General features: G+C 73.0%; 47 protein-coding genes and 1 pseudogene (1 of these 48 running past the window's edge). 26 read left to right on the forward strand and 22 right to left on the reverse strand.

Translation table 11 applies throughout. The features are described 5' to 3' along the window. The 5 genes and pseudogenes from KDL01_RS04480 to KDL01_RS04500 form a co-directional block, all read right to left on the reverse strand. A pseudogene (locus KDL01_RS04480) lies at positions 1–1,055 on the reverse strand (ABC transporter ATP-binding protein); the annotation flags it as partial. Then, entirely contained in the window at positions 1,055–3,097 is a 2,043-nt protein-coding gene (locus KDL01_RS04485) for an ABC transporter ATP-binding protein (protein ID WP_212527029.1), read from the reverse strand. The pseudogene KDL01_RS04480 and the gene KDL01_RS04485, both read right to left, overlap by 1 nt. A 14-nt stretch (positions 3,098–3,111) precedes the next feature. Continuing rightward, positions 3,112–4,017, reverse strand: a complete 906-nt coding sequence (locus KDL01_RS04490; RefSeq protein WP_212527030.1) for a hypothetical protein — start codon at positions 4,015–4,017, stop codon at positions 3,112–3,114. A 63-nt stretch (positions 4,018–4,080) separates the two neighbouring features. Next, complete coding sequence (locus tag KDL01_RS04495; RefSeq protein WP_212527031.1) at positions 4,081–5,286, reverse strand: glycosyltransferase; 1,206 nt, start codon at positions 5,284–5,286, stop codon at positions 4,081–4,083. A 2-nt stretch (positions 5,287–5,288) separates the two neighbouring features. Next, positions 5,289–6,200: a glycosyltransferase gene (locus KDL01_RS04500; RefSeq protein ID WP_212527032.1), complete on the reverse strand. Its 912-nt coding sequence runs from the start codon at positions 6,198–6,200 to the stop codon at positions 5,289–5,291. A 266-nt stretch (positions 6,201–6,466) separates the two neighbouring features. Here KDL01_RS04500 and KDL01_RS04505 point away from each other — a divergent pair, with 266 nt between their 5' ends. Then, positions 6,467–7,873 carry an IS701 family transposase gene (locus KDL01_RS04505; protein ID WP_212527033.1) on the forward strand — a complete coding sequence of 469 codons (1,407 nt, stop codon included), beginning with the start codon at positions 6,467–6,469 and terminating at the stop codon, positions 7,871–7,873. 137 nt (positions 7,874–8,010) lie between these two features. Here the strand turns inward: KDL01_RS04505 and KDL01_RS04510 are convergent, their stop codons facing one another. Next, positions 8,011–9,000 (reverse strand): NADPH:quinone reductase, encoded by a 990-nt coding sequence (locus KDL01_RS04510; protein WP_212527034.1) that lies wholly within the window; start codon positions 8,998–9,000, stop codon positions 8,011–8,013. Between the two features lie 61 nt (positions 9,001–9,061). Beyond that, positions 9,062–9,754, reverse strand: a complete 693-nt coding sequence (locus KDL01_RS04515) for a response regulator transcription factor (RefSeq protein ID WP_212527035.1) — start codon at positions 9,752–9,754, stop codon at positions 9,062–9,064. Between the two features lie 227 nt (positions 9,755–9,981). On the opposite strand from KDL01_RS04515, the gene KDL01_RS04520 reads away from it, so the two are divergent. Genes KDL01_RS04520 through KDL01_RS04535 form a run of 4 tightly spaced genes read left to right on the forward strand, consistent with a single transcriptional unit; the run spans position 9,982 to position 15,549 of the window. After that, positions 9,982–10,554: an SRPBCC family protein gene (locus KDL01_RS04520; RefSeq protein WP_212527036.1), complete on the forward strand. Its 573-nt coding sequence runs from the start codon at positions 9,982–9,984 to the stop codon at positions 10,552–10,554. Further along, positions 10,551–12,125, forward strand: a complete 1,575-nt coding sequence (locus KDL01_RS04525) for a class I adenylate-forming enzyme family protein (RefSeq protein WP_212527037.1) — start codon at positions 10,551–10,553, stop codon at positions 12,123–12,125. Before KDL01_RS04520 ends, KDL01_RS04525 begins: the two co-directional genes overlap by 4 nt. Further along, on the forward strand, positions 12,122–14,104 hold the full coding sequence (locus tag KDL01_RS04530) for an FAD/NAD(P)-binding protein (protein WP_212527038.1): 1,983 nt from the start codon (positions 12,122–12,124) through the stop codon (positions 14,102–14,104). Before KDL01_RS04525 ends, KDL01_RS04530 begins: the two co-directional genes overlap by 4 nt. Continuing rightward, positions 14,101–15,549 carry a nitrosuccinate lyase gene (locus KDL01_RS04535; protein ID WP_212527039.1) on the forward strand — a complete coding sequence of 483 codons (1,449 nt, stop codon included), beginning with the start codon at positions 14,101–14,103 and terminating at the stop codon, positions 15,547–15,549. The genes KDL01_RS04530 and KDL01_RS04535 overlap by 4 nt, the downstream gene beginning before the upstream one ends. Before the next feature lie 24 nt (positions 15,550–15,573). On the opposite strand, the gene KDL01_RS04540 is transcribed toward KDL01_RS04535, so the two are convergent. From KDL01_RS04540 to KDL01_RS04550, 3 genes are all read right to left on the reverse strand, one after another. Then, a complete protein-coding gene (locus KDL01_RS04540) occupies positions 15,574–16,260 on the reverse strand; it encodes a response regulator (RefSeq protein ID WP_212527040.1) in 687 nt (228 codons plus the stop codon). Further along, a complete protein-coding gene (locus KDL01_RS43040; protein WP_212527041.1) occupies positions 16,250–17,353 on the reverse strand; it encodes a sensor histidine kinase in 1,104 nt (367 codons plus the stop codon). Before KDL01_RS43040 ends, KDL01_RS04540 begins: the two co-directional genes overlap by 11 nt. A 197-nt stretch (positions 17,354–17,550) precedes the next feature. Then, on the reverse strand, positions 17,551–18,432 hold the full coding sequence (locus KDL01_RS04550) for a UbiA family prenyltransferase (protein ID WP_212527042.1): 882 nt from the start codon (positions 18,430–18,432) through the stop codon (positions 17,551–17,553). Positions 18,433–18,736: 304 nt separating this feature from the next. Here KDL01_RS04550 and KDL01_RS04555 point away from each other — a divergent pair, with 304 nt between their 5' ends. Beyond that, positions 18,737–20,566 carry a 2-isopropylmalate synthase gene (locus KDL01_RS04555; protein ID WP_212527043.1) on the forward strand — a complete coding sequence of 610 codons (1,830 nt, stop codon included), beginning with the start codon at positions 18,737–18,739 and terminating at the stop codon, positions 20,564–20,566. Beyond that, positions 20,550–23,378, forward strand: a complete 2,829-nt coding sequence (locus KDL01_RS04560) for a helix-turn-helix transcriptional regulator (RefSeq protein ID WP_212527044.1) — start codon at positions 20,550–20,552, stop codon at positions 23,376–23,378. The genes KDL01_RS04555 and KDL01_RS04560 overlap by 17 nt, the downstream gene beginning before the upstream one ends. A 129-nt stretch (positions 23,379–23,507) precedes the next feature. Here KDL01_RS04560 and KDL01_RS04565 read toward each other — a convergent pair whose 3' ends face one another. Further along, positions 23,508–24,371 carry a 3-hydroxyacyl-CoA dehydrogenase family protein gene (locus tag KDL01_RS04565; protein WP_212527045.1) on the reverse strand — a complete coding sequence of 288 codons (864 nt, stop codon included), beginning with the start codon at positions 24,369–24,371 and terminating at the stop codon, positions 23,508–23,510. Between the two features lie 219 nt (positions 24,372–24,590). On the opposite strand from KDL01_RS04565, the gene KDL01_RS04570 reads away from it, so the two are divergent. From KDL01_RS04570 to KDL01_RS04580, 3 genes are all read left to right on the forward strand, one after another. Beyond that, positions 24,591–25,052, forward strand: coding sequence for an SRPBCC family protein (locus KDL01_RS04570; RefSeq protein ID WP_212527046.1), 462 nt, complete (start codon positions 24,591–24,593; stop codon positions 25,050–25,052). Between the two features lie 78 nt (positions 25,053–25,130). Beyond that, the gene (locus KDL01_RS04575) at positions 25,131–25,682 is read left to right on the forward strand and encodes a hypothetical protein (RefSeq protein WP_212527047.1); all 552 of its coding nucleotides are present in this window, start codon (positions 25,131–25,133) and stop codon (positions 25,680–25,682) included. A gap of 78 nt (positions 25,683–25,760) precedes the next feature. After that, the gene (locus KDL01_RS04580; RefSeq protein ID WP_212527048.1) at positions 25,761–26,618 is read left to right on the forward strand and encodes an alpha/beta fold hydrolase; all 858 of its coding nucleotides are present in this window, start codon (positions 25,761–25,763) and stop codon (positions 26,616–26,618) included. Here KDL01_RS04580 and KDL01_RS04585 read toward each other — a convergent pair. The 4 genes from KDL01_RS04585 to KDL01_RS04600 all read right to left on the reverse strand — a co-directional run bounded on the left by KDL01_RS04585 (position 26,587) and on the right by KDL01_RS04600 (position 34,422). Continuing rightward, positions 26,587–27,660, reverse strand: a complete 1,074-nt coding sequence (locus tag KDL01_RS04585) for a WD40 repeat domain-containing protein (protein ID WP_212527049.1) — start codon at positions 27,658–27,660, stop codon at positions 26,587–26,589. The two genes, KDL01_RS04580 and KDL01_RS04585, sit on opposite strands and share 32 nt — an antisense overlap. A gap of 20 nt (positions 27,661–27,680) precedes the next feature. After that, on the reverse strand, positions 27,681–32,915 hold the full coding sequence (locus tag KDL01_RS04590; protein WP_212527050.1) for a WXG100-like domain-containing protein: 5,235 nt from the start codon (positions 32,913–32,915) through the stop codon (positions 27,681–27,683). Further along, entirely contained in the window at positions 32,912–33,418 is a 507-nt protein-coding gene (locus KDL01_RS04595; RefSeq protein WP_212527051.1) for a WXG100 family type VII secretion target, read from the reverse strand. Before KDL01_RS04595 ends, KDL01_RS04590 begins: the two co-directional genes overlap by 4 nt. A 119-nt stretch (positions 33,419–33,537) precedes the next feature. After that, positions 33,538–34,422 (reverse strand): AraC family transcriptional regulator, encoded by an 885-nt coding sequence (locus KDL01_RS04600; protein WP_212527052.1) that lies wholly within the window; start codon positions 34,420–34,422, stop codon positions 33,538–33,540. 149 nt (positions 34,423–34,571) lie between these two features. On the opposite strand from KDL01_RS04600, the gene KDL01_RS04605 reads away from it, so the two are divergent. The 3 genes from KDL01_RS04605 (at position 34,572) to KDL01_RS44385 (ending at position 37,076) form a co-directional block, all read left to right on the forward strand. Continuing rightward, positions 34,572–35,174 (forward strand): non-oxidative hydroxyarylic acid decarboxylases subunit B, encoded by a 603-nt coding sequence (locus KDL01_RS04605; protein ID WP_212527053.1) that lies wholly within the window; start codon positions 34,572–34,574, stop codon positions 35,172–35,174. 142 nt (positions 35,175–35,316) lie between these two features. Further along, positions 35,317–36,741, forward strand: coding sequence for a non-oxidative hydroxyarylic acid decarboxylases subunit C (locus tag KDL01_RS04610; RefSeq protein WP_212527054.1), 1,425 nt, complete (start codon positions 35,317–35,319; stop codon positions 36,739–36,741). A 92-nt stretch (positions 36,742–36,833) separates the two neighbouring features. Continuing rightward, on the forward strand, positions 36,834–37,076 hold the full coding sequence (locus tag KDL01_RS44385) for a non-oxidative hydroxyarylic acid decarboxylases subunit D (protein WP_307846091.1): 243 nt from the start codon (positions 36,834–36,836) through the stop codon (positions 37,074–37,076). Between the two features lie 29 nt (positions 37,077–37,105). Here KDL01_RS44385 and KDL01_RS04620 read toward each other — a convergent pair whose 3' ends face one another. Both KDL01_RS04620 and KDL01_RS04625 read right to left on the reverse strand, forming a co-directional pair. After that, the gene (locus KDL01_RS04620; protein ID WP_212527055.1) at positions 37,106–38,044 is read right to left on the reverse strand and encodes a MerR family transcriptional regulator; all 939 of its coding nucleotides are present in this window, start codon (positions 38,042–38,044) and stop codon (positions 37,106–37,108) included. A gap of 73 nt (positions 38,045–38,117) precedes the next feature. Continuing rightward, a complete protein-coding gene (locus KDL01_RS04625; RefSeq protein WP_212527056.1) occupies positions 38,118–38,735 on the reverse strand; it encodes an acyl-CoA-like ligand-binding transcription factor in 618 nt (205 codons plus the stop codon). Positions 38,736–38,897: 162 nt separating this feature from the next. Here KDL01_RS04625 and KDL01_RS04630 point away from each other — a divergent pair, with 162 nt between their 5' ends. From KDL01_RS04630 to KDL01_RS04640, 3 genes are all read left to right on the forward strand, one after another. Further along, positions 38,898–39,836 carry a zinc-binding dehydrogenase gene (locus KDL01_RS04630; protein ID WP_212527057.1) on the forward strand — a complete coding sequence of 313 codons (939 nt, stop codon included), beginning with the start codon at positions 38,898–38,900 and terminating at the stop codon, positions 39,834–39,836. Between the two features lie 111 nt (positions 39,837–39,947). After that, positions 39,948–40,559, forward strand: coding sequence for a COG4315 family predicted lipoprotein (locus KDL01_RS04635; protein ID WP_212527058.1), 612 nt, complete (start codon positions 39,948–39,950; stop codon positions 40,557–40,559). A 98-nt stretch (positions 40,560–40,657) separates the two neighbouring features. Next, on the forward strand, positions 40,658–41,422 hold the full coding sequence (locus KDL01_RS04640) for a UbiA family prenyltransferase (protein ID WP_281415238.1): 765 nt from the start codon (positions 40,658–40,660) through the stop codon (positions 41,420–41,422). Positions 41,423–41,442: 20 nt separating this feature from the next. Here KDL01_RS04640 and KDL01_RS04645 read toward each other — a convergent pair whose 3' ends face one another. From KDL01_RS04645 to KDL01_RS04655, 3 genes are all read right to left on the reverse strand, one after another. Beyond that, positions 41,443–42,483: an NAD(P)/FAD-dependent oxidoreductase gene (locus KDL01_RS04645; RefSeq protein ID WP_212527060.1), complete on the reverse strand. Its 1,041-nt coding sequence runs from the start codon at positions 42,481–42,483 to the stop codon at positions 41,443–41,445. Then, the gene (locus tag KDL01_RS04650; RefSeq protein ID WP_212527061.1) at positions 42,480–43,067 is read right to left on the reverse strand and encodes an isoprenylcysteine carboxyl methyltransferase family protein; all 588 of its coding nucleotides are present in this window, start codon (positions 43,065–43,067) and stop codon (positions 42,480–42,482) included. The genes KDL01_RS04645 and KDL01_RS04650 overlap by 4 nt, the downstream gene beginning before the upstream one ends. Positions 43,068–43,153: 86 nt before the next feature. Next, complete coding sequence (locus tag KDL01_RS04655) at positions 43,154–44,209, reverse strand: type III polyketide synthase (RefSeq protein WP_212527062.1); 1,056 nt, start codon at positions 44,207–44,209, stop codon at positions 43,154–43,156. 440 nt (positions 44,210–44,649) lie between these two features. Here KDL01_RS04655 and KDL01_RS04660 point away from each other — a divergent pair, with 440 nt between their 5' ends. From KDL01_RS04660 to KDL01_RS04685, 6 genes are all read left to right on the forward strand, one after another. Then, positions 44,650–45,762, forward strand: a complete 1,113-nt coding sequence (locus KDL01_RS04660) for an NHL repeat-containing protein (RefSeq protein WP_212527063.1) — start codon at positions 44,650–44,652, stop codon at positions 45,760–45,762. Positions 45,763–45,873: 111 nt separating this feature from the next. Continuing rightward, positions 45,874–46,077 (forward strand): cold-shock protein, encoded by a 204-nt coding sequence (locus tag KDL01_RS04665; protein WP_212527064.1) that lies wholly within the window; start codon positions 45,874–45,876, stop codon positions 46,075–46,077. A gap of 161 nt (positions 46,078–46,238) precedes the next feature. After that, positions 46,239–46,415, forward strand: a complete 177-nt coding sequence (locus tag KDL01_RS04670) for a hypothetical protein (protein WP_212527065.1) — start codon at positions 46,239–46,241, stop codon at positions 46,413–46,415. Between the two features lie 4 nt (positions 46,416–46,419). Beyond that, positions 46,420–46,617, forward strand: coding sequence for a hypothetical protein (locus KDL01_RS04675; protein WP_212527066.1), 198 nt, complete (start codon positions 46,420–46,422; stop codon positions 46,615–46,617). 164 nt (positions 46,618–46,781) lie between these two features. Continuing rightward, positions 46,782–49,085, forward strand: a complete 2,304-nt coding sequence (locus KDL01_RS04680) for a hypothetical protein (RefSeq protein ID WP_212527067.1) — start codon at positions 46,782–46,784, stop codon at positions 49,083–49,085. A 255-nt stretch (positions 49,086–49,340) separates the two neighbouring features. Continuing rightward, on the forward strand, positions 49,341–50,879 hold the full coding sequence (locus tag KDL01_RS04685; protein ID WP_212527068.1) for a phospholipid carrier-dependent glycosyltransferase: 1,539 nt from the start codon (positions 49,341–49,343) through the stop codon (positions 50,877–50,879). Between the two features lie 52 nt (positions 50,880–50,931). Here the strand turns inward: KDL01_RS04685 and KDL01_RS04690 are convergent, their stop codons facing one another. After that, the gene (locus KDL01_RS04690) at positions 50,932–51,549 is read right to left on the reverse strand and encodes a nucleoside deaminase (RefSeq protein WP_212527069.1); all 618 of its coding nucleotides are present in this window, start codon (positions 51,547–51,549) and stop codon (positions 50,932–50,934) included. Positions 51,550–51,568: 19 nt separating this feature from the next. Then, complete coding sequence (locus KDL01_RS04695; RefSeq protein ID WP_212527070.1) at positions 51,569–52,609, reverse strand: LacI family DNA-binding transcriptional regulator; 1,041 nt, start codon at positions 52,607–52,609, stop codon at positions 51,569–51,571. A 132-nt stretch (positions 52,610–52,741) separates the two neighbouring features. Here KDL01_RS04695 and KDL01_RS04700 point away from each other — a divergent pair, with 132 nt between their 5' ends. The 4 genes from KDL01_RS04700 to KDL01_RS04715 form a co-directional block, all read left to right on the forward strand. Next, entirely contained in the window at positions 52,742–53,683 is a 942-nt protein-coding gene (locus KDL01_RS04700; protein ID WP_212527071.1) for a carbohydrate ABC transporter permease, read from the forward strand. Between the two features lies 1 nt (position 53,684). Next, complete coding sequence (locus KDL01_RS04705; RefSeq protein WP_212527072.1) at positions 53,685–54,632, forward strand: carbohydrate ABC transporter permease; 948 nt, start codon at positions 53,685–53,687, stop codon at positions 54,630–54,632. Between the two features lie 63 nt (positions 54,633–54,695). After that, positions 54,696–56,066, forward strand: a complete 1,371-nt coding sequence (locus KDL01_RS04710; RefSeq protein WP_212527073.1) for an ABC transporter substrate-binding protein — start codon at positions 54,696–54,698, stop codon at positions 56,064–56,066. Between the two features lie 110 nt (positions 56,067–56,176). Next, positions 56,177–57,671, forward strand: the 5' portion of a protein-coding gene (locus KDL01_RS04715; RefSeq protein ID WP_212527074.1) for a glycoside hydrolase family 35 protein. 317 nt of this gene lie beyond the right edge of the window; 1,495 of the gene's 1,812 nt are visible here — the first part of the coding sequence; it begins with the start codon at positions 56,177–56,179; the stop codon falls past the right edge of the window.

Raw genomic sequence — 57,671 nt, forward strand, 5'->3', positions numbered from 1 at the left:
GGGGTGGGGCGAGGCGAGGTCATCGCGGCAGACGTCGCAGGAGCCGCGGCCGCAGCGGCCTGCGGCCGGGCGGCGGCCTGTTCGATCTCGGCGACGCGGTCGCGCACCAGGTCCAGCCTGCGGTAGGTGGCCGACATCCGCTGCAGGCTCTGCAGCAGCACGCTCGCGGTGGTCACCTGCTGGTTCACCTGCGCGGCCAGTACCACCACCATCACCACGTCGCCGACGCTGCGGTGGCCCTCGGCGGCGTCGCGCACCACGAGCAGCACGGCCGCGGCGTATCCGAGGGCGAAGATGACCTGGCCGAGGATGCGCAGCGCGGTGCCGGAGAGCTGTCCGCGCCAGAGGGTGCGGGTGCCGGCGCGCCAGAGCCGGTCGTGCCGGTCCAGCAGTTCGCCGCGCAGCCGGAACACGCGCAGTTCTCCGGCCACGCGCGGGGAGGTGGAGAGGTGGAACAGGTTCAGCGCGACGCGGGTGTCTCCGGCCGAGGCCTCGCGCGCCCGGTCCATCCGCTCCTCCGCGGCGCGGCCGGTGAGCAGCGGGGGGAGTGCGGCGAGCGGGAGCAGCAGCAGCCACGGGTCGAGCCGGGCGAGCAGCACGGCCGTCATCACCATGGCCAGCAGCAGCCCGGTGCAGTTGAGCAGCGCCTCGAAGCCGGCCCGGTAGCGGCGCGACTCCTGCCGCAGCAGGGCCATGGTGTCCGCCAGGGCCGGGTCCTCCTGGTGCTCGATGCCGCGGGTGCCGTTGGAGATCATCGCCAGTTCGCGGTCGAAGTCTACCTCGGCGAGCTCGGACAGCTCGAAGTAGGCGATGTGCGCGAAGTGTCCGAAGGTGATGTTGGCCAGAGCCAGCGTGGCCAGGGCCGCGCCCGCGAGGGTCGCGGCGCCGCCCTCGCCGGCCGCGGCCGAGTTGGTCATCCAGCGCAGCACGGCCGCGAGCAGCGGTGCGGCCACCGCGGCCAGGATGACCAGCACCAGCGCCACGCAGGTACGTACCCTGTCGATCCGCCAGGCCGTGGCCAGCATCCGCCACGAGCCGCTCAGTGCGCCCTTCATCAGGCCACCTCCGTCTTCTCGGGCGCGGTGGCCCGGCCCGCGGCGTGCGCGGTGTCCGTTGACGCTGTGAAAGGGTCGGAATCCTCGTCGAGGCCGACGTCCAGATCGGCGTTCAGATCGGCGTCCACCTCGGCGTCGAGGTCGGATTCGAGCTCGCCGTCGTCCAGGTCGACCGGGTCGCCCGCGTCGCCGGAGCCGGCCATCCGGTCGGCCTGGAGGCGGAAGAGGGTGGCGTAGCGGCCGTCGAGGGCGAGCAGCGAGGCGTGGTCGCCCTGCTCGATCACCCGGCCGTGTTCGAGCACGACGATGTGGTCGGCGTGCCGCACGGTGGCGAAGCGGTGCGAGATCAGCACGGTGGTGGCGCCCTCGGCCAGGCGGGCGAACTGGTGGTAGAAGCGGGTCTCGGCCCGCACGTCCATGCTGGCGGTGGGCTCGTCCAGGACGAGTACCGAGGCGCCGTGGCGCAGCGCGAACAGGGCGCGGGCCAGGGCGAGGCGCTGCCACTGGCCGCCGGAGAGGTCCGCGCCGCCGGGCAGGTGCCGGGCCATCGGGGTCTCGAGGCCGCGCGGCAGCCGGTCCAGGGTCTCGGTCAGGCCCACCGCCTCGGCGGCGGCGCGCTGCCCGGTCCGGTCCTCGAGCTGCTCGATCGCGCCGTAGCCGATGTTGTCGGCGGCGCTGACCTCGTAGCGGGCGAAGTCCTGGAAGATCACGGCCAGCCGGGAACGCCAGTCCTGGTGCTCGTATCCGCGCACGTCGGCCCCGTCGGAGCGGATCGCGCCGCCGTCGGGGTCGTAGAGGCGGGCCAGCAGTTTGACCAGGGTGGTCTTGCCCGAGCCGTTCACGCCCACCAGCGCGGTGCACTTGCCGGCCGGGATGGTCAGGTCGAGGCCGTCGAACACCGGGCGGTCAGAGCCCGGATACGCGAAGCGCACGTTCTCGAACCGGATCGCCTCGGTCGGAGCCGGGCAGCGCTCGGCCCGCTCGGCCGCCGCGGTCGCGGTGGCGGCCCGCTGCGGCACCGCGCCGGCGGCCGCCTGGAAGCGGTGCAGCGCCTCGTACGCACGCATGCCGATGGCGATCTGCAGGTCGGCCTCGGGGTAGTACTCGGACAGCCGCAGCGCGCCCAGGGTCGCCTGCGCGGCGATGGCGAACCGGGTCAGCGCCAGGCCGTGCGCGCCGTGCCGGCCGAGCAGGACCAGGGCGAAGACGGTGGCGCACAGCCCCCACAGGGTGTATCCGATGAACGGCTTCAGCAGGATTCTGCGACGCGCGGCCCAGACCGGTCCGAGGAACTCCAGGGTGGCCTCGCGCATCTGCTCGATCAGCCAGCCGGCCAGGCCGAACACCCGGATCTCCTTGGCCGCGCCGGGTCCCGCGGCCACCGAGCGCAGGTACTCGGCCTTGCGGCGCGCGCCGTCGGACTGTACCCGGGCCTCGGCGTAGCGGTTCAGGCCGCGGGTCTGGCCGTAGCGGAAGACGAGCACGGCCGCGGCCACGCCGAGAGCGGCGAGCCAGTTGAAGACCACGCCGATCACCACGACGTAGCCGAGCAGCTGCACGGTCCGGTTGAGCAGGGCCAGCAGCCCGGCGCAGGCCTGGCCGGGGCTCTGCACCGCGAACTCGAGTTCGCTCGCGGCCGAGCGCAGGTCGGCCACCGCCTGCTCGTCTTCGAGCACGGCGACGCCGGGGCTGCCGAGGCTGGCGTCCATCAGCTCGCGGTAGATCAGCCCGTCGATCCGGCGGGCCAGCAGCTCGCCGAGCGAGGTCAGCAGCGGCAGCAGCAGCTGCTGCAGCACGAACACGCCGGCCGAGGCGATGAACGCCCGGGTCAGCGCGCTCCACGCGGCCGAGTCCGGGCCGCCGGCCACGGCCGCGGGCACCCGGCCGAGCACGACGCCGGTGCCGAGGACGAAGGCCACCGGGAGCAGGCCCTGGATGAAGTAGAGCGTGCCGAGCAGCAGCGGGAGCCCCGCTCCGGTGCGCGGCATCAGCCGCAGGATGGATCGCAGTGCGGCGAGATAGAGGCGTAGGCGCTCAGTCATGTCGGGGCCCTCCCTCAGGCCGCGGCGCGGGCGTTGCGGCGCTCGCGCAGTTCCCGATAGGACGCGCAGTCCGGCAGGGACAGCGCGCCGATCAGGTCGTTCATGGTGGCGAAGTCGAGGTACGGGAAGAGCGGAAGCAGCCGGGTGATCGGGGTGTCGTACAGCTCCGCGATCCGCATCCGGTCCGCGTCCGCGCGGCGCGGCTCGTGCACGCTGGGCCGGGGTTCGGCGGTGCGCACGCCCACGGCCTGCCGGTCGAGCACGAAGGCGGCGCCGGCCCGGTGCAGCCGGTAGCCGAGCTCGAGCCCGGCGCCCTCGGTGGTGATCAGGGTCCTGTCGGCGGCGCCGACCGCGGCGAGCAGCTCGGCCGGCGCCGAGACGTGGCCGAGGCGCAGCGCCATCCAGGGCGCGGGCGCGTCGAGCCCGTCCGCACCGCCGTCCAGGCGCGCGAACAGCCGCTCGGCCGGGTCGAGCGCGTCCGGCTCGAACTCGGCCGGGCCGCCGACGGCGGGCTCGACCTCGCGCAGGATCCGGCCGCACACGACGGCCGGACCCTCGTGCGCGGCGTGCGCGGCCAGGTGCGCGGCCACGGCGTTCTCGGCCAGGGCCACGCCGGATTCGACCAGCACGCACAGCGGCGCGCTCAGAGCGGGCAGGGCCGCGTCGAGCGCCTTGGCCACGGTCAGGTCCCCGGCGGGCAGGCAGACGAAGCGCAGGTCGATGATGCGGCGGGCGTCGGCCACGACCGCGTCGAGTTCCGGATGGAAGGCCCCGACGACGACCGTCTCGAAGGCGCCCTGCGCGGGCGGGTCCTGCCCGGCCAGCGCGCTCAGCGTGGCGCCGAGGGCCTCCCGGTGCCACGGTTCGACGACGTACACCACGACGGCGCATGCGTACGCGCCCGGTCCCTGGCTCGACATGATCACTCCTGTTCGATCGGTGGGGCAAGACGTGCGTGAGTGGCCCGAGCCGTGGGCGGCGCCTCAGCCGAGGGTCGCGAAGGCCGGGGTGAGCGGTTCGAGGGCGGGGCGCCAGCCGTCGGCCAGGGCCTCGAGCCGGTCCGCCGCGACGCCGGCGCCGTCCACCGCGGCCATCAGGCCGGCCGTGTGCCGGGCGTTGGCGTGGCAGGCTGCTGAGGCCAGCAGGTGCGCGGCGGCCTCGCGGATGCGCTCGGGCGCGGCGTCAGCGGGCACGAACCGGCCGACGCCGAGCTCCTCGGCCATCACGGCGGTGTGCGCCTGGTCGAGCGGGACCCGGCCGGAGCCGTCGGGGTCGAACGCGGTGACACACAGGAGGTTGACACCGTGGGCCAGCGCCCGCATCGCGGTGCCGTGGCCGCCGTGCGTGACCACGAGGCGGGCGCGGCGGATGAGCTCGTCGTGCGGGGCGAAGCGCACGGCCCGGGCGTTGGCCGGCACCCGCAGGGACCGCGGATCGACCATCGCGGTGGTCGCGACCACGCGCACCGGCAGGGGGGCCAGGGCGTCGAGGGTGCGCTGCAGCTTGTCCGCGTCGGCCTGGGATTCGGCGGTGCTGAAGGAGACCACGACCAGCGGGTCGGTGCCCGGGGGCTCGGCCGTGGCCGCGCCGGCCGCCTGGGCGCCGCGCGGGTCGAGTTCGAGGATCGGGCCGCCGTGGCGCACGGTCGACAGGCGGGTGCGGTCCGGTCCGTCGAGCTCGCGCAGGGTGTTGACCTGGACCAGGTCGGCCGCTCCCCACAGCTGGGCGATCGACGGCAGCGCCGGGAATCCGCTGCCCATGCGCACGCCGCTCTGGTAGCGCATGTGCTCGAGCCAGGAGCCGAAGCTGCGATGGAAGTAGCTGTGCAGCATCACCGCGCTCGGCACGCCGAGTTCGGGCGCGACGCAGTGCGCCGCGCTGAACTTCGCGTCCAGGATCACCGCGTCCGGACGGCGCGACCTGGCGAGCCCGAGCACCTCCTCGCCGACGACGGGGGAGGTCAGGAAGCCCAGCACCGCGCCGAGCGGGTGCCAGGCGTAACGTGCCTGCTCGTCCGGGACCGTGCGCAGCTCGATCCCCTCGAAGCCGGCCGCGGTGACCCGCGGCACCATCTCCTGCTGCCCGGCGAACACGACCTCGTGGCCGCGGGCGGCCAGCCGGCGGGCGATGCCCAGGCTCGGCGGGATCTGTCCCCCGCCGTCCCAGCACGCCCAGAGGAATGTGGCCATGCCTATCGCCCCTTCCACCAGGACGGAGCGGTGTCCGGGATGCCGTACCGCTCGATCACGTCGTTCGTCGTCATGGGATTGATGTAAGGGAACAGGGGCAGCAGGCGGCTGTAGGGGGTGCCGTACTTGCGCGCCATGTAGCGGTAGTTCACGGCCGCGGAGTGCCGGATGGCCTCGCTGTCCTTGCCGTGCGGCAGGTGCACCGTGCGGGCCGTGCGCTCGAGCCGGAACCGGGCGCCGTCCAGGTGCAGCCGGTAGCCCAGGTCCAGGTCCTCGGCGCCCCAGGAGCGGAAGTTCTCGTCGAACATCCCGACCCGGCGGATCTGCTCGGTGCGGGCCGAGACGTTCGCGGTCCAGAACACCAGCCAGGGCGCCGGGACCCAGTCGAACTCGTCGCCGTACTTGGAGTAGAACTCCTCGCGCATGTCGCACAGGTGCGGGATCCCGGCCATCCGCCGCGCGGTGCCGTCCGGATCCCGCGGGTCGGCCAGCCGCGCGACCTCCTCGAGGTGGACGGTGTCGTTGGCGAATCCGTAGATGTAGCCGATCACCGCCTGCGGGCGCGCCATCGCCGCGTGCGCGGTCAGGTGCGCGGCCAGCAGGCCGCTGTCGGCGAGCAGGCCGGAGTCGAGGAACACGCACAGTTCTCCGCGCGCGTTGCGCACGCCGAGGTTGCGGGCCGCGGCCGCGCGGAACCCCTCGTCCGGCTGCACGTGGTACTGGAGGTTGAGCCGGGTCCGGAACCCGTCCACGACCTCGGCGGTCTCGTCGCTCGAACCGTCGTCGCCGACCACCACCTCGAACCGGTTGCTCGGCACGGTCTGGCGGCACAGCGACTCGAGGGTGTGGCGCAGCAGCCCGGCCCGGTTGTAGGTCGGGATCACCACGCTGCATTCGAATACGTCATCAGTCATTTTCGTCGCTCCCGTGGCGGGCCGGCGGGCGTGGGCCGGCTCCTCGTCGCTGTGAGTATCGACGCCGGGACCGGGCCGCGACCCGCGGACGGGCGCCGATCTGTCAACTCCGGGGCCCGCCTCGGGGTGCCGGGACCCGGAACAGGGGTGAGATCGCAGGCTGCGGACCTGCTCGGGCGGGGCGCCGGAGGTTAGCGTGGTCGAGGACGACGAAAGGGCCCTGACGTCACCGAAACCTGTCCGATCTATAAGGAGCGGGATTTCAGGTGGTGAAGAAGAGTACGGGAACCGACGCCACGGTGCACGCCGTGCGCAGCATGTCTTCGGGGGCGTGTGAGCGTGCGTCGGAGGGACTGTTCCAGCAGGTCAGCTCGGCTGTGTTGGAAGTTCTGCCGCGCAGCGACCAACGGCGCGCGGGCGCCGAGTATCTGCACGGACTGCTCGAGGCGGACGGACGCAAGTCGGCCCGCAACCTGGCCGCGCACAGCGGCGGGCAGGCGAACGAGCAGAGTCTGCACCATTTCGTGAACGCCTCGTCCTGGGACTGGTCGGCCGCCCGCCGCGCGTTGGCGCGCCGGGTGACCGAGTCCTGGACGCCGAGTGTCTGGGTGGCCCGGCCGGTGGTGATCCCCAAGTCGGGGGCCGGCGCGGTCGGGGTCAACCGGCGGTTCGTGCCCGCGCTGGGCCGCGCCGTCAACGCCCAGCAGGTGGTCGGGCTCTGGGTGGCCTCCCCGTCGGTCAACTGCCCGGTCAACTGGCGCATCCACCTCACCGGCAGCTGGCTGGCCGACGCCGGCCAGCGCAGCCGGTGCGCCGTACCCGAGACGGCGCGCGCCGAATCACTGCACGAATGCCTGGTCGAGACGGTGCTCGAGACCGCCACCGCGTGGGGTCTGGAGAGCCGGCCGGTGGTGCTCGACGCCCGCGGCGCGGACGTCGGCTGGGCGCTGCGCAGGCTGCGCGCGGCCGGCCTGTCCGTGCTGGTGCGCGTCGACCCGGAGCAGCGGCTGGTCAGCCCGCCCGCGCCGCGCGACGGCGGCCGCCGGATCGCCACGGCCGGCGAGCTGCACCGCGTGCTGCGCGGCACCCGCCGCACCGCCGCGCCCTGGGTGGACCGGGGCGAGGACGGCGAGATGAGCGCCGGCGTCGTGGTCGCGGCCGGGCGGGTGCTGCTGGCGGACGGGCTGATCCCGGCCCAGCGCAGCGCGCCGGGCGCGGGAACCGCTTCCGCCACGGGAACCGCTTCCGCCACCCACGGCGGGAACGCGGGGAACGTCGGGAACTCCCGGATGTCGAACGTGACCCCGATCGGCCGGCGTCCGGCCGCGCGGCGGATCGGCCCGAGCGCCCCGGAGGAGTTCTCGCTGCTGGCCATCGAGGAGCGCGGCTGCGCCGAACCGCAGCTGTGGCTCACCGATCTGACCGACGCGCCGCTGCTCACCCTGTTCCGGATGAGTACCCTGATCCAGCAGGTGGACGCGGACTACGACCGGATCGGGGACCGGGTCGGCCTGCGCGACTTCACCGGCCGCTCCTACGCCGGCTGGCACCGCCACGCCACCCTCGCCTCCGCGGCCTACGCGGTGGAGGCGCTGACCCGGGCGCACCGCCAGGACCGCGCGGCCCCGCGCGGCGGGCGGCTGCGCCAGCTCGGCGGCCTGCGGGCGGCCTGAGCCACACGTGACGACGGTCCGGCACTCTGCCCGAGTGCCGGACCGTCGCCGTGTGTGCTCTGATCATCGAGATCTGAGTGCGGAGAAGAGCGGGCGCCGGTGGTGGGCCACCGGCGCCGTCTGGGTGGACAGTGTACTTATTCGTCCGTCTCGTCCACGGTCAGCACGTAGCGGTGCCCGTGCTGGCCGCCCTCCTCCACCGCCCGGTGCGCCTTGGCCGCCTCGGACAGCGCCATCCGGCGCAGCGCCCGGGGGCGCAGCCGGCCCGCGGCCGTCAGACGATTGATACAGCGGGCCGCGTCGGCCAGCTCGCCGGTGGTGGCCTGGGAGATGGCGAAGCCGCGGATCGAGCCGTCCTTCATGTAGAGGGTTCCGGCGGGCAGCACCGGAGTGGTGGCCACGCCCGCGAGCAGCACGATGCGCCCGCGCCAGGCCAGCGAGCGCGCGGCGGCCTCCAGGTCGTTGCGGCCCGAGCAGTCCAGGTGCAGGTCCACCCCCTGGGGGCACAGCCGCGCGATCCGCGGATAGAGGTCCTCGGCGCGGTAGTCCAGGGCGTGCGCGGCGCCGAGCTCGAGGCAGTGGTCCGCGTCGGCGGCGGAGGCCACGGCGATCACGCGGGCGCCGGCTTCGGCCGCCATCGCCACCATCGCGCCCCCGACGTTGCCGCCCGCGCCGAGCACCAGCACGTCCTGTCCGGCGCTGAGCCCGCCGTGGGTGAACAGGCCCAGATACGCCGTGGCGGCCGGGTGGCCGAGGGCGACCGCCTCGAGCGGATCGACGCCCGGCGGCAGCCGGTAGACCCGGTCCTGGGCGGCCACCGCGTAGTCGGCGGCGGCGCCCTGGCGGCCCTCGTGGCCCAGGCTGTTGCACCAGACCCGGTCGCCCGGGCGCAGGTCCGTCACGCCGGGCCCGGCCTGTTCGACCGTGCCGACCAGGTCGCGCCCGACCACGAAGGGGAAGGGCACCGGGGTGCGGTAGACCCCCGAGCGCAGGAAGGTGTCCACGGCGTTGACCGTGCTCGCCTCCACCCGCACCAGCACGTCGGTCGGGCCGGGCACCGGCGTCGGCAGGTGCCCGTACCGGATCTCCTCGGGGGCACCGAGCCGTTCGATGTAGGCGGCACGCATCGGGCCGCACCTCCTCGTCGCAGGGTCGGGATGGCAGTGGTCGTCAAGGCAGTGCTCTGTGTCACGGCACGTTGGGCACCGTGACCAGGCCCTGGCGCAGGGCCGTGGCCACCGCCAGGGTGCGGTTGGGCGAATCCATCTTCGCCAGCAGGTTCGTCACGTGGCGCTTGACCCCGTGCTCGGATATGGTCAGCCGGCGCGCGATCTGCTTGTTGCTCAGGCCCTGCGCGAGCAGGGAGAGCACCTGGTGCTCGCGGGCGGTCAGGGAAAGGCCGCGCGCGTGCCCGGCGCCGACCCCGACACCGCGGGTGATCAGGGCCCTGGCCAGGCCGGCCGGGATGGAGATCTCCCCGGCGGCCAGCCGGTCCACGGACTCGCGCAGCCGGTCCAAGGTGGCCTCGCGCTGGATCAGGAATCCCTGCGCGGCCAGCATCGTCGTCTCGTCGACGGCGCCGAGCTCGAGGTCCTCGAGCAGCAGCAGCAGTCGGGCGCCGTGCCCGCGCACCGCCGCGGCCACCGGGCCGGCACACGGATCACAGGCACGGCACACCACGATGCCCGGGCGTTGCCGGGCCAGCAGCTCGAGCGCCTCGTGCTCGTCGCCGCACGCGGTCACCGCGGCGACCGTCTTCACTCCTCGCAGCATACTGATCAGCCCGTGCCGTAACAGCTCGTTGGCGATCACCACCAGCAGCGTCACCTGCTCGGGGGCGGGGACGGCCGGGCGCTGACTGAACTCGATGTCGGCTAGCATGATCCCCCATCTCACTCCTCGGGTCCACGACACCGCCGTGGGAACACGTCAGTGGGCATGCGCTCTGCCCCGGATTCCAGTGTGCGCACGGTGAAGCACGGGACCCAATGCGTCACACGACGATCTGTCAGATGCCCGGCGCCGCCCGCCGCCGGCCCGCGGCGGGACTTGACTGAAGCCGTCACGGGCCTTTGACCCGCTCCGGGCCCCGCGCCGATGCTCCCGGCATGACAACTCACACCCCTGACACCAGCACGGTCGGCGCGTCCACGACCGCGACCGTGCCCCTGTTCGTCAACCGTGCCGAGGTGCGGGTGGCGGCCGACCCGGAGACCGTCTACGCCCTCGTCACCGACCTCGGCCGCAGCGGCGAGTGGAGCCCCGAGTGCACCGGCGGCGCCTGGATCGGCGAGCCCGCCCAGGTCGGCTCGGTCTTCCGGGGCGAGAACTACCGCGCCGAGGACGTGGTCGGCTGGGCCCCGCTGATCCGCGGCGAGTGGACCACCGAGGCCGAGGTCGTGGTGGCCCGCCAGGACCGCGAGTTCCGCTGGGCCATGCGGGACAAGGAGACCGGCCGCACCCAGCTGAGCGTGTGGGGCTTCGTGGTCGCGCCCGAGGGCGACGGCAGCGTGCTGGCCCACGAGTTCCAGATGGACGAGCCCACCGAGGGGATCCGGAAGATCACCAAGGACATGGGCGAGCAGGGCCGGTCCCGGTTCATCGTCGAGTGGGGCGAGAAGATCCAGGGCGACCTGGTGGCCACGCTCGACCGGATCAAGGAAATCCTGGAGAAGCGATGATCCTGCAACGCGTCCGCAACCGCGGCATCCGCCTCGGCACCATCTTCGAGCGGGCCGCGGCACGCCACCCGAACAGCGTCCTGACGATCGACCACGACCTCGACGTCGTGCCCGACTTCCCCCGCCGCGCCACCGTGGCCGAGTGGGCCGAGCTGGTCGACGAGCTCGCCGCGCGGCTGAGCGCGGCCGGCGTGCGCGCCGAGGAGCGCGTGGTCGTGCACAAGAGCCACTGCTTCGACATCACCCTGCTGGCGCTCGCGCTCTCGCGCATCGGCGCCATCCCGGCCCTGCTCTCGTCCAAGCTGGACGGCGAGACCGTCGCCGCCCTGGTGCGCCGGGCCGACCGGCCGGTGCTGCTGACCGACCAGGACAAGCTGGAGCAGGACCTGCCCGCGGAGGTCTTCGAGCTCTCCCGCGCCGTCATCCTGGCCGCGGGTACCCACCCGCGGGCCGTGTCCCTGGCCGACTACGCCGGGGCGCCCCGGGTCCCCGCGGTGGTGCGCGAGCCGAGCCTGCCCGCGATGATCACGCACACCTCGGGCACCACCGGCGTGCCGAAGCTGGCCGTGCACACCGGGTTCAGCCTCGAGTCGCGCTACCGGCCGCAGGCCACCGTGGCCAAGCTCTGGCTGCGCGGCAGGCACGTGGTGGCCATCAACGTCTCCTTCGTGCACTCGCGGATGTTCACCGCGCTGCCGATCTCGCTGCTGCAGGGGCACGACGTGCTCGCCATGCGCGAGGAGGACCCGGAGATGGTCGGCGCGCTGTTCGCCGCCGAGAACCCGACCGTGCTCGAGGCGCATCCGAACACGTACATGGCCTGGGAGGAGCTGGCCGAGGACCCGCGCCGTCCGCTGGCGAACGTGAAGGTCTTCTCCAGCACCTTCGACGCCATCCACCCGCGCACCGTGCGCCTGATGCTCGAGGCCACCGCCCGCCGGCGGCCGATGTTCGTCCAGATGTACGGCCAGTCCGAGATCGGGCCGGTCACCATCCGCAGCTACCGGCGGCGCAAGGGCGCCGACGGCGACGGACGCTGTGTCGGCGTCCCGTTCTATGGATTCACCGGCGCGCACGTGGTGCGCCGCGGCGAGAAGCGCTCGACCAAGGAGAACCCCGGCTTCATCGAGATCGCCAGCAACGGACGCATCGTCACGTACTTCGGCGAGCAGGAGCGCTACGACAAGCAGGCCTCGAGCCGGGTGTGGTGGCGCATGGGCGACGTCGGCTACCGCACCCGCTGGGGCTGCGTGCACCTGCTCGACCGCGAGGTCGACGTCATCGAGGGCTTCGGCAGCACGCTCGCGGTGGAGGACGCCCTCTTCAGCCGCCTGCACCAGCTGACCGAGGTGGTCGTGGTGCCGGGCCCGGACCGCTCCGCGGTCCCGGTGATCTGCACCCGCGGCGACGAGCCGATCGACCCGGAGGCCTGGCGCACCGCGGTGCGCGACCTGCCCCCGATGGCCCCGCCGGTGCTGCTGCGCCTCGACGAGGTGCCGCACACCGCGACCGCGAAGGTACGCCGGCTCGAGCTGGCCCGACAGTTGACGGAACGGAGCGTGATGCGGTGAACGCCCGCGGCGTGAAGGAGATCTGCATCGTCGGATGCGGACCGCGCGGCCTGTCCGTGCTCGAGCGGCTGTGCGCCAACGAGCGCGCCGGCACCGGCCACGAGCGGGTGACCGTGCACGTGATCGACCCGGTCGCGGCCGGCCCCGGCTCGGTCTGGCGCACCGGCCAGTCCCAGCACCTGCTGATGAACACGGTCGCCTCGCAGATCACCGTGTTCACCGACGACAGCGCCCAGATCGAGGGCCCGATCGAGCCGGGACCCTCGCTCTACGAGTGGGCCCGCGGCCTCGCCCTGCTGGGCGAACTCGGCGGCTACGACGAGGCGGTGATCGAGCAGGCGCGCGAGATCGGCCCGGACACCTACCCGACCCGGGCGCTCTACGGCAGCTACCTCAGGGACGCGTTCGACCGCATCGTGCGCAACGCCCCGGCCCACGTGCAGGTGGTCGTGCACCGCTCGCGGGCGGTGGCGATCGCGGACGTGCAGGGCGTGTCCGGCGGGCCCCAGGGCCTGCGGCTCGAGGACGGGGTGCGCCTGAACGCCCTCGACGCCATCGTGCTGGCCCAGGGCCACGTGCCGGTGCACCTGTCCCCGCGCGAGGCGCGCGCCGCGAGCCTCGCCCGTATCCACTACCTGACGTACATCACGCCCTCGAACCCCGCGGACGTGGACCTCGACGCGATCGAGCCCGGGCAGAACGTGCTGCTGCGCGGTCTGGGCCTGAACTTCTTCGACTACATGACCCTGCTCACCGCCGGGCGCGGCGGGCGCTACACCCGGGACGCGGAGGACCGGCTGGTCTACGAGCCCTCGGGCCGCGAGCCGCGGCTGGTCGCCTTCTCCCGCCGCGGCGTGCCCTACCACGCCCGCGGCCGCAACGAGAAGGGCGCCACCGGCCGCTACCTGCCCCGGCTGCTCACCCCCGCCTACATCAGGGAACTGCGCGGCGCGCACGGCGACCGCTCGCTCAACTTCAGCCGCGACCTGTGGCGGGTGATCGCCCGCGAGGTGGAGAGCGTCTACTACTCGACGCTGCTGCGCCAGGGCGGGCTCGGCGAGCGCGAGTGCGAGGCCTTCCTGGACGACTACCTGGCCGCCCCCGACGGCGAGCTGGCCGAGGTGCTCGACCTCTACGGCATCGCCGAGGGCGACCGCTGGGACTGGCAGGCGCTCTCCCGCCCGCACGGGGACCGCGAGTTCGCCGACCGGCGCGAGTTCCGCACCTGGCTGCTCGGCTACCTCGAGCGGGACATGCGCGAGGCCGACGTCGGCAACCTCAGCAGCCCGCTCAAGTCCGCCCTCGACGTGCTGCGCGACCTGCGCAACGAGATCCGGCTCGCGGTGGACCACGCGGGTCTGGAGGGCGGCTCCTACCGGGACGACCTCGAGGGCTGGTACACCCCGCTCAACGCCTTCCTGTCCATCGGCCCGCCCGCCTCCCGGATCGAGGAGATGATCGCCCTGATCGAGGCCGGGGTGCTGGAGCTGACCGGCCCCGGCACCGAGATCCGGCTGGAGTCCGGACCGGACGCCGCGTTCGTCGCCTCCAGCCGGCAGGTGCCCGGCGAGCCGATCCGGGCCAGGACCCTGATCGAGGCCCGGCTGCCCGAGATCGACCTGCGCCGCACTGCGGACCCGCTGCTGCGCCACCTGCTCGAGACAGAGCAGGCCGCGCCGTACCGGATCCCGGGCGAGCACAGCGACTACGTCACCGGCGGCCTCGCCGTCACCGAGCGGCCCTACCAGCTGCTCGACGCGCGCGGCCGGGCGCACCCGCGCCGGTTCGCCTACGGGGTGCCGACCGAGTCCGTGCACTGGGTCACCGCGGCCGGGATCCGGCCCGGGGTGGACTCGGTCACCCTCGGCGACTCGGACGCGATCGCCCGGGCGGTGCTGGCGCTGCCCCCGGCCACCAGCGTGCCCGCCGCGGTGCGGCCGCCGGAGGCCGAGGTGGACCTGACCGGAGTGCTGATATGAGGGTTCTGGAGGATTCCGGGCTGCTCTCCCCGGTTCGCGCCGGGACGGCGGTGGAGGCCGCCGTGAGCGATGAGGCCTGGCTCCAGGCGATGCTCGACGCCGAGGCGGCCCTGGCACGTGCCCAGGCCCGCCTCGGCGCGGTGCCCCCGGACGCGGCCGCGGCGGTCACCGCCGCGGCCCGGGCCGAGAAGCTCGACCTGCGCGCCGTGGCCACCGCGGCCCGGGAGAACGCGAACCCGGTGGTGGCGCTGGTGCGCGCGCTCGGCGCCGTGGTGCGGGCCGAGCACCCGGAGGCGGCCCAGTACGTCCACCGCGGCTCGACCAGCCAGGACGTGTTCGACACCGGCGCGATGCTGGTCTGCGCGCGGGCCCTGCGGATCATCCGGGCCGACCTGGCCCGGGTCGCCCAGGCCTGCGCGGTGCTGGCGCTCGCGCACCGCGACACCGCGATCGCCGGCCGGACCCTGGCCCTGCACGCGGTGCCGACCACGTTCGGGCTCAAGGCGGCGGGCTGGCGCAGCCTCGTGCTCGATGCCGACCACCGGCTGGGCCTGCTGCTGGACCGCAAGTCCGCGCAGGCGCTGCCGGTCTCCCTGGGCGGCGCGGCCGGGACGCTCTCCGGCTATCTGGCGTACGCGCCCGCGGAGAACGCGCCCGCAGAGAACTCGTCGGCTGATTCGCTCAAGGAATCAGAGGCCTTCGACATCGACGGGATCGGCGAGCCGTACCACGTCCGGCTGGTCGCGGCGTTCGCCGACGAGACGGGCCTGGCCCCGCAGACGATCCCGTGGCACGCGCTGCGCACCCCGACGGCCGACCTGGCCGCGGCCCTGGGCTTCACCGCCGGGGCGCTCGGCAAGATCGCCGCGGACGTGCAGTCCCTGGTCCGCACCGAGGTCGGCGAACTGGCCGAGCCCGGGCCCGCGGGTCGCGGCGCGTCCTCGGCCATGCCGCACAAGCGCAACCCCGTCCTGGCCACCCTGATCCGTTCCGCCGCGATCCAGGTCCCGGCGTACGCCTCGGTGCTGCTGCACTGCGCGGCGGCCGAGGACGAGCGCTCGGCCGGGGCCTGGCACGCCGAGTGGCTGCCGCTGCGCGAGTGCCTGCGGCTGGCCGGCGGCGCGGCGCAGGCGGCGGTCGAACTGACCGAGGGCCTCGAGGTGCGCCCGGACCGGATGCGGCGGAACCTGGGCCTGACCCGCGGTCAGCTCGTCTCCGAGCGCGTCGCCGCGGTCCTGGCCCCCGAACTCGGCAAGGACGAGGCGCGGGCGCTGGTCACCGAGGCCTGCCTGAAGGCCGCGGACTCCGGCGAGGAGCTCGCCGAGGTCCTGCGCCGAGGACTCGGCCACCTGCCGCACGACCTCGAAGAGCTCTGCGACCCCGCGAACTTCACCGGCGCGGCCGCCGAACTGGTGGACCGGGCGCTCGCGGTGACGGGGGAGTGAGGGATCGTCCCGGGCCCGTCCGGGTCACCGCCGTCCGCGGCCGGTGGCCGGGCGGGCCGGGGTGTCCTCGGGACGGGCGCTGATGAGCGAGGCGGCGACGGCCTTGTTCACGGCGTCGATCCGGGAGACCGCGCCGAGCTTGACGAAGACGCTGTGCAGGTGCCGCTTGACCGTGGCCTCGGCCATGTCCAGCCGGCTGGCGATCTGGCTGTTGCTCAGCGCCTGGGCCACCATCCGCAGGATGGCGATCTCCTTCTGCGTCAAAGCCTTCTCGGTCGTGTCCTGCATCTGCGACAGGCTCTCCCGGGAGATGGCCATCACCATCCGGTCCGGGTTCTGGTGCACCCCGCGCACCGCCGCGACCAGCTCCCGGCTGTCCACGCTCTTGAGCAGGTAGCCGCGGATGCCGGCGTCGACCAGGCGGCGCAGCAGCTGCGGCCCGTCGTACATGCTCAGCACGATGATGCGGCTGCGCGGGGAGACGGTGCGGATGCGCGCGACGGTGTCGGTGGCGTGGCGCCCCGGGATCTCCACGTCGAGCAGCACGATGTCGGGCTTGTGCTCGGCCACCCGCTCCACGGCCTGCTCGCTGTCCGCGGCCTCGGCCACCACGACCATGTCCGGCTCGAGCGAGAGGATCTCGCGCACGCCCTCGCGCACCAGCGCGTGGTCGTCGACGAGCAGGACGGTGATCTTCCGCTCAGTCGTCATCGCTGAGGTATCCCGGGAGGAGGGGCACGGCGAACTCCACCAGCGTTCCGCTGCCCAGTCTGCTGCGAACGGTCAACGTACCCCCCATCAGCCTCGTGCGTTCCCTCATGGAGAGGATACCCACGCCACCGCGGTGTGTGGACCCTGACACCTCGAATCCGATCCCGTCGTCCTCGACGAACGCGCGGATCTCGGTCGGGGAGATGTCGACGTTGACGATCACCGTGGAGGGCTCGCCGTGCGAGAGCGCGTTGTGCGCCGCCTCGCGCAGCACCATGTAGGTTTCATCCAGGATGTCGGCCGGCACCCAGGACTCGTCGCCGTTGACCCGCACGTGCGCGGACACGCCGTTCGCCTCGGACCCGTCCAGGAAGTTCGTCAGCGCGGTGCCCAGCGACTTGAACGGCTCGGTGCTGTAGAGGTCCGAGGTCAGGGCCCGCAGATTCTGCATGGAGTCGACGATGGCCCGCTGAGCCGCCTCCACCTTCTGGTCCGCCTTGATCGGATGGGAGTCCTGATACCTGCGGTAGAGCTCGAGCTGGCGGTGGGTCAGGCTCAGACACGGGCCGATCCGGTCGTGCATCTCCCGCGCGATCCGGCGCCGCTCGCCCGCCTGGGCGTCGCAGACCTGGTTGAGCAGGAACCTGGTGTACCCGGCCAGGGCGATCTGCACCCGGCGGTTGAGGGTGGACTCGAGCGCGGAGGCGGCGCGCTCCAGCAGGTCGCAGCCGTCCGGCTCGAACGCGGCCACCTGGGCGGCGGCGGAGAGGATGGTGCGGAAGAGCAGGGAGACCGCGCGCATGGACTCGTTCGGGTGCACCCCCTCCGAGGCCCGGGCCACACCGATGTCCATGGCCAGTTCCATCCCCTGCACCGGCCGCGGCACGTCCGCGCGCACCACCTCGATCACGTCCCCGAGGATCTGCCGGCAGTGGGCCACGGTCTGGTCGAAGGCGTCGAGGTCGTCCGCCAGCAGGCTGCCCGACTTGATCAGTTCGGCGCTGAAATCCTCGACGATGCGCGGGGCCCGGGCCTCGAGCGCGGCGGCGTACCGCTGTCGGTCGGCTGAGACGTTGCCTCGCTGCCCGTCCACCACGCTACACACTACTCCCAGGTAGCCGCACGTCTCCGCTGAGGGCCGCAGACGATAGGGGCACGAGCCCACCCGGTTCCCCGTGGTCCGGAGACCAGATATCTGGCGCCGGCGCCCCCGCCGCGTCGCCCGACCCGTGTGAGGGAAAGCGTACATCAGGGTTGTTCTTCTCTCAATACGATCGCACGCCGCCGAAATCAATGCAGGACTCCGATACAACCGCCGGCCAGCGCCGCGTGGCAGGCGTACTGCGTCCACATGAACGAGCGGTACGGCAGCCGCCGCCGCGCCCGCGAGGCCGCGGCCGGAGCCTTTACGCAGGCCACGCAGGTGGCCAGGGCGCCGCACAGCAGCGCGGCGGCCGGAGCGGCCAGCAGCGGGGCGAAGTGCCTTCCACTCCACAGAAATCCGGTCGCGATTGCGCAGGCGGACAAGGAAACCAGGACCCTGGTTCGCTTCTCGCCCAATGCCAGCGGCCAGGTGCGCCGTCCCGCGGCCCGGTCTCCGGCCACGTCGGACAGGTCCTTGGCCACCCCGCCGACCGCGCCCATCCACAGCGCCATGGCCGTGGCGAACGGGATCAGCGCCGCGTCCGGCCGCCCGCCCGCCGCCAGCGAGCCGAAGACGTAGGTGGCCACGCCCATCAGCGTCACCGCGCCGCTCGCGCCGGCGCAGTGCTTCTTGAGCGGGGACGGCGGACCCGAATACGCGTAGCCGACGGCCATGTACCCGGCCATCACCAGGGCCGGCCAGCGGCCCGCCCACAGCGCCCCGGCCACCGCCACCCCCGCCGTCAGCGCCGTCACCGCGGTGGCGAAGCCCACCGGCAGCGCGCCGCGGGCGAGCGGGCGGTGTGAGCCGTTGGCCACATCCTCGGGCCGGTCCGTCAATCCGTTGAACACATAGATCGAGACCGTGCCGCACAGCCACGCCAAGGCGCACACCGCGATCCGCCCGGCCGGCCGGCTCGCCCCGCCCGCCAACACCACTCCGGCGCCGAAGCGGGCGAGCACGATCATCTGCACGGCGGGCCGCGATTCCCGGAAGCACAGCCACAGTCGCTTGAGCGTCAGCATCATGATCTTCCCCTCGTCTCCCTGGAGCGTCTCCCGGGGGCGCCGGCTGGTCCGGCGGTGGTGCGGTCCGATACCCGGGATGTTGCCGAGTATGGGCCTGCGACGTGCGGTGACGGTCGGAAGTGAGCCGGAAGGTGCAGTCCGGTGAGCCTATCCGTCGTGCCCGTGGTGACCTGTGGTGCACCCCCGGTGTACCTGTATCGCACCCCTCTTGTGCCACCCCGGTCCGGGGCCGTTCCCTGGGTGAGTCAGAGCCATGACGGAGCGCCGAACCGGTTCACGGTGTGCGCGAGCGAGGAGTGGAAAGATGAGGACTACCCCCCTGACGGCGTCCGCGGGCCACCAGCGCTACCGACCCCTGCCCGTGCTCGAACTGCCCGACCGCGCCTGGCCCGGAGCCCGCCCCGAGCACGCGCCGCGGTGGCTCTCGACCGATCTGCGCGACGGCAACCAGGCCCTGGCCCGGCCGATGGACCTGCGCCGCAAGGCCCGGCTGTTCGACCTGCTGGTGAGCCTGGGCTACCGCGAGATCGAGGTGGGCTTCCCCACCGCCAGCGAGGAGGAGCTCGCCTTCGTCAGAATGTTGATAGAACGCGACCGGATCCCGGACGACGTGCGCATCTCGGTGCTGGTGCCGGCCCGCGACGAGCTGCTGCGCCGCACCGTGGAGGCCCTGCGCGGCGCCCGCGCGGCCACGGTGCACCTGTACAACGCCACCTGCCCGACCTTCCGCAGCGTGGTGTTCGGCATGTCCCGCCCGGAATGCAAGGCACTGGCCGTCAATGGTGCGACACACCTGCTGAAGTACGCCGGGGAACTGCTGGGCGACTGCGACTTCGGATTTGAATACTCCCCGGAGTTGTTCAACGAGACCGAGCCCGAGTTCGCCCTCGAGGTGTGCGCGGCGGTGGCCGACCTGTGGCAGCCCGAGCCCGGCCGCGAGCTGATCCTCAACTTCCCGGCCACGGTCGAGCGCCACGGCCCCAACGTCTTCGCCGACCAGGTCGAATGGCTGCACCGCAACCTGCCCTACCGCGAGGACGTGTGCCTCTCGGTGCACCCGCACAACGACCGCGGCACCGCCGTGGCCGCGGCCGAGTTCGCCGCGCTGGCCGGCGCCCAGCGGATCGAGGGCTGCCTGTTCGGCGGGGGAGAGCGGGCCGGCAACGTCTGCCTGGTCACCCTCGCGCTCAACCTCTACACCCAGGGCATCGACCCGCGGGTGGACTTCTCCGACCTCGACCAGGTCAAGCAGGTCGTCGAGGAGTGCACCGGCCAGCGCGTGCCCGAACGCCACCCCTACGCCGGGGACCTGGTGTTCACCGCGTTCTCCGGCTCGCACCAGGACGCCATCAACAAGGGCTTCGACCGCCGGGCCGAGCAGGCCGAGCGCGCGGGCGTGGCCCCGGGCGCACTGCCCTGGCAGGTCCCTTACCTGCCGATCGACCCGGAGGACCTCGGCCGCGGCTACGAGGAGGTGGTGCGGATCAACAGCCAGTCCGGCAAGGGCGGCATCGCCTACATCATGAGCGCCTGGCACGGCCTGCGCCTGCCCCGGACGCTGCAGGTCGAGTTCGCCGCCGAGGTGCAGCGGCTGGCCGAGCACAACGGCTCGGACCTCGACCCCGAGCAGATCCGGCACTGCTTCGAGGACACTTACATGAGCGTACCCGAGGGCGAACCCGACGTACCCTTCGCGCCGCCGCCGATCCCCACCACGCTCTACCTGTGCGGCCTCGGCGCCGAGCCGGAGCGGCTCGGGCCGGTGGCCGCGGGGATCACCGAGGCCCTGGCGCCCTGGGGCGTGCAGGTCGAGCAGGCGCACGCGGTGGCCGACCCGGTCGGCGGCGCCCGCCCCGACGGCGCCGCGACCACCACGGCCTACGCCCTGTGCCGCTTCGACGCGCGCGAGTACTGGGGCGCGGGCACCGACGCCGACCCGCAGACCGCCGCCTGGCGCGCCGTGCTCGCCGCCGCCCACCGGGCCGGGGCCTGCACCTGGACCTGCGCCGACCCGATCGAATCAGTCCTCGACATCGAGATCGAGGGCACCGTCAGGACGCTGTCCACCACGCATGCGGCCGAGCCGGCCGGGTTCGTCTACACGGAGGGATACGACCATGCTCTACGGGCGTGAACAAGCGCTGTCCGAGCTCGGGGCCGCACGGGAGGCGGCCTTCGCGGGACGCGGCGGCGCGATCGTGGTCGGCGGGGCGGTGGGCGTGGGCAAGAGCGTGCTGCTCGACGCGTTCGCCGAGGACGCGGCGGCGGCCGGGGCGCTGGTGCTGAGCGCCGTGGCCAGCGAGGCGGAGAGCGCGCTGCCGCTGGCCGTGTTCGAGCAGTTCCTGCTCGCCGCCCCGCTCGCCCCGGCCGAGCGCGAGCAGCTGGCCGCGCTGGTGGCCCACGGCGCCGCGACCATGCTCCCGGGCGCCGACCCGGACGGCCTGGCCGGTCCGAGCCCCGCCCGGCTGACCGCCGCGGACGCCGAGGCCATCGGCCGGATCTGCGCGAGCCTGCTCGCCCTCGCGGCGCGGCAGCCGCTGGTCGTCGTGGTCGACGACGTGCAGTTCGCCGACGCCGCCAGCGCCCTGTGCCTCGGCTTCCTGGCCCGCCGGCTGCGGGCCGGACGGATGCTGCTGGCCTTCGGCGAGGGCGCCCCGGAGGGCACCGCCGGATCCGCGCTGTGCGCCGAGGTCCTGCGGCTGCCGCACGCGCGCCACATCCCGCTGCACCGGCTCGAGCGTGCCGCCGGGGCCGAGCTGCTGACAGAGGCCTGCGGCCCGCGCCGGCCCGCCCCGAGCATCATCGAGGCCTGCTACATCGCCACCGGCGGCAGCCCGGTGCTGCTGCGCGGCGCGGCCGAGGACGTCGCCCGGATCCCGGAGCGCGCGGACGGCGCGGACGGCGTGATAGATCAGGACGCTGATGGCGCCGGATCCTCCTTCCTGCGCCCCGGCGGCGGCTTCACCCGGGCCGTGCTCAGCGGGGTGCACCGTTCCGGCGAGACCGCGTGCTCGGTCGCGCACGGCGTGGCCGTGCTCGGCGACACCGCGCGGGTGGACCGCCTGCTGGGCCTTGACCCCGCGGCCACCGACCGGGCCGTGCGCGGCCTCGACGCGGCCGGCATCCTCGAGGCCGGCCGGTTCCGCCACCCGGCGGCCCGTCAGGCCGCGCTCGCCGACGTCGCCCCCGCCGTCCGGGCCGACCTGCACCGCCGCGCCGCCGAACTCGGCCGCCGCGACGGCCTGCCCGCCGCCGTCATCGCCGAACACCTCGGTGCGGCCGGCGACTCCTCGCAGGCCTGGGCCGTGCCGATCCTCGAGGAGGCCGCGCTCCAGGCGCTCGAGGCCGGACGGGTGGACACGGCGGTGGACTACCTCAGGCTCGCCTGCGAGGCCTGCCCGGACGAACCGGACCGGGCCAGGCTGACCACGACGCTGCTGCGGGCCCAGTGGCGCTCCGACCCCGGCGCGCCCACCCGGCACCTGTCCACCCTGGTCGACGCCCTGCGCGCGGGCCACCTGTCCGGCGCAGACTCGCTGGTGCTGGCCCGCGCCCTGCTCTGGCACGGGCGCATCGACGCCGCCACCGAGGTGCTCTCCCGGCTGGCCGAGGGCGGCGTGATCACGGACCCTGAGACGCTCGCCGAACTGCGGGTCACCCGCCCCTGGCTGCGCTGCTCGTTCACCCCGCTGCTCGCCTACGCGCCGCAGGACGAGGACGAGCAGGCCGTGCGCCCGGTCACCACCGAGGGGCGCCGGCGGCTGGCCGCCGCCTCAGCCCTCGACGACGTGCTCAGCGGCGGCCCGACCGCGCAGGTGGTGCAGGAGGCCGAGCGGATCCTGCGCGGCACCCGGCTCGAGGGCATGGGCATGGACGCGGTCGAATCCGCCCTGCTCGCCCTCACCTACGCCGAGCAGCCGCAGCGCGCCGCGCCCTGGTGCGACGAGCTGATCCAGGAGGCGAAGGCCCGTCAGGCGCCCAGCCGGCACGCCCGGCTGAGCGCGATCCGGGCCGAGATCGCGCTGCGCCAGGGAGACCTGCCCGCCTCCGCCGAGTACGCCGCGGCCGGACTCGAGCTGATCCCGCCGGAGGCCTGGGGCGTGCCGCTGGGCGGCTGCGCCGCGGTGCTGCTCACCGCGCTGACCGCGATGGGCCGGCACGAGCAGGCCGCCGAGGTGCTCAACCTGCCGGTGCCCGAGGCGATGCTGGCCAGCCGCTACGGCCTGCACTACCTGCGCGCCCGCGGCCGCGGCGCGCTGGCCGCCGGGGACGCCGACGGCGCCCGGGCCGACTTCGAGCACTGCGGCGAGCTGGCCACCGCCTGGCGGATGGACGTGCCCGGCCTGGTGCCGTGGCGGGTCGACCTGGCCGAGGCGCACCTGGCCAGGGACGAGGGCGACGCCGCCCGCACCCTGGCCGAGGAGCAGCTGCGCCGCTGCCGGCGCACGTACTCGCCGAACACCTACGGCGGAGCCCTGCGCGTGCTCGCCGCGACCCAGGACGTGCACGCGCGTCCGGACACGCTGCGCAAGTCGGTCGAGGTCCTGCAGACCGGCACCGACCGCTACGCCCTCGCCCTGTCCCTGGCCGACCTGGCCGCCGCCTACCACGAGCTGTGCGAGCAGCGCCGCGCGAAGGTGATCGGCCGTCAGGCCTGGCGGCTGGCGGTGGAGTGCGGCGCCCAGCCGCTGGCCGACCGGCTCGCCGTGGACGCGGCCACGCCCGAGTCCTCGCACGCCGGCGTGCTCAGCGACGCCGAGCAGCGGGTGGCCGACCTGGTGGCGCAGGGATACACGAACCGCGAGGTCTCCAGGCGGCTGTTCATCACCGTCAGCACGGTGGAACAGCACCTGACCCGGGCCTACCGGAAGCTCGGGGTGAACTCCCGGGCGGACATGGCCCTCGCCCTGTCGGCCGAACGGCGGCCGATCCTGGCAGGGGTCTGATCGCAGGCGGCGGGGCGCCGACCGCGCCCCGCACCGCCGCGGCACACGCGCACCACACGGCGTCGGCCCGGCCGGGGAAGACCTCCCCGCCGGGCCGGCGCCGTATCCGTCTCGCACGGCCGATGGTACTCAGTCCTCGTACTCGTAGAACCCGCGCCCCGACTTCACCCCGAGCTCGCCCGCGGCCAGCTTCTGCTGCAGCGTGTCGCAGGGCAGGCAGCTCGGGTCGCCGGTGCGCGCGTGGATCTGCTCGAGCGCCTCGACGAGCGTGTCGATGCCGATCCGGTCGACGCACCGCAGCGGGCCGGAGAGCGGGCCGAAGCACCAGCTCAGCAGCCGGTCGATGTCCCCGACCGAGGCCGCGTTCTCCCCGGCCAGCCGGGCCGCGGCGTTGAGCATCGGGTAGAGCACCCGCGCGGCCACCCGGCCCGGCCCGTCGAGCACGTCCACCGGCTCGAACCCGAGCGCGGTGAGCACCGCGCGGGCCCGGGTGAAGGTCTCGTCCGCGGTGTGCCGCCCCCGCGCCACCTCGATCGGCGCGGACGGCAGGTCCGCGTCGCCCAGCAGCACCCCGACCACGTCCTGCGGCCGCCCGGCCCAGTCGGCCAGCTCGTCCACCGGGATCCCGGAGGAACACGAGATCAGCGGCGTGCCAGGCTCGAGGTCGCGGACCACCTCGGTCAGCGCCTTGGCCTTGAGCACGGCCCGCTCCGAGACCGCCTCGAACACCGCGTCCACCGGGAACGCCGAGAGCCCCGAGCGCACGAGCAGCGCCCCGCTGGCGCCCTCCCCGGCCGGCACCGTACCGCGCGAGCGCAACTGGCCGAGCCGCTGCCAGACGCGCACCGCCGTACTCTCCTGCGCCGCGGGCTCGGCGACGACCACGACGGTCATGCCGTGGCCCACGCCCAGCGCGGCGATATGGGTGCCCACGCTGCCCGCGCCGAGTACGGCGAGGCAGATCGGGGCGTTGTTCGGGAAGGGGTCCGTCATCGGGTATCACCACTCGTGTACGCATTACGGCTACCGGGTCCGGCAGTTTCAGCGTGCAGCGCCGGATCACCGGCGTACACCCGACACTCGACCCCTGCAACCCCTGTTCCCGGCGTTCGGTCCCTCCTACCGCCAGGATGGAGATCCACGACAGGCGGTTCGAGCTTGACGGAGGTGGGCGCGATGGCCCCGAGGAACCCGCGGATCCCAGGACGGTCCTTGGTCTCGATCAGCGTCCGGGTACGGGCCGAGCCCGAGCAGGTGTGGGCCGCGCTGACCGACTGGGAGTCGCAGGGCACGTGGATCGCCGCCACCACCGTGCGCACGGTCGAGGGCGACGGCCGGGGCGTCGGCGCGCGCATCGAGGCGTTCACCGGGTTCGGCCGCCTCGGCTTCCTCGACACCATGGTCGTCACCGAGTGGCTCCCCCCGCGCCGCTGCGCCGTGCGCCACACCGGCGCCGTGGTCCGCGGCACCGGCGGCTTCGAACTCGTCCCCGCCGCAGACCCGGCCGACGGCACGACCCTGACCTGGTACGAGGACCTCGACATCCCCGGCGGCCGCCCCGCCGCCCACGCCTTCGCCCTGCTGCGCCCCGCCGTCGAGTACGGCGTCCTGCGCTCCCTGCACCGCTTCGCCGCTTTGGTCGAGCACCGCGCGGGGTCGACGGCGGGCGACTGACCCGCGCGGCGCACCCGCCGATCAGGACCGTGATACGCCGCCCCGCGTAGCCGCGAGCGCCGGAGTAGAGTCTGCGTCATGCTGATCGCCAGGTCATCGCCGGAATGTCGGCTCTACATGGATCTGCACGCCTGCTCGTGCGGGGAGACCGGGTTCGCGGCGGAGCATGCGCTGCAGGAGGACGCGCAGGGGCGGCTGCTGGCCGTCTACTCGGGGCTGTGCCCGCGCTGCGGTCTGCCGCGCCAGTTCGTCTTCGCCCTCGACGACGCGATCCCGCCGCCGCCCCCGGCGTTCGGGGGCGCGGCCGCCTCGCGGATCGTGGACCCGGGGGAGTTCCTGCTGTACGCGGACAAGGCCTCCGCGGCGGCGGGTTTCGCGCCCGACGCGGGAGACGCGGGCGACCCGCAGGCCGGCGAGCGCGGGCGGCTCGCGCTGGCCGCCGCGGCCGCCGCGGTCGACGAGGTGCTCAAGTTCATCCCGCAGGGCGCGGCGGCGGTCCCGGAGGCGGCGTTCACCTCGGCCACCGGACGAGCCCTGTACGCCCGCGAACCGGGGCGCTTCTCCAAGGTCCGGCTCGAGGCCACGGCGGCCTCGCACCGCGCCGCCCTGGCCGGATACCGCGCCGCGTGAGCGTGCTCGGCGGAGCGCCGGCGGCGGCTGTCGGAGGATGACAGTGCTGGACCTCAGCGGGCGTGGACGGGGACGGGGATGACGGCGAAGACCACGGGAAATCTGCGCGTGTCCGGCGCGCGTCTGTACTTCGAGGTGCGCGGCGCCGGGCCGGTGCTCCTGCTGATCCACGGCTCCATCGCCGACTGCGGCGTGTACGGCCCGGTGGCCGGGTTGCTCGCCGAGCACTACACGGTGGTGACCTACGACCGCCGCGGATACGTGCGCAGCCCGCTGGACGAGCCGGCCCGGGCGATGGTGATGGCCGAGCAGACCGAGGACGCGCGGCTGATCCTGGACGAGGTCGGAGCGCGGAGCGCGTTCGTGCTGGGATCGAGCGGCGGCGCCGTGATCGCCCTGGACCTGCTGGCCGCCCACCCGGACCGGGTGAGCGGGCTCATCGCGCACGAACCCCCGGTGCTCTCGCTTCTTCCGGACGGGGCGCAGCTGCGCGCGTTCCTCGACGGCTTGGACGCCACGTGCGGGGAACACGGCGTGCAGGCGGCAGCCGACGCCCTGCTGGCCAGGATGCTCCCGGAGGAACAAGGACAGCCGGAGTTCGAGCCCGGATTCGACTGGGACCCGGCGTTGCCCGCGCGGATGGCGGCCAACAGCGAGTTCTGGTTCACCCGCGAAGCCGAAGCAGGATTCGCCCACACCCCGGACCTCGCGGCGCTGAAAGCAGCGGCCGACAAACTCGTGCTGGGGGTCGGCGAGGACTCCGCGGGCTGGCCCGCGGCCCGCTCCGCCCTCGCGCTCGGCGCGGCCACCGGGGCGCGCGTCGTGTCCTTCCCGGGCGGGCACACCGGATACCTCGTCAAACCACGGGCGTTCGCCGAGTTCGTCGCGCCCGGGTTCGCCGCGCTCAGTCCGCCACGCGGTACCGCAGTACCCTGACGGCCTGGTTCCACGGCACGATCACCCGGGCGTCCGGGGCCGCGGCGAGGCGGTTGAGCGTGCCCCAGCCCGGCCTGGCCTCGCCGAGCAGCCGCCAGTCCCGCGCGTCCCACACCTGGAGCCTGCTGCGGTCCTGCATCCGCGGCCCACCGCCCCCGGCCAGCAGCAGCGGCCGGTCAGGGCCGCCGGTCCAGGCGAGCGCGTCGATCCGGCCGGGCGGGCGCACGGTGCTGTGCGGCCGGGAACCAGGCCGGCCGATCTCCCACACGCTCAGGCCGTTGGACACGCCGACGACGAGCGTGCGGCCGTCCACCGCGCCCACCGCGACGCTGCCGATGAGGTCGCCCTCCCGCACGGGCAGCAGCACCTCGCCCACCTGCCCGCCGGTCTCCAGGTCCCACAGGTACGCCTTGCCCTCGGCGTCCGAGGAGTCGATCAGCGGACGCATCGAGTACTCCGCGGAGACGACCGCGAGGGCCCGGCCGTCGTGCTCGCCGACGGCCACGGCGACGCTGAACCCGCCGTGGGGCAGGGATTTCACCCGCGGCTCGAGGCCGACGCCCCAGAGCTCGACCAAGCCGTCGCCGACCGGGTTCGCGTAGACGCTCGAGCTCGCCCCGGCGCCGCGGGCCACCAGCACCCGCCCGGCTCCGGCACCCTGACGCGCCGCCAGTTCCCTGAGCCGGCCGTACTCGCCGAACCGCCCGCGGAGCCGTTCGCCGCTGCGCAGGTCCCACGCCTGGAGGCCGCCGGCGTCGTCCCCGGTCACGGCGACCGGTCCGTCCGCGCCGTCGGTCACCGCGACCCGGCACAACTCCGTGGCCTGACGCCGGGGGCCCGGCTCGGGCACCGCCGCGCGCAGGATCGGTTCGGCCGAGTCCAGGTCCCAGGCCAGCAGCGCGTCCGCGGTCACGGCGACGGCGGCGGCGCGGCCGTCGATGTCCGCGTACGCCACGTCCAGGACGCGTCCGCCGGTCGGCGCGTCGGCGGTCCAGGCCTCGGTAATCTCCAGTTCGGCGGCGGCAGCGGGCAATTCGGACACGGCAGCGATCCTAGTCTCGATCAGGACGTGGTCGGCGGCGCGGGCGGCGGCGGGATCGGCGTCGGGGTGGCGCCGCGGCGGCGCATGGCGGCGTAGTGCATGGCCTGGGTCGCGGTGGCGACGTATCCGCCGTCGAAGTTCCCGCCCTCCGGCGGCGCGTCCCGGTTGGACCCGGTCTGCTCCGGGAACTTCCCGCGTTCGCTGGGCGCGGCCGCGTACCGCGCGTCGCCCGTGCTCCACACCGTCCCCGGGGCCGTCGCGCCGCCCGAGGCGGGCAGCGGGTCCGACCCGCCGCGCGGCTGCGAGAAGAGCTGGTCCACCGGGAAGAAGCGGGAGGCCGCGCCGGTGACGTCGATGGACTTGCCGGCGATGTCGATCCGGTAGCCGAGGTACTGGCCGTCGTCGTCGAAGAGCATCTTCCCGGTCACCGACTTCGGGTCGCTCTTGAGCGCGGAGTCGACCATCTCGGCGACCGACGGCGGGACGGCGGCGCGGGTGCCGAGCGAGGCGATCACGCCGTCGCCCTCGAACCCGGCCACGCTGAACCGGGTCGAGCCGTCCGCCGCGGTGCTCGGCTCGATCCCGGTGATGTTCATGTCGCGGTCGAAGGCCATGGTGAGCCGGCCGGTGGCGCCCGGGTTGAAGGGCTGGCCGGTGGCGGGGTCGGTCAGGCTCGGATCCAGCGGCTGCTTCGGGTTGAAGCCCTGGTCGTGCTCGGTGCGCACTTCCTTCCACTGCGTGTTGTCGGCCAGTCCGGGCGGCGCGCTGCGGCCGATCATGGTGTAGTGCGAGTCCGGGTCCAGCTTCAGCATGTTCTCCACGCCGCTGATGCCGGTGCCGCCGGTGCCGGCCACGATCCAGTCCTTCGCGGCGGTCGGGTCCACCCCGCGCAGGTTCGCGTCGTCGCCGGAGAGGATCTGGCCCTCGTGGGTGTCGCGCAGCGACTTCCAGTTGGCCACGGCGTCGAGCGACTTGTTCACGGCGTCCGGCAGGCCGGCGCGGTCGACGCCGCTCTCGCGCAGGATGTCGACCGCCTTGCCCGCGGAGGCCTCGTCGCGCCAGGAGAGTTTGTCGAACTCCACCTTGGCCGCGCGCGCCTCCGGGGTGCCGAGCGTCTCCAGGGCGCGCGAGGTCGCCTCATAGGTGCCGTGCATGCCACCGCTGATGCTCCGGTCGATGCCCGGGATGATCTCCGGCGGGAAGCCGCTGGAGATCACCGGGGTGCCCTCGACCTCGACGGTGATCGGATCCCCGTGCTCGGGCGTGATGTCCGCGAGCATCTTCCCGTTCTCCATCCGGAAGTTCGCGGTGCCGTTGACGACCGGGCCCTGGGCGGCGATGTCGTCCTCCCAGTAGCGCACCGCGTCCAGCGGCACCCGGGCGCCCGGGTCGTGCTCGCCGACGAACTGGTAGGGGTCGCCCAGCCCGGTCTGGCGCAGGTTGCGCAGCTGGTCGGCGGTCTGCGCGATCCGGTCGCCGTTGTCGGCCTGCCACCGGCCCCGGTCGTCGACCAGCAGCGCGTGCGGGTCCCGCGCGGCCAGCGCCGCGCCGCCGCCCGCCTGCAGGGTGACCTTCGGGTATTCGCCCTCGGGCAGCTCCGCGGCCTGCTGATGCAGGTCCGCGAGAGTCTGGCCGCTGCGATCCTCGCGCCGCGCGGTGGCCGCGTCGGCGATGGCCTTGAACTGCTCCGGGGCGACCCGTCCGCCGTCCTGCGCGATCGGCGGCTGGAAGTCCGGCCGCAGGCCCGCGCGGTGCGCGTCGAAGGCCGCCTGGTCGGTCTGGGCGCGCGCGTGGATGTCCTGCAGCGCCTGCTGATCCGTGGCCGAGAGCGACTCGGTGCTGCGCCCGGCGTCGTCCAGGAGCCTGTTCACGTGCGTCTGGCCCTCGGCCGTCAGCCGCTGCGGATCCAAAGCCAGGGCCCTGCGTTGCTCGGCTCCCGGCGTGCCCTCGCGCAGGCCCAGGTGTTCGACCAGGGCCATGGCCTCGCGGTGCGTGCCCTCGTACTGCGCCTGCTGCTCCGCGCTGCGGCTGCCCTCCGGCGGCAGCTTGTCCAGCTGCTGGCCGAGCACCCGCAGCTCCTGCACCCGCCCGGCGTCGTGCGGGGTCAGCCGCACATCCTCGGTCGGACCGCCCGGACGCAGGTTGCTCTCGTCCGGGGCGAAGGCGTCCACCTTGTCGACGAGGTAGCGTTGCCGGTCCGCGACGATCTCGCCGATCTCGTGCGCCACCGCGCGCGGCACGTGGTTCTGCGAAATCTGGTCGGAGAGCTGGATGACGTGCTGGCCCTTGTCGTGGTTGAGGATCGAGCGCGCCGCGGTCTCGTCGCCGAGCCGCTGCGTCTCCACCCGGACGGTGAAGGTGCGCTGGCCGTCCGGCAGCAGGCCGCTGTCGTCGGTGATCCGGTACAGGCCCTCCTGGGGCAGCGCCTCCACGCTGAGCCCGGGGTGCGCGTCGACGACGTCGCGCACGGCCGGATCGATGGCGGCCCGCACTTCGCCGATGTGGCTGGCGGTCGGCGCCTCGGCGTGGCCGCGGAAGCCGGAGCCGGGCACCGAGGCCGCGGTGATGAGGTTGTCGCCGGCCCGGTCGGGGACCGGAGCGGAGCTCTGGTCGGCGGCGTGGTCGGACGCTTGGCCGGGCGCGTGATCGGGGGCTTGGTTCGGCGCCTGACTGGGTGTCTGGTCGGTCCGGGCGCTCGGGGTGTCGCCGCGGCCGGCGGGGGTCTCGGCACTCGACGGGCGCGGTTCGGTGTTCGACGGACGGGTGTCGCCGACGGGAGTGGCCGGGTTCTGCGTCGCGTCGGGACGGGCGGTCGCCTGGTCGGGGGCGACGGCCGTGTCGGGGGCGAGGCCGTCCGCGGTCCGGGCGTTCCCGGTCTGGGCGTCGGTGGCGGCGGCGTCCGTGGCGGCGTCCGGGTCCGCGGCGAGGCCCGGGTCCGCCGCGATCGGAGCGTCCGAGGAGACCCGGTCGCCCTGCGCGGTATCGAATCCGGCCGCCTCGGTCGCGGGCGCGGCGACCTCGCGCGGTGTCGTGTTCGCGAAGTCGTCGGGTACGGTCTCGCGCCCGAGACCCACCCCCGCGTCGCGGCTCGTGCCAAGCCCGGAGTCGTCGCTGCCGGTGAAGCTGCTGTCGCGGCCGCCGTAGAAGCGGCTGGAGGACACCGCACGCCCCGTGCCGTCCACGCCCGTGCCGGCACCTGCGCCCGTCAGGCCGGAGCGCGCCGGATCGTCGATCGCTGCGCCGCGCTCGTACCCGGCGCTGGTGCCGGCGCCGGCGTCGGTGCCGATCCCAGATCCGGATCCGGTGCCCGAGGTGTCGTCGATCCCTGCGCCGCGCCCGTATCCGGACCCGGCACCCGCCGGAACGGCCTCGGAAGCCGCGCCGCCCAGGGGGAGCCCACCCCCGAGCCCGCCCGAGCCGCCGGACTCGAGTCCCGGCTCGGCGGTAGGCGCGGCGTCCAACCTGCCGCCGCCGTCATAGCCGGAAGCGCTCGCGCCGTTGTCCACAGGTGCGTAACTGGACGAGATCTGGCCGGACGTCTGCGCGGGTGCATCAGTGATCGAGCCCGTACCGGCGGTCTCGGACGGCGCGTACTCGGCGGCCGAGGCGTGGCCGGAGGACGCGAGGTCGGCGCTGCCGCCTGCGGGTGTGTAAGAGGACGTATCAGTGGGCGTGTACGAGGACGAGCCCGAGCGGTCGCCGACGCCGCCCACGCCGCCCACGCTGCCGCCGGTGTCGAAGGCGCTGCTGACGCTGCCGCCACTGCTACTGCCGCCGCTGCTGACGTCCGCGCGTGCCGAGGCGACCGGGGCCGCCTCGTACCCGGCCGAAGAGCCGCCACTGAAGCTTGAGCCGGAGCCGGAACTGCCACCAAGGCTCGAGTCCTGCGTGATGCCGCCGCCCGTACTCACGTCGCCGATGCTGCTGCCGAGGCCGCTACTGCCGCCGACACTGCTTCCGACATCGCCGCCGACATCGCTCCCGGCGCTGCTGCCGTAGCTCGATCCACTGCTCGCCCCGGCGTCGCTGATCCCGGCGTCCTGCGTGCCGCCGCCGAGGATGCGCGCGATGGAGGACGTGGCCGCATAACCCTGCGACGGGTCGACCTGCGCGCCGCCGCTCACGTCCACGCTCCCGCCGCCGCCCGATCCGGTGCCGGTCAGGTCCGCGCCCGTGGTGCCCGTGCCCGTCGTCGCGCCCCGGTCCGGTGACAAGGTCAGACCACTGAGATCGGTGCCGAGCGAGGTGTCCACCGTGGGAGCGGCGGTCGAGGTGTCCAGGGTAGGGGTCTCGGGCGTGCGCAGCTCGGTGGGCAGGTCCGTGGTGTCGATCGCGGGATGGTCCCCGGCCGCGGCCTCACTGCCGTGGATGCCGCCGAGCACGCCGGCCACCGAGCCCTTGGTGAAGTCGGAGGCCGAGATGGTGCCGTTCTGCAGCAGGTCCATCGACGCGTTCGTCAGCGCGCCCGAGGCGACACCGGTCACCGCCCGGCTGGTGAAGGACTTGCCGAAGTCCTCCCCGATCACCTTGCCGCCGAGTTTGCCTAGGCCGAAGCCGAACGCGGTGCCGAGCGCCCCGCCCTCCGCGCCGGAGAGCCCGGAGGAGCCCACCTGCTTCCAGTCGATGCTGCTGGCGTGGCCCTCGGCGACCTCCTTGAGCTGGATCACGAAGTTCAGCTCGGCCTGCTGCAGCCCCTGCTCGATGGCCTGCTTGACCACCTCGACGATCAGTTCCTTCGCGCCGTCGAGGAAGACCTGCATGGCCGTGCGGTCGGCGGCCACCTCCGCGATCGCGGTCGCGTCGGTGGCGCCGAAGTCGAAGAAGCCGGCGGCGATCTGCGGGGCGACGGTCGCGACCAGGATCGCGATGTTGCCCATGATCGTGTCTTTGGTGGTCTCGATCTGGGTGGCCCCGGAGTTCAGGGCCTGGGCCATCGACTTGCAGAACTGCACCGCGAACGGCAGCGCGGCCGGGGCGGTGCCGGAGGGCCAGCTCGTCTTGCCGTCGTCGAAGTTCGACGACCAGAACGAGGAGAAGGTCGAGCCGTTCGCACCCTGACAGCTCTCCGCCGCCGCGTTGGCCGCGGCCGTGGCCCGCTGGCGCACCGCGTCGAGCTGGGTCGCCGCGTCGTTCCAGGCCGAGGCCAGCGAGCGCATGGCGCCCTCGTCGCCGTTGGGCCAGCGCTCGCCGACCACCAGCTCGAGCAGGTCCTGGCCGATGTTGTCGAGGGAGATGTCGACGCCGTCGATGTTCACGAGCTCGCCCCCGCCGAACCCGCCGAGCCGCTCGTGCCCGCGCCGTCGGGCTGCGCGATCTGTCCGATCGTCCCGGCGAGCTGCTCTTCGAGCTCGTCGTAGCTGTTCGCCTGCGCCACCAGCTGGTTCGCCACGTTGGCCAGCGCCGTGCCCAGCCCGGCCAGGCTGGCGAAGCCCTGGTTCGCCGGTCCGGTGTACTCCGGGCCGAACTGCTTGCCGAGGTCGTCCGTGCCCCAGGGCTCGCCGCCCGAGCTGAGCGTGGCACGCAGGGAGCTGAGGATCTGCGCTATCTCGTCCCCGCACTCGGCCAGGATCGCCGCCTGCGCCCGCACCGCGTCACTGTCCACCTGGAACCCGGGACTCGACGCCGCCGACCCACTCGACCCGGTGGCCCCGCCCCCGGCCGGCTGCTTCGCCGCAGGTCCGCCCGTCCACTCGGCCTGGTAGATCCCCGACTCGTCCACCGGGGGCGTCGAGTATGTCCCCCCACTGCTCGTCGACATCTTGTGCGCCTACCTCCCCGTGAGGTCCCAGGAACGGTCACAGGGTATTGCATCGACCCCGATTGCGGAACGCTGCGATACGAACGCTGCGATTCGACCGCGGTCCGCCGCCGGATCGGTCAGAGTCCGCGGGCCGCGGCGCGGAAGGCGGCGGGGGTGGTGCCGGTGCGGACGCGGAAGAACTTGGTGAAGTCGCTGGGGTCGGCGAAGCCGAGGGTGCGGGCGACGGCTGCGGCGGGGTCGGTGCCGTGGGCGAGGAGGCGCTTGGCTTCCAGCAGGACGCGATCGTCGATGTACTTCTTCGCCGTCACGCCGGCGGCCGCCATCGTGGCGCGGGTGAGGGTGCGCGGGTTGTAGCCGAGGGCGGCGGCGTACTCGTCGACGCGGCGGGTGACGGCGAAGTCGCGTTCGACCGCGTCGTGGAAGCGCACGAAGGCCGTCGTGGCCGTCGTCTCTGGACGCTGCTCGCCGAGGACCGCTCCCAGCCGCAGCACCAGGACCGAGACCAGGTGTCGCAGTGTGCGCAGATAGAGCTCGACGGGGAGCTGCGGCAGGTCGGCGTACTCGGCGACGACGTGGTCCAGCGCGCGCTCCACTCCGCGGGCCCGCGCGCCGCTCAGGTGGGTCGGGCCCTCGTCGTGGGGCAGGCCGGGAGCTGCGGCGCGCAGCGTTCCGGCGTCGAGGAAGCCGGGCTCGAACAGGACGAGCAGGCCCTGCGCGTCCGCCAGGTCCGTGCCCCACTGCTGCACCTGTCCGGGCCGGATCCACAGCCAGTCCCCGGCGCCGAGCCGGTGCGCGGTGAAGTCCACGGTCACCTCGCAGCTCCCGCCGCGCACCGCGAGGAGTTGGTGGAACTCGGGCCGCTGCGGCCGGTACGGATCGTTGCCGTGGCGCCGGGCACGCTCGGGCAGGGCGGCGAGGTCGAACACCTCGGCTCCGGGCGGCGAGCCGACGGCGGCCCGGTAGCGCAGGTCCGGGATGCGCGGATGTCCGTTTTTACCCATGGCAAGTCAAAACCTTACCCGAATCGTGCCTGGTGCAGCACATAGCGTGGACCAGGACGCCGGTCGAAGGCCGGAAAACGCCCTAGACGTGGCTAAGACATGCGGGCGGCTGAGATCTGGCCGACGTGGCCGATGGAGAGGTGGCTGGTATGCGGCTGATCGTGGCGATGACCGGAGCGACCGGGGCCGTCCTCGGCGTGCGGCTGCTGGAGAACCTGGCCGAGCTGCCCGAGGTCGAGACCCATCTGGTGCTCTCCCGCTGGGCCCGCAGCACGATCGAGCTCGAGACCGGCCGGTCGGTGCGGGCGGTGCACGCGCTCGCCGACGTCGTCTACGCGCCCGAGGACCAGGGCGCGGCCATATCCTCCGGCTCCTTCCGCACCGAGGGCATGGTGATCGTCCCGTGCTCGATGAAGACCCTGGCCGGCATCCGGGTCGGCTACGGCGAAGGGCTCGTCGGGCGCGCCGCTGACGTCGTGCTCAAGGAGCGCCGCAAGCTCGTGATCGTCCCGCGCGAGACGCCGCTGAGCGAGATCCACCTCGAGAACATGCTCGCCCTGTCGCGGATGGGCGCGCGGATCGTGCCGCCCATGCCCGCCTTCTACAACCGGCCGGAGTCGGTGGACGACGTCGTCGACCACATCGTGGCCCGCGTCCTTGACCAGTTCGACCTGCCCGCCCCCGCGGCCAAGCGCTGGGCCGGCATGCGCGAGGCCCGCGAGGCCGCGGCCGGGCTCGCCCCCCTCGCCTGACGCCGGCATCAGCACCCGGACCCGCATCCGGACCCGCATCCGGACCCGCATCCGGACCCGCATCCGGACCCGCATCCGGACCCGCATCCGGACCCGCATCCGGACTCGCCCCCGTACCCGTACCGACAAGGAGTACCCGCTCATGGCCTATGACGATCTGCGCAGCTTCCTCGCCACCCTGGAGGAGGAGGGCCAGCTCCTGCGCATCACCGAGCAGGTCCGTCCGGAGCCGGACATCGCGGCCGCCGCGAACGCGGCCGGGCGCATCGGCGAGAACGCCCCGGCGCTGTGGTTCGACAACGTGCACGGCTTCACCGACGCGCGGATCGCCATGAACGTGCACGGCTCCTGGGCCAACCACGCCCTCGCCCTCGGCCTGCCCAAGAACACCGCGGTCAAGGAGCAGGTCGCCGAGTTCGCCCGGCGCTGGGACGCGTTCCCGGTCGCCCCGGTCCGCCGCGAGGACGCGCCCTGGCGGGAGAACACCATGGACGGCGAGGGCATCGACCTGTTCGAGCTGCTGCCGCTGTTCCGCCTCAACGACGGCGACGGCGGCTTCTACCTCGACAAGGCCGCCGTCGTCTCCCGCGACCCGCAGGACCCGGAGAACTTCGGCAAGCAGAACGTGGGGGTCTACCGGATCGAGGTCATCGGCAAGGACCGCCTGGCCTTCCAGCCCGTGCCCATGCACGACATCGCCCAGCACCTGCGGATGGCGGAGGAGAAGGGCGAGGACCTGCCGGTGGCCATCACCCTCGGCAACGATCCGGTGATGCCGATCGTGGCCGGCATGCCGATGGCCTACGACCAGAGCGAGTACGAGATGGCCGGCGCGCTGCGCGGCGAGCCGATGCCGCTGGCGACCGCGCCGGCCACCGGGCTCGACGTGCCCCGGGGCTCCGAGGTCGTCATCGAGGGCTACTTCGAGTCGCGCACCCGTCAGATCGAGGGCCCGTTCGGCGAGTTCACCGGGAACTACTCCGGCGGCCGCCGGATGCCCGTGGTCAAGGTCACCCGGATCTCCTACCGCACCGCCCCGATCTTCGAGTCCCTCTACCTCGGCATGCCGTGGACCGAGTGCGACTACCTGGTCGGCCCCAACACCTGCGTGCCGCTGCTCAAGCAGCTCAAGGCCGAGTTCCCCGAGGTGCAGGCGGTCAACGCCATGTACACGCACGGCCTGCTGGTGATCATCTCGACGAAGAAGCGGTACGGCGGCTTCGCCAAGGCGGTCGGCATGCGGGCGATGACGACTCCGCACGGCCTCGGCTACGTCGCCCAGGTCATCCTCGTCGACGAGGACGTGGACCCGTTCAACCTGCCGCAGGTCATGTGGGCGCTGTCCTCGAAGGTGAACCCGAAGGACGATGTGATGATCATGCCGAACCTCCCCGTGGTCGAGCTCGCGCCCGCGGCCTCCCCGGCCGGCATCATCAGCAAGATGATCATCGACGCCACCACCCCGGTCGACCCCGACCGCCGCGGCAACTTCGCCACCCCGGTCAAGGACCTGCCCGAGACGCAGGAGTGGATCGCGAAGCTGCAGAAGCTGATCGCCGAGCGCTGAGCCCGCACCGCACCCGAGACGCAGCCTCAGCCGCGCCCTCAGACGCACCTTCAGGCGCAGCCTCAGCCGCACCCGAGACGAGGAGAACACCCGTGTCCGCCACCGCCCCCTCCATCTGCCCCCGCTGCGCGCACGAGCGCCTCACGCACCTGACGACCTCTCCGGTCGCCGGCGCCTGGGACGTCTTCCAGTGCGACCGCTGCCTCTACACCTGGCGCACCACCGAGCCGGCCCGGCGCACCCAGCCGGACGCCTACCCGGCTGCGTTCCGGCTGACCGCCGAGGACATCGAGAACGCCATCGAGATGCCGGCCGTCCCGCCGCTGCGGGCGTGACCCGCGCCCGCCCGGTTCCGGCCAAGCCCCTAACCCGGTAACCGGGCACGCAGGGCCCGGGTGAGCCAGTCGAAGACCGGCACCAGGGTCTCCGGGACCGGCCAGCCGTTGACCACCGAGAGCAGCTGGACGTAGCGTTCCGCGCGCGGATCCTCCGCGACCTCCAAGCGCTCGAGCAGCCAACGCCGCAGGTCGGCGTCGTCCGGGCGGGAGAAGACCTGCGCGTACCTGGGCAGCAGGGCGCCGAGCACGGGCTCGGCCCGGCGCGAGGTCGGGTCGATACCGGCCGCCAACGCCCGGCCCACCTCCTCGCGCACGAGCTCGACGAGCTCCTGGTGCAGGCCCGTGGTGTCGCCGGCGGCGCGTTCGGCCGCCTGGTACTCGGCCATCCGCCGCACGCCGGCGCGGAAGTCCGGGTCCTGGCACAGTTCGGCCAGCTCCACCCAGGCCTCGACCTGCTCCGGAGTGGGGTCGTCGGGCAGTTCGGGCGCCATCGCGCGCATCAGGGCCACGAACTCGGGGTTGGCGTCCAGGCCGCCGTAGACATCGTCGATGAAGTCGCTGATCAGACGTCGACGTTCGTCGTCGGAGAGTTTGGCGAGCTTGTGCATGAGTTCCGTCTCCCGCGGAGTCGAGCCGCGCTTGGCGACCGCCGTCAGTACCGCGCGACGCAGCCGCAGCATGCGGATCTGCACGTCCAGCGCCTCGGCGTGCGCCGCGGCGACCCCGGGCAGCGAGGCCTCCCGGTCCAGGACCTGCCGGACCGAGGCCAGATCCAGCCCCAGCTCGCGCAGCGTCCGCACGAGGTCCAGCCGGGCGACGGCGTCGATGTCGTAGCGCCGGTAGCCGGCCGGACTGCGGTCGGTCGGCGGCACGATCCCGCGATCGGCGTAGAACCGGATGGTCTTGACCGTCAGCCCGGTCCGCCGGGCCAGGTCGCCGATCGAGTAGAGCGTGTCGCCGTCCATGGCCCCACCCTCGCGTCTCCCCCGAGGGGAGAGTCAAGCCCCGTCTTCTCCTCCGGCCGCGCGCGCCCGGCGGTCAGCGGGGGAGTGACATGCCGTCGAGGACGGTCTGGAACGCGTCGGTGACCGGGCGCAGGGCGTCGTCGAGTTCGTCGATGTCGACGGGTTGCTCCGCGGCGGCCCAGTGTCGCAGCACCGAGACGTAGGCCGCCTGAACCGCTCCGCCGACCGCGGCCGGGACGGGGGCCGACGGCTCGGTGCCGGTGCGCGCCCCGACGTACCCGCTCACCACCTCGGCCCACGCACGCCAGTGCACGGCGGTCTCCGCGACGAGCGCGGAGTCCCGGTCGAGCACGCGGAAACGATCCAGCCACGAGCCCGGCGCGGCCTCCTCGGACAGGTGCGTGGAGCGCACCACCGCGGAGCGCACGGCCGCCATGACCGGCGCGTCGCCGACGTCGTCGAGCGCTGAGCGCAGGCGTTCGACGGCGCGGTCGAACTCACCCCACACGATCCCCGCCTTCGAGCCGAAGTAGCGGAACAGCGTCGAGCGGCCGACACCGCCCGCGGCCATGATCGCCTGTAGCGTCGTCGCCTCGTAGCCGTCCCGCAGCAGCAGTTCGAAGGCGATCTCCTCGAGCGCTTCACGCGACGAAGCGGGCGGTCGTCCGCGGCGGGGACGGGGGGTAGTCACCAGGCCAGCCTAGGGTAGAGTATTTTCGGTACCGGGTCCCACAATGGAATTCCGGGTGGCTGACCAGGCCGATCCGGCCCCAGGCCGATCGGACCCGCGGGTCCCGATCGCGGCGGCCACCCGCCGGCCACCCGCCGGTAGGCAAGGTTCAAGGAGCGAACGATGCGCGCATGGCAGTTCACCGAAGTCGGAGCACCCCTCACCCTGAACGAGGTGCCGAGCCCGACGCCGGCCGCGGACGAACTCGTCGTGCACGTGCGCGCCGCCGGGCTCTGCCACAGCGACGTCGGGTTCCTCGACGGCACGCTCACCCCGCTGCTGCCGTTCCGGCCGATCACCCTGGGCCACGAGATCGCGGGCGTCGTCTCCGCCGTGGGTTCGGCCGTCACCCGGTTCCAGATCGGCCAGAAGGTCGTCATCCCGGCGGCCATCGAAGGCCCCGGCACGTCGAAGAACGGCGGGTTCGCGGACGAGGTCGCCGTGCTCGAACGGCTCGTCGTCGCGCTGCCGGACGGGGTGGCCTTCGACCAGGCCGCCGCCGCCACGGACGCGGGCCTCACCTCGTACCACGCGGTCTCGGTGCAGGGGAACATCACCGCGGGCACCCGGGTCGGGATCATCGGGCTCGGCGGCCTCGGCTCGCTCGGCTCGCAGGCCGCGCTCGCCCTCGGCGCGACGCTCTTCGTCGCCGAGAAGAACGAGCTCCTGCACGACTACGCCCGCTCGCTCGGCGCGGCGAAGGTCGCGGGCGACATCACCGACTTCGCCGGCGAGGGCCTGGACGTGGTCATCGACTTCGCCGGCTTCGGCACCACCACCGACGGCGCGATCCACACCCTGCGCCGCGGCGGCCGGATCGTGCAGGTCGGCCTCGGCCGCGCCCGCGCCGAGATCGACCTGCAGGCGCTCACCCTCAACGAGATCGAGCTCGTCGGCTCGCAGGCCGGGACGAAGGAGGACTGCGAGGCGGTGCTCGGCCTCGTCGCCGAGGGCAAGCTCTCCTCGCGCATCACCGAGATCGGCTTCGAGCAGATCGGCGAGGGGATCGGCCGGCTCGAGCGCGGCGAGGTCGTCGGCCGGCTGGTCGCCACGTTCGGGTGACCCTGGCGCGTCGCGGTCCCCCACGGTGCGGCGCGCCACCGGGCCCGGTGCGGCCGCACGGCATATAAATGCCGTGTCGTCACCACCATGCCATCCCGCAAAGGGGCCTTGATGAACGCCACGATGCTCTCGTCCGGCACACCCCGGCCGTCCCGGCGCGGCAGGGTCGGGATCGCCGCCGCCGCAGGCGCCGTCGCGCTGGGCGCGATCCTCACCGGCTGCTCTTCCAGCAGCCCGAGCACGCCAAGCACCCCGACCGCCATCATCACGACGAGTGTGACCGCGACCTCCGCCGGGGCCGCGCTCAAGACCGTGTCCAACTCGGCGCTCGGCACCATCCTGGTCGATTCGAACGGCGCGACCGTCTACCGCTTCGACGCCGACTCGGCCTCGCCGCCCACCTCGCACTGCACGGGCAGCTGCGCCTCGGTCTGGCCCCCGGTCGTGGCCGGGTCCGGCGCCCTGACCGCGCAGGGCTTCGCCCAGTCCGAACTGGGCACGATCACCCGGTCCGACGGCACCAAGCAGGTCACCGTCGACGGGTGGCCGGTCTACACCTACACCGGTGACTCGGCGGCCGGGCAGACCAACGGCCAGAAGCTCAACGCCAACGGCGGCACCTGGTGGGCGGTCACCACCACCGGCGCCCGCGCCTCCGCGTCCCCCGGCGCACCGTCCGCCTCCGCCTCGGCCTCCGCGTCGTCCACCGGCGGACTGTACTGACCCGCACCGGCGCGGTCCCGCGGCCGGGCGTCGCGCTTCGCTACGGCGTCGGCGACCTGGCCGCGTCGTGCCATCCGGCACCTTCGTGCGCGGTCACGCTGATCGTCACGGTGCTGGCATTCTCGGCCGGCCGCGACCCGCGCGGCTGCGCGACGGTCGCGGCCGCGGTGGCGACCGGGCAGCTGTCGGTGGGCTGGTCGAACGACCGGATCGACCTGCGGCGCGACGTGGCGGCGCGGCGGACGGACAAGCCGCTCGCGGCCGGCGCGCTCCGGCCCGGCACTGTCTCGCTCGCCGCCGCCCTCGCGCTCGCCGCGTGCGTGCCGTTCTCGCTGGCCAACGGTCGGATCGCCGGGACGGTGCATCTGGTCGCGGTCGCGGCGGCGTGGGCGTACAACCTCGGCGTCAAGCGGACGCTCTGGTCGCCGCTGCCCTACGCGCTCGCCTTCGGGCTGCTGCCCGCGTTCATCACCCTCGCGCTACCGGGCTCGCCCTGGCCGGGCCGCTGGGCGCTCGCGGCGGGCGCGCTGCTGGGCGTCGGGGCGCACTTCGCGAACGTGCTGCCCGACATCGAGGACGACCTCGGCGCCGGAGTACGCGGCCTGCCACAGCGGCTGGGCGCGCACGGGTCCCGGGTCGCGGCGGGGCTCTCGCTCGCGGCCGTGTCCGTGTTCCTGATCTTCGGCCCGGCCGGACGGATCGGCTCGGCCGGCTGGGCCGGACTGGCTCTCAGTGCCCTGCTGGCCTGCGCGGTGCCGCTGGCCTCGCGCGGGCCGCGCAGCCGGCTGCCGTTCCTGGCGACGCTGGGCCTTGCGCTGCTCGACGTGGCCCTGCTGTTGCTACGCGGCGGACGCCTGACCTGATCTGACCCGGTTTCAGCCGCTCAACCTTCGGCGACGCGGTTGACCAGTGCCGTGAACAGCAGCGGCAGCCGGCCGGCCGCGGACACGATCCCGTGGCGCAGCAGCGGATTGTGCCGGGCCCAGAGCAGCCCCGCGGTCAGCCGGCGCGAGGTGCGCGACACCTCGTGCCACCGCCGCTCGTACTCCTCCGGGCAGCCCCGGGCCAGGCAGTGCGCCAGCGCCTCGGCCTGGGCCAGGGCGACGCTGATGCCCTCCCCGGTCAGCGCGTCGAGGTACCCGGACGCGTCCCCGACGAGTAGGACGCCGTCGGCCGCGGTGCGTCGGCGCACGTCCTGCCGCAGCGGTCCGGCACCTCGGTCGGGTCCGGCGACGCGCGCCGCGGCCAGCCGGGCGCGCAGGTCGGGGAAGGCGGCGAGCCGGTCCTCGAAGCCGCCGCGGCCCGGGCCGAGGATCGCGACGCCCACCAGGTCCGGCGCGACCGGGGTGACGTAGGCCTCGGAGTCCCGCGCCCAGTGCACCTCGATCAGGTCGGTCCACGGCGCGGTCCGGTAGTGCCGGCGCAGGCCGTAGCGCGGCAGGGCATTGCGGGAGCCGGCCGGCCGCGCCTGGTTCAGGCCGCAGGCGCGCCGGATCGGCGAGTGCAGCCCGTCGGCCGCCACCAGATGACGGGCCCTGATGCCGGCCGCCTCGAGATAGCCGGGGCCCCGGGTGAAGCCCTCGACCCGGACCGGCAGCAGCGGGATCCGGGCCTCGGCCACGCGGGCGATGAGCGCCTCGTGCAGCGCGGTGCGGCGCACGCCCCGGCCGGGCGGCCCGCTGAACAGCGCTTCCGCGCCGCGCTCGGCCTGGAGGTAGCGGATCCCGCGCAGGGCCTGGCCGGGCGGGTCCACGCCGAGGGCGGCGAGCCGGGCCACGGCGGCGGGCATCAGCCCCTCGCCACAGGCCTTGTCCACCGGAGAGGTACGCGGTTCGGCCACAGCCGTGCTCAGGCCCGCGCGGTCGGCCAGGATGGCGGTGGCCAGGCCCGCCGGACCGCCGCCCACGACCAGCACGTCGATCACGCGGCGCTCTCCGCGGCCGCGGCCGGCACGCCCTGCTCGGTCGGCACTGCGTTCCCGGTCGACACCCTGATCTCCGTCAGCGCCCTGTTCTCGCAGCGCAGCCGGACCCGCAGCAACGCCGTGTCGAGCACCGTGAAGGCCGCGGCCGTGATCCAGGCCGATCCGGCCAGCGGCAGGGCCAGCCCCTCGAGCACGACGGCCAGGTAGTTGGGATGCGGCAGGCGCCGGTAGGGCCCGGTCCGCACGAGGGCGAGTCCGGGCACGACGATGACGCGGGTGTTCCAGCGCGGGCCCAGCGTGCCGATGCACCACCAGCGCAGCAGCTGGGCGGCCAGCGCGAGCGCGAGCATCGGCCAGCCGAGCCGGGGCACGAACGCGCGGTGCGCGGCCCACGGCTCGATCAGGCAGCCGGCCAGCAGCGCGGTGTGCAGCGCGACCATGGCCGGGTAGTGCCCGCGACCGCTCTCGACCCCGCCGCGGGCGGCGCTCCAGGCGGTGTTGCGCCGGGCCACGGCCAGCTCCGCGACGCGTTCGAGGCAGACCGCTGCGACGAAGGCGTAGTAGACCGCATAGGGTCCGGACACGGCTCGGCCTCCTTTCTTCGAGTCGCGCGACGGGCGGCGCGCGGTGGACGGCGGGCTCTGGACGGCGGCCGGCCGGCCGTGCCCGGTCACCAGCGCAGCAGGATCAGTTCGATGCTCACGCCCGGGCCGAGCCCGACGACCAGGCCGTGGGTGCCGGGCGCGGGCCGGTCGGCCGCGATGGTCTCCTGCAGGATGTGCAGGACCGAGGCCGAGGACAGGTTGCCGACCCCCGCCAGCGAGCGGCGGCTGGCGGCCAGGGCGTGATCGGGCAGGTCGAGGCAGTGCTGGACGGCGTCGATCACGTGCGGTCCGCCGGGATGGCAGATCCAGGCGCCGACGTCCTCGGGCCGCAGGCCGTGCGCGGCCAGGAAGCCGCGGGCGCACGCGCCCAGGCGGGCCGCGACGATGTCGGAAAGGCCGGTGCTCAGCACGATCCGGAAGCCGTCGGCGCCGAGCCGCCAGCCGAGCGCGTCGAGGGAGTCGGGGCACACCTCGCTCACGGACGCCACCACGCGCGGGCCCGGGCCGGCCGCCACCATGCCGCCCCGCGCGACCAGGGCCGCCGCGCCGTCGCCGAACAGCGCGCTGGCCACCAGATCCGCGGTGGCGGGCCGGACCAGCGGGAGGCTGAGCGAGCACAGTTCGACGGCCAGCAGGACCGCGGTATGCCCCGGCCAGCCGAGCAGATAATCGTGCAGGCGGGCGAGTCCGGCCGCCCCGGCGACGCAGCCGAGCCCGAACAGCGGAAGCCGTTTGACGTCCGGGCGCAGGCCGAGCCGGCTGATCAGCCGGGCGTCGAGGGAGGGCACGGCGACGCCGGTGACGGAGGTCGCGATGAGCAGGTCGACCTCGGCCGGGTCAGTGTCGGCGGCCTCGAGCGCCGCGCGCACGGCGCGCTCGCCCAGCGCCATGGCGTGGTCGATGTAGAGGTCGTTGATCGCGCCGAGCCCGGCCAGGGCGCCGTAGGCGTGCAGCGGCAGCACGGTGTGCCGGGACTCCACCCCGGCGTTCGCGTACAGGCGCCCGATGAGCGCGTCGCGCCCGGCGTCGGATCCGCACAGGCGCGCGGTCATCTCGGCCAGGTCGCGCTGCGGGTGCAGGTGGTCCGGGAAAGCGCAGCGCACCGCGGCGACGGCCGTCATCTCAGGCCCCGATCTTCACGGCGCGGCCCGGACGGCCCAGGCGACCCGGACGTCCCGGAGGGCGCTGACGACCCGTCGGACGTGGACGACCCGTCGGACGCGGACGCCTCGGCGGCGGGCAGGCCGTGACCACTCGCGCTCCCCTCCGTGGCGTCCCCGGCGCGGACGCGACCGGGCTCGAGAGCAGCTCGGGCCGCACACCGGACTCCGCGGCCCGGGCGCGCGCCTTACTGGATCTTGCCGGAGACGGTATCCGAGCCTTCCGCCCCGTCCGTCCGTACACGCGCGGAAAGCGCAGCCGAATACGGCATTCGAGGGGCCCGGCGAAGACGCGCCGGGCCCGTGCGCGCTCGTCGGCGCACCGAGCGGCGAAGCTTCTTGCGACGGCGCCTCGGTGTGACCACCCCGGTATGACCGTCCCCTGACGAAAGGAATGTCTCATGGCACGACAAACAAAGCGCCGCAGCGCGCTGCTGGCGGCCGCGAGCCTGGCCGCGGTCGGTTTCACGGCGTCGCCGGCCCTGGCCATGGGCGCGGCGCCGATGGCCGGGGGCCATCCGCGGGTGATCGCCTCCACCGTGCCGGCCAACGGGGACGTCAACCCCTACGGCGTCGCGATCGTCCCGCGCTCGACCGGCGCGCTGTACCGGGGCAACATCCTGGTCAGCAACTTCAACAACGTCAAGAACCTGCAGGGCACCGGCACCACCATCGTGCAGGTCTCCCCGAACGGCCGGGTCAGCACCTTCGCCCGGATCAACCCGGCCAGGCTGCCCGGGCGCTGCCCCGGCGGGGTGGGTCTGACCACCGCGCTCGTCGTGCTGCGCTCCGGCTGGGTCGTCGTCGGCTCCCTGCCCACCAAGGACGGCACCGCGGCCACCGCGAAGGCGGGCTGCCTGCTCGTGCTCGACGACCGCGGCAGGGTCCGCGAGACCATCGCCGGCCACGGCGTCAACGGCCCCTGGGACATGACCGCGCTGGACCGCGGCTCCACGGCCGAACTGTTCGTCACCAACGTCCTGAACGGCACCGTCGCCGCGGGCGGCAAGACCGTCTACCGCGGCACCGTGGAACGCCTGACCCTGAAGGTGTCGGACCGGCGTCCGCCGTACCTGGTCGAGCACCGCGTCATCGGCTCGCGCTTCGGCGAGCGCACCGACCCCGCCGCGCTCGTGGTCGGACCGACCGGGGTCGGCCTCTCCCGCGAGGGCACGCTGTACGTCGCCGACAGCGTCGGCAACCGGATCACCGCCATCCCGAACGCGCCCTGGCGCTCGACCGACGCGGGCACCGGGCGCACCGTGACCGCGGGCGGCAAGCTCAACACTCCGCTCGGACTCGCCCTCGACCGCCACGGCCGGATCCTGACCGTCAACGCGGGCGACGGGAACCTTCTCGTCACCTCGCCCCGCGGTAGGCAGCTGCGAACCGTCACTCTGGACAAATCCGGCAACCCGCCCGGCGCCGGCGCGCTCTTCGGCCTCGCCGTCGAGCAGTGCGGCGGCGTCTACTACGTCGACGACGCGACCAACACCCTCAATCTGCTCCCCTGACGGCGTGTCGGACCGCAGGTGAACGCCTTTCGACGCGGGTCTCCTCGCGGACGCCCATGGTCCATGACACACTGGCCGGGTAGATTCTCGTTCACCGAAGGGCAGTACCCAGTGGCATCAGGCACCGTGAAGTGGTTCAACTCCGAAAAGGGCTTCGGATTCATCGAGCAGGACGGGGGCGGCCCGGATGTGTTCGCCCACTACTCGAACATCGCGGCTCAGGGTTACCGTGAGCTCAACGAAGGCCAGAAGGTCGAGTTCGATGTGACGCAGGGCCAGAAGGGCCCGCAGGCCGAGAACATCCGGCCGCTCTAAGGACTGTGCGCGGTGCCCCGGGCCTCGGCCGGGGGCACCGCGCCTTTCGTGCGGGCCGGAGCCGCCCCCGCCGCCCGCTCGAACGGGCCTGGCGGGATGCGACCGGCCACCCCCGATGCTGCGATGGATGCGTTCGATCCGCCGCACGGGAGAGCACGCACGTGGGAGCCTCGCAGTCCAACCTGTCCGACTTTGCGAAGTTCGGGATCGATCAGGTCGTCGCGGTCACCCAGGCCGGCGTCAACCTCCCCCCGACCGTCACCACCCGGCTCAGCTACGCCGACCCTCGACCCGACCCTCGGCTGAACACCGCCATGGCGGCCGGGACCGGGGCCTGAGACCGTGGCCACGACGACGAGCGCGACACAGGCCACGACGAGCGCGACGACGAGCGCGTACACGGTGACGACGTCGGCGGAACTGATGGAGAACTACCTCCAGGCCGACTACCTGCTGCCGCAGGACACCTTCACCGCCCTGCAGACCGACTCCGGCACCGCCCTGCTCTTCTCGATCGGCCCCGCGGCGCGTTCCACCTGACGATCGAGGAGCCCGGCACGCGGCACGGCTGGCGGCAGGCCGACCTCGGCGGCCGGCAGATCGAGCGCGACTTCCTCGGCTACGCGCGGGTCAGAACCTTCGCCGCGGCCCAGACCCAGGCCCAGGCCCGCCGCCCCGGCGAGCCGACCCGGATCCACCTGGCGATGGTCGTGTCCGACGGCACCGCCGACCACCTGTACCTGTCCCTGGCCAACTCCGCCCAGGACCTGGCCTGGACCCGGCGGCCGGTCTGGACTTGCGCGCCCTTCAACGCGCACGACGGCGCCGGGCGGCCGATCCCGGTTCCGGTGCCGCTCGAGATCGTCGACGTCTTCCTGAGCGAGGCGTCGGACGCGGAACACCTCGTCGTCGACGTCCTGCGCGACTCCGGCCGGCCCGACGGGTTGATCACCCGCTACTTCCTCGAGACCCGGGACCAGGCTCGGCCGCTGTGGCGCCCGCACGACCTGCCCGTCGACCTCGCCGCCGACGACTACCGCTCCCGGCTCGGGCGCAGCGCCGGCTCCCGCGGCGTGGACGGGCTCTACACCACGGGCACCATCGGCCAGCCCGGTCGGCTGATCTACACCCCGTTGTACAACGTCCACGACCGGGACCTGCCCCCGCTCACGTCCCGTCTGCACCTGCCGGGCGACGCCGCCGCCGACGCGATCGCCACCGCCCGCAACACGGACGGCACCACCGACCTGTACGTGGCCGCGCGTGGGCACCTCTACCGCTTCGCCGCCGCCGACCAGAAGGACGGCGCCACCGGCGTGCCCCTCCTGGCCAGCCGGCTGCTCGACACGGTGCGCGCGCTCTACGCCTGCACGATCGAGGGCGTCGTCACCGTCTGGGGCGTGAACGGCGACGATCAGGTCTTCTACCTCACCTGCCCGACCGAGAGCCTGCACATCGCGTCGGCCTGGAACACGCCGCTGCCGGTCCTGTCCGGGGTCGACGCCGTCTCCCCGTACGTCGACCGCGCCCACGGCGCCAACACCCTCTTCGCCCACGCCGCGGGCAGCCTCCTGAAGGTGGTCAAGTCGCCGACCACCGGCCTGTGGAATCAGGCCCCGATCACCCTGCCGCCGCCCGGCGAGCGCACCCCGGCCACCCCGATCCACTCCTACACCACCCGCATCCAGGTCACCGACTCCGCCGGCCGGCCGGCCGCCCACGTGCCGGTGGTCCTCACCGCCGGCAGCGTCACCCCGGTGACCGTCAACCACCTGTACTACGTCGTCGGACCCTCGCCGATCACCCTGACCGCCGACGCCTCGGGCGCCATCACCATCGTCGAACGCACCACCACCCTGTCGGGCACCCGCTACCAGGCCGCCGTCGCGGACCAGCCCGCCCGCCTGATCAACACCATGGACACCGCCTGGCAGCGCAACGCCGGCTACACGACGGCCGAGAGCCTGCGCGCGGCGAAGATCCATTCCCGCTCCGGCAAGCCCCGCGACTTCGTCCCGGCCGGCACCTCGGACCAGGATCTGCGGCGTGTCGCCCAAGCGAACCAGGACCTCGCCACGGCGTACGACCGGGTCGAGCCGCTGCCCCTGCCCACCGCCCGGTCCCGCCCGTCGGCCGAGGGCGCGTCGCAGTCGGCCTCCGAGGCCGTGGCCGCCGCGGGATTCGGTGTGGGCCTGGCGGTCGACCTCGGGGACCTGTGCTGCTGGCTGGCCACCGGCGTCGATGCGGCCGTCGACCTGGTCGAGGACCCCGTCCTCAAGGCCTGGCACCTGGTCGTGAAGATCGGCGACACCGTCCACCACGCGGCCCTCGACTGCGTCGAAGCCGTCATGGCCGCCGCGACGTGGATCTACCACGCCATCGAGATCGCCATCGAGGACATCATCGTGTTGCTCGAGTTCCTCTTCGGCTGGGACGACATCCTGGTCACCCACCGCGTGCTGCACGGCGTCGCCCGCTCCCTCGCCCAAGCCGCCGTCGACGGCACCGAGACGACCAGGACCGAAGTGGTGCGCGCCGCCAGGAACTTGAGCGGACACATCGACGAACTGCCACATCTGCCGGAGTCCGCCGACACGCCGCGCACCCTCTTCGGCGGCAACCCACCGCGGCCCGAACAGCACAGCGCTCCGGCGAACCTCGGCGTGCACCACTTCCACGGCGGCCTCTCGGCCGTCTCCGGCCCGGACCTCCTGAGCATCACGGAACTGAGCCGCAGCCTGCCCGGGATCATCGCCGAGACCGTGCTCGACTCCGCCGAGAACATGCTCGGCACACTCCTCGACGTGATCGCCCAGACGGTGCGCGACGTGCTCGGCGCCCTGGACGCGAAGATCGACATCCCGGTGCTGTCCTGGCTCTACCACGAGCTGACCGACGACGATCCGACCATCCTGGACCTGATCTGCCTCGTCGCCGCCATCCCGGTCACACTGGTGTACAGGGCCGCCGGGTCCATCCAACGCTTCGCCCCCGGCCAGGAACACTGACGGCGTGCAGCACGCGCGGACGTCTTCGCAGGTGGTGATTTTCGAGGCCAGCGGATACAGTGCTCCCGCTCCATGGTGTTTTAAGAAACTGATAGTGAAGAGCGTGGGGGACCGACGATGGCGGGGGTGCAGGACGCCACCTTGTCCGTGGGCGCGGGCGCGCGGCGTACCCGGAATGCTCCGGGGGGTGCCGCACGGGGTGCGCGTTTCCTGCCGAAGCGGGGGGACCGGCTTTTCTTCGGAGCCGCCGCGTTCGTGGGCATATGGGCGGTTTTTCAGAACTTCTACCACATCGGCGTCGCGCCGATACTCAACGACGAGCCGACGTACACGGTCGCGGCTCGGCGCTATCTGAGCGGGCAGATCCTCGCGCCGCTGCCGGTGACCCCGCAGGCCAACGGGGTGATGCAGTTCAACGACGACAACTTCGAGCATCCTCCGCTGACGAAGTACCTGTTCGGCATGGCGGAGTGGTTCGACAGCTCGTCCACGGGCGTGACGGCCGCGCGTGCGGTCAGCGCGGCGGCGGCGCTGCTGGGTGCGGTCGCGATCGCGATCTGGATCGGGCGGCATGCCGGGCGGTGGACCGGGCTGGTGGCCGGGGGGCTGCTCACCCTGCTGCCGGAGGCGGCCGGGGGTTCGATCGGGCGCTTCGACCGGTTCGCGATGCTCGACACCACCGCGGGCATGTTCATGGTGCTCTCGGTCGTGCTGGCCTGGATCTGGAGTCGGCGCACCGGGCGCGCGGGCTGGGTCGCCGCGGGGCTGACGGGCTTGGCGATCGGCTGCGCGTCGGCGTCGAAGGAGAACGGGTTCCTCGGGGTGATCGGGCCGGTGCTCCTGGTCCTCGGCGCGCCGCTCGTGGGCCGCGACGTGCGCGCGTTCCTCGTGCGGTGCGGGCAGACGGTGGCCGCCGCCGTGATCGCGCTGGCGACGTTCCTGGCGTGCTACCTGCCGTTCTCGCACCCGATCGCCCGGCTGCACTACCTCGTGGCCTTCCAGACGAACCAGTCCGCGGGCGGCCACTTGATCGGGTTCGACGGGCGGGTGACCGCGCATCCGCCGTGGTGGACGAACCTGTGGTTCGCCGGGCACGCCTACGGCTCGATCCTGACGGTGTTCCTGGTCGTGGCCGCGCTGTGCGCGGTGGTGCTGCGCCGTGACGGGCTCGTCGCCTGGTGCGTGGCAGCGCTGGCCGTGCCGATCCTGTTCCACTGCTTCATCGCGCACGTCGCCCTGGGCTACTACTACGTCATGTGGACCCCGTTCTTCCTGGCGCTCGCGGCCCTCGGGGTCGGCGAGGTGGCGCGGCGCGTCGTGGGGCTGTCCCGGGGCGGTGTCAGGGTCCTGGTGGCCGCCGTCGTGGGGATCGCGGTGCTGGCCGTTCCGGTCGGCGAGTCCGTCGCGGAGACCGTCAACGTGGCCGACCTCAAGCCCACCGGCGTGATGGTCGTGCCCGAGCTCATGCGGGCCGACGGGTTGAGCGCCGCCGTGGTCACGGCGGGCCTGCCGGCGTGGGAGTGGCACTACTACATGCCCACCACCACGGTCTACTACTCCGCGAAGACGCCGGTGCCCGACGCCGCGATCATCGTCGTCGGACAGCCGATCTGCCGCGTGCTGATCGATCAGTCCGTCCGCGCCCTCGTCGCCGTCAACCTCGAGTCCGGCGCCGTCAAGGAGATCTACAGCGACAGCCTGATCGTCGCCTACGCGGTCACCGGCAAGCTGACCGTGCCGACCCCCGCGCAGATCAACGCCGAACCGCCGGGCGCCCTGACCGACCACTGCTAACCGGTCACTGCCAACCGGTCACTGCTCACCGACGACCTCTGACCGGCCACTGCTAAAGGAGATCCCAGGCGTCCGCCAGAGCCCGCACCGCGCTCTCGGGTAGCTCAGCCCGCTCCTGATAGCGCTCGTGCACGGTACGGGCCAAGGCGGCGTCGGCCGGCGCGGTGCGCTCCACGGCCTCGAACAGCGAGCCCTTCGTGTTCAGGACCGGCGCGATCGCCAACCACCTGCCGACCGGTCCGGCCAGCGGGCCGTGAATCCGTGGCCAGCGACGTCGGACCTCGTCGGCGAGCTCGGGGAGCCGTTCGATCCCCTGCCAGGTCGGGTCCATGGCCCCGATGCGCACCGCACTGAGCCGCGCGACGACGATCGCGCCGAAACACATCGGGCACGGCGAGAGCGTCGTGTACAGAACACTGTCACGCGCGCGTTCCTTCTCGGCGGGGAGGGCGGCGAGCGCTCCCATCTCCGCATGCGCGAGCAGGCCCCTGACCTGGCCGGCGAACCGCTCGTTGCGGCCGTGGCCGATCACGGTGCCCGCGCCGTCGGTCAACACCGCGCCGACGGCGATCCCGCCCTCGCGATACGACTGCCAGGCCGCTTCGATGGCGACACGCCACGGCTCGTCGAGACCGTCCCAAGACGCGTATGCGGTTTCCTCGGGAGTCACAGGGCCATCATGGCGTGAGTCACGGTGCGGCCGCCTTCGCCGGCGCGGTGCTCTCGCGGATGATCAGCCGGGTCGGGACGATGATCTTCTCGTTCTCCTCCTGCTCCGAGTGCACCTTGGCCAGCAGTTTCCTTATGGCCTGGTGGCCGACCTCGTCGAAGTCCTGCCGGATCGTGGTCAGCGGCGGCCAGAAGGAGTGCGCCTCCTCGAGATCGTCGAAGCCGACCACGCTGATGTCCCCGGGCACGTCGCGGCCGAGCTCGTGCAGAGCGCGCATCAGACCGAGGGCCATCTGGTCGTTGGCCGCGAAGATGGCGGTGACGTCCTCGCGGCGGCCGAGGGTGCGGCCGTGGCGGTAGCCGGACTCGGTGGACCAGTCGCCGTGCAGCGCCGCGGGCGGTTCGATGCCGTGTTCGCGCAGGGTGCGCCGCCAGGACTCGGCGCGGCGGACCGCGGCGAAGGAGGACTCGGGGCCGGCGATGTGCCAGACCTGGCGGTGGCCGAGGCCGAGCAGGTGCTCGGTGGCCTGGCGCGCGCCGTCGGCCTGGTCGGTGTCCACGACCGTGTATTCGTCCCCTGTGTCGGAGTCGATCAGCACGACCGGCAGGCCGGGCGGCAGGGTGAACTTGGCCTCGTCCAGCAGATCGGCCTCGAAGATGATGATGACCCCGTCCAGCGCGGCCTCGCTGAGCCGGCTGTAGGCGCCGGAGACCTGGTCCATCGTGGCCGCCCGCACCGGGAGCAGGGTCACCGAGTAGTCGGCGCGCGCGGCCTCGGTGACGATCGCGTCGAGTGTGCGCATGTTGCCGAAGGTGCGCAGGGTGAACATGATCACGCCGATGGTGCGGAAGCGGCCGAGCCGCAGCGCCCGCGCGGCCGAGTTGGGCCGGTAGCCCAGTGCCCGCATCGAGTCGATCACCCGCTGCCGGGTCGCCGGGTCCACGTTGGAGTGCCCGTTCGACACGCGAGAGACCGTCTGCCCGGACACGCCCGCGTGCTGGGCGACGTCCATCATCGACGGCTGCTTCGAGCGTCGCGCGGAGTCATCGCTCGGTGTCATGACCCTCCCCTTGAGGCGGCAACGCCCCGTTGCCGTCTTGTAATCTCGCGCTCAGTGTACGTGGTTACGTAAACATGGTAGCGTCCGCAGCACCATGTTGACGTGAACATCGGCTCGACGGCGGGATGGATCATGACAGTGCTGTCACCGGGAACCGGCCTCGAGGCCGGCTCTGCCGGTCCTCGACGCGAGCGGCGGCGGGGGCGGGTGCGTACGCGATGGACCGGATGGGGCTTCCTCGCCCCCTTCCTCCTGGTCTTCCTGTTCGCACTGGTCGCCCCGATCGTCTACGCCGTCTACCTGAGCCTGTTCCAGGACAAGCTCATCGGCGGCAACCGGTTCGCCGGCCTGGCCAACTACACCGAGGCGTTCAAGGACCCGCAGTTCTGGTCCGGCTTCGAGCGGATGGCGCTGTTCCTGGTGGTGCAGGTGCCGGTGATGCTGGTGCTGGCCCTCGGCGTCGCGTTCGCCATCGACAGCGCGCGGCTGCACTGGGCGCCGCTGTACCGGCTGAGCATCTTCCTGCCCTACGCGGTCCCCTCCGTCGTCGGCGCGCTGATGTGGGGGTTCCTCTACGGCACCCAGTTCGGCCTGCTCGGCCAGCTCGACCGCTGGTTCCACACCACGCTGCCCGACCCGCTCGGCAACACGCTGATCCTCCCGGCCATCGGCAACATCGTCACCTGGGAGTACGTCGGCTACAACATGCTGATCTTCTACTCGGCGCTGCGGGTGATCCCGAACGAGATCTACGAGGCGGCCGAGCTGGACAACGCCGGGGCCTGGCGGATCATCTGGCACATCAAGCTGCCGTCGCTGCGCCCGGCCATGCTGGTCGCCACGGTCTTCTCGGTCATCGGCAGCTTCCAGCTGTTCACCGAGCCGGCCGTGATCTTCCCCATCGCCAAGGACCAGATCGGCAGCGCCTACACGCCCAACTGGTACGCCTACAACCTGTCCTTCAACGGCCAGGAGTACAACTACTCAGCCACCATCGCGATCGTCATGGGGGTGCTGACGGTGATCGTCGCCTACCTCGTCCAGCGCATCGGCCGCCGCGGTCAGGAGGCCTGAGATGGCCGTGACCGAAGCCGCGAACGCCGCGAACGCCGCCCGTCCCGAGCGCGCCGCCCGCCCGGCGCGCCCCGCCCGCCGATCGCGCGGAGCGTGGAACCCGAACCGGCGGCGCAAGTCCCCGGCGCTCACGCTGGTGATGACGCTGGGCCTGATCTACTCGCTGCTGCCGCTGTTCTGGCTGCTGGTCAACGCCTCCAAGTCGGAGTCGAACCTGTTCAGCACGAACGGGCTGTGGTTCGGCGGGCACTTCTCGCTCTTCGAGAACGTCAAGCAGACCCTCACCTACGACAACGACGAGTTCCTGCACTGGTTCGGCAATACGCTGATCTACGTGGCCGCGGGGGCCGGCGGCGCCACCGTCCTGGCCACCCTCGGCGGCTACGGACTGGCGAAGTTCGACTTCCCGGGCAAGCGCGGCGTGCTCGCGGTGGTGCTCGGCGCCGTCGCGATCCCGGGCACCGTCCTGGTCGTGCCCACGTTCCTGATGTTCAGCAAGCTGGGTCTGGTCAACACCTACTGGTCGATCATCATCCCGTCGCTGATCAATCCGTTCGGGCTCTACCTGATGTGGATCTTCTCCCGGGACGCGATCCCCGCCGAGCTGCTCGAGGCCGCCCGGGTGGACGGCGCGCGGGAGTGGCGGATCTTCGGGTCCATCTCGCTGCGACTGCTGCGCCCCGGCATGATCACGGTGCTGCTGTTCGCCGTGGTTCAGACCTGGAACAACTACTTCCTGCCGCTGGTGATGCTCAACAAGCCGAACCTCTACCCGCTCACGGTCGGCCTCGACCAGTGGAACGCGCAGTCGCAGACGGCCGGCGGCATCCCCATCTTCAACCTCGTCCTCACCGGATCGCTGCTCATGATCCTGCCGATCATGGTCGTGTTCCTGGTGATGCAGCGCTACTGGCAGTCGGGCCTGACCGCCGGAAGCGTCAAGCAGTGACCGCACCACCCCGCACCGCCTCCCTCCGCACCGCAACCCTCACAAAGAAGTGAAAGGAACGTCATGACAGGCATATCCCGCTCAGCGCAGGCGTGGCGCCGCGGCGCAGCCGTCCTGGCCGCCGGCGCCCTCGCCACCGCCGGATTGACCGCGTGCTCCAGCAGTTCGACCTCCGGCGGGGCGAGCTCAACGAGCACCGCCGGCGCGAACGACATGGCCGCCGCGTTGCAGAAGAAGTCGACGCTGACGGTCTGGGCGTGGGCGCCGCAGGACAAGGACATCGCCGCGGCCTTCGAGAAGAAGTACCCGAACGTCACGGTGAACCTGGTCAACGCGGGCACCTCGACCACCGAGTACACCAAGCTGCAGAACGCGATCAAGGCCGGGTCCGGGGTGCCCGACGTGGCCCAGATCGAGTACTACGCGCTGCCGCAGTTCGCCCTGGCCGGCTCGATCCAGAGCCTCGACGGCTACGGCCTCGACAGCCTCAAGAGCGACTACCCGGCGGCCGTGTGGGACGCGATCGACATCAACGGCAGCCTGGACGCGACGCCGCAGGACACCGGCCCGATGGCCCTGTTCTACAACGAGAAGGTCTTCAAGCAGTACGGCCTGACCGTGCCGACCACCTGGGACGAGTACGTCGCGGACGGCGTCAAGCTGCACGCGGCCAACTCGAGCGAGTACATCACCGCGGACAGCGGCGACCCGGGCTTCACCACCAGCATGATCTGGCAGGCCGGCGGCAAGCCGTTCACGGCCACCGGCTCCACCAGCGTCACCATCAACACCCAGGACGCGGGCACCAAGAAGTACACGGCCGAGTGGGACCAGCTGGAGGAGAAGGGCCTGCTCTCCCAGATCGCCCCGTGGAGCAGCGCCTGGTTCACCGCCCTGGGCAACGGCGACATCGCCTCGCTGGTGACCGGCGCGTGGATGCCGGCGAACCTCGAGGGCTCGGCGGCCGCGGCCTCCGGTGACTGGCGGGTCGCGCCGATGCCGACCTACGACGGCGGCAGCCCGGCCTCGGCCGAGTCCGGCGGCTCCAGCGACGCGGTGATGAAGGGTTCGAGCAACGCCCTGGTGGCGGCGGCCTTCGTCCAGTTCATGGGCACCGACGCGGGCGAGCAGATCCTGGCGGACTCCGGCGGCTTCCCGGCGGAGAACTCCATCCTCAACTCCAGCGCCTTCCTGGACCAGGCCCCGGCCTACTTCGGCGGCCAGAAGATCAACCAGGTGCTCTCCCAGGCGGCCTCCTCGGTGCTCCCGGGCTGGAGCTACATGCCGTTCCAGGTCTATGCCAACAGCATCTACCCGGACTCGGTGGGCAAGGCGTACGCGAACAAGACGGACATCTACGCCGCGGTGAGCACGTGGTTCAAGGCGTCGGCGGCGTACGGGCAGCAGCAGGGCTTCACCGTCACGGTCCAATGACGGCCTAGCTTTTCCGTCCCCGGGCCGCCCCGCCCGGGTCTGCGGCCGGCCGAACCCCCGGCCGGCCGCATCGCGGCGCAGTCGACCTGCGCGAAGAGAGGAGACCCCGTATGCCCACCTCCGCGCTGCGGTTCGCCATCGGTGACGACGACTTCCTGCTCGACGGCGAGCCGTTCCGCATCCTCTCCGGTGCCCTGCACTACTTTCGCGTCCACCCGGACCAGTGGGCCGACCGGATCGTGAAGGCCAGGGAGATGGGCCTGAACACCATCGAGACCTACGTGGCCTGGAACGCGCACAGCCCGCGGCCCGACGCCTTCGAGACCGAGGGACGCCTTGACCTCGGCCGGTTCCTGGACACCGTGGCGGCGCACGGCATGTACGCGATCGTACGTCCCGGGCCGTACATCTGCGCGGAGTGGGACAACGGCGGCCTGCCGGCGTGGCTGTTCGAGCGTTCCGGCACCGGGATCCGGGACAGCGAGCCGACGTACCTCGCGGCGGTGGAGGACTACTACGGGCACCTCGCCCCGATCCTCGCCCCGCGCCAGATCGACCGCGGCGGCCCGATCATCCTGATGCAGGTGGAGAACGAGTACGGGGCGTACGGCCAGGACAAGGAGTACCTCAGGAAGCTGACGGAGCTGAACCGGCGGATCGGGATCACGGTTCCGCTGATCACGGTGGACCAGCCGATCGACGAGATGCTCGAGCTCGGCAGCCTGCCGGAGCTGCACAAGACCGGCTCCTTCGGCTCGCGGGTGGGCGAGCGCCTCGACATCCTGCGCCGGTACCAGCCGACCGGCCCGCTGATGTGCTCGGAGTTCTGGATCGGCTGGTTCGACAGCTGGGGCGGGCACCACCACACCACGAGCGCGGACGAGGCGGCGCGGAACCTGGAGGAGCTGCTGGCGCGCGGGGCGTCGGTCAACATCTACATGTTCCACGGCGGCACCAACTTCGGCTTCACCAACGGGGCCAACGACAAGGGCGTCTACGCTCCGATCGTCACCGGCTACGACTACGACGCGCCCCTGGACGAGGCCGGGAATCCGACCGACAAGTACTGGGCGCTGCGCGACGTGCTCGCGAAGTACGCCGGCCTCGACTCGGCCGGCGGCCCCGACGAGGCGCCGGGTCCGCGCCGGGCCGAGCCGCCCGCCGTCGGCTTCGACGCGACGGTCCCGCTCTGGCAGGTGCTCGACGTGCTCGGCACCCCGAGCGTCCACGAGCAGCCGCCGACCGCCGACGAGCTCGGGCACTACCGGGGTTTCATGCTCTACCGGACCGAGATCGCGTATCGGGGTGCGGCGATCCTGCGGTTCGAGGAGGTGCGCGACCGGGCCCAGGTCTTCCTGGACCGCGGCGCGGTGGGCGTGCTGGCGCGCGACCACCACGACCGGGTGCTCGCGCTGCCGGCCGGCGACGGGGCGAGCCGGGTGCTCGAGGTGCTGGTCGAGGACCAGGGCCGGGTCGACTACGGTCGGCGCATCGGCGAACCCAAGGGCCTGATCGGGCCCGCGACCCTGGGCGGCGCGCCCCTGGCCGGCTGGCGGGTCCAGCCGCTGGAGCTCGACGACATCGAGCCGGTCGCCGCGGCGCTGC

This window comes from Actinospica durhamensis (assembly GCF_018139695.1).
In the GTDB taxonomy this organism is placed as follows: domain Bacteria; phylum Actinomycetota; class Actinomycetes; order Streptomycetales; family Catenulisporaceae; genus Actinospica; species Actinospica durhamensis.

Bases quoted from the DNA above. Each gene is read 5' to 3' on its own strand.
- KDL01_RS04580 (WP_212527048.1), top strand. From the start codon at position 25,761: ATGACGGCGAAGACCACGGGAAATCTGCGCGTGTCCGGCGCGCGTCTG.
- KDL01_RS04575 (WP_212527047.1), top strand. From the start codon at position 25,131: ATGCTGATCGCCAGGTCATCGCCGGAATGTCGGCTCTACATGGATCTG.
- KDL01_RS04550 (WP_212527042.1), bottom strand. From the start codon at position 18,432: ATGATGCTGACGCTCAAGCGACTGTGGCTGTGCTTCCGGGAATCGCGG.
- KDL01_RS04630 (WP_212527057.1), top strand. From the start codon at position 38,898: ATGCGCGCATGGCAGTTCACCGAAGTCGGAGCACCCCTCACCCTGAAC.
- KDL01_RS04515 (WP_212527035.1), bottom strand. From the start codon at position 9,754: ATGCTAGCCGACATCGAGTTCAGTCAGCGCCCGGCCGTCCCCGCCCCC.
- KDL01_RS04520 (WP_212527036.1), top strand. From the start codon at position 9,982: ATGACAACTCACACCCCTGACACCAGCACGGTCGGCGCGTCCACGACC.
- KDL01_RS04680 (WP_212527067.1), top strand. From the start codon at position 46,782: ATGGTCGTGTCCGACGGCACCGCCGACCACCTGTACCTGTCCCTGGCC.
- KDL01_RS04710 (WP_212527073.1), top strand. From the start codon at position 54,696: ATGACAGGCATATCCCGCTCAGCGCAGGCGTGGCGCCGCGGCGCAGCC.
- KDL01_RS04495 (WP_212527031.1), bottom strand. From the start codon at position 5,286: ATGGCCACATTCCTCTGGGCGTGCTGGGACGGCGGGGGACAGATCCCG.
- KDL01_RS04705 (WP_212527072.1), top strand. From the start codon at position 53,685: ATGGCCGTGACCGAAGCCGCGAACGCCGCGAACGCCGCCCGTCCCGAG.
- KDL01_RS04525 (WP_212527037.1), top strand. From the start codon at position 10,551: ATGATCCTGCAACGCGTCCGCAACCGCGGCATCCGCCTCGGCACCATC.
- KDL01_RS04595 (WP_212527051.1), bottom strand. From the start codon at position 33,418: ATGTCGACGAGCAGTGGGGGGACATACTCGACGCCCCCGGTGGACGAG.
- KDL01_RS04660 (WP_212527063.1), top strand. From the start codon at position 44,650: ATGGCACGACAAACAAAGCGCCGCAGCGCGCTGCTGGCGGCCGCGAGC.
- KDL01_RS04600 (WP_212527052.1), bottom strand. From the start codon at position 34,422: ATGGGTAAAAACGGACATCCGCGCATCCCGGACCTGCGCTACCGGGCC.
- KDL01_RS04635 (WP_212527058.1), top strand. From the start codon at position 39,948: ATGAACGCCACGATGCTCTCGTCCGGCACACCCCGGCCGTCCCGGCGC.
- KDL01_RS04610 (WP_212527054.1), top strand. From the start codon at position 35,317: ATGGCCTATGACGATCTGCGCAGCTTCCTCGCCACCCTGGAGGAGGAG.
- KDL01_RS04540 (WP_212527040.1), bottom strand. From the start codon at position 16,260: ATGACGACTGAGCGGAAGATCACCGTCCTGCTCGTCGACGACCACGCG.
- KDL01_RS04485 (WP_212527029.1), bottom strand. From the start codon at position 3,097: ATGACTGAGCGCCTACGCCTCTATCTCGCCGCACTGCGATCCATCCTG.
- KDL01_RS04700 (WP_212527071.1), top strand. From the start codon at position 52,742: ATGACAGTGCTGTCACCGGGAACCGGCCTCGAGGCCGGCTCTGCCGGT.
- KDL01_RS04695 (WP_212527070.1), bottom strand. From the start codon at position 52,609: ATGACACCGAGCGATGACTCCGCGCGACGCTCGAAGCAGCCGTCGATG.
- KDL01_RS04605 (WP_212527053.1), top strand. From the start codon at position 34,572: ATGCGGCTGATCGTGGCGATGACCGGAGCGACCGGGGCCGTCCTCGGC.
- KDL01_RS04555 (WP_212527043.1), top strand. From the start codon at position 18,737: ATGAGGACTACCCCCCTGACGGCGTCCGCGGGCCACCAGCGCTACCGA.
- KDL01_RS04510 (WP_212527034.1), bottom strand. From the start codon at position 9,000: ATGCGTGCCGCCTACATCGAACGGCTCGGTGCCCCCGAGGAGATCCGG.
- KDL01_RS04535 (WP_212527039.1), top strand. From the start codon at position 14,101: ATGAGGGTTCTGGAGGATTCCGGGCTGCTCTCCCCGGTTCGCGCCGGG.
- KDL01_RS04620 (WP_212527055.1), bottom strand. From the start codon at position 38,044: ATGGACGGCGACACGCTCTACTCGATCGGCGACCTGGCCCGGCGGACC.
- KDL01_RS04560 (WP_212527044.1), top strand. From the start codon at position 20,550: ATGCTCTACGGGCGTGAACAAGCGCTGTCCGAGCTCGGGGCCGCACGG.
- KDL01_RS04500 (WP_212527032.1), bottom strand. From the start codon at position 6,200: ATGACTGATGACGTATTCGAATGCAGCGTGGTGATCCCGACCTACAAC.
- KDL01_RS04565 (WP_212527045.1), bottom strand. From the start codon at position 24,371: ATGACGGACCCCTTCCCGAACAACGCCCCGATCTGCCTCGCCGTACTC.
- KDL01_RS04655 (WP_212527062.1), bottom strand. From the start codon at position 44,209: ATGACGGCCGTCGCCGCGGTGCGCTGCGCTTTCCCGGACCACCTGCAC.
- KDL01_RS04490 (WP_212527030.1), bottom strand. From the start codon at position 4,017: ATGTCGAGCCAGGGACCGGGCGCGTACGCATGCGCCGTCGTGGTGTAC.